The 48,968-nt window shown below is 71.6% G+C and carries 46 protein-coding genes and 1 pseudogene (1 of these 47 only partly in view); 28 read left to right on the top strand and 19 right to left on the bottom strand.

Annotated elements, in window-relative coordinates; translation table 11 throughout:
* The 4 genes from treS to AQJ84_RS09945 form a co-directional block, all read left to right on the top strand.
* A partial coding sequence (treS, locus tag AQJ84_RS09960; protein ID WP_059198812.1) for a maltose alpha-D-glucosyltransferase occupies positions 1-1,412 on the top strand: 1,412 nt, incomplete at its 5' end.
* Between the two features lie 28 nt (positions 1,413-1,440).
* A complete protein-coding gene (locus AQJ84_RS09955; RefSeq protein WP_030045604.1) occupies positions 1,441-2,802 on the top strand; it encodes a maltokinase N-terminal cap-like domain-containing protein in 1,362 nt (453 codons plus the stop codon).
* A 3-nt stretch (positions 2,803-2,805) separates the two neighbouring features.
* The gene (glgB, locus tag AQJ84_RS09950; RefSeq protein ID WP_053191377.1) at positions 2,806-5,016 is read left to right on the top strand and encodes a 1,4-alpha-glucan branching enzyme; all 2,211 of its coding nucleotides are present in this window, start codon (positions 2,806-2,808) and stop codon (positions 5,014-5,016) included.
* A gap of 111 nt (positions 5,017-5,127) precedes the next feature.
* Positions 5,128-6,216 (top strand): glutamate--cysteine ligase 2, encoded by a 1,089-nt coding sequence (locus tag AQJ84_RS09945; RefSeq protein ID WP_053191379.1) that lies wholly within the window; start codon positions 5,128-5,130, stop codon positions 6,214-6,216.
* A 64-nt stretch (positions 6,217-6,280) separates the two neighbouring features.
* Here AQJ84_RS09945 and AQJ84_RS09940 read toward each other — a convergent pair whose 3' ends face one another.
* Positions 6,281-6,505 (bottom strand): DUF6480 family protein, encoded by a 225-nt coding sequence (locus tag AQJ84_RS09940; protein WP_030045601.1) that lies wholly within the window; start codon positions 6,503-6,505, stop codon positions 6,281-6,283.
* A 154-nt stretch (positions 6,506-6,659) separates the two neighbouring features.
* On the opposite strand from AQJ84_RS09940, the gene AQJ84_RS09935 reads away from it, so the two are divergent.
* Positions 6,660-8,567: an AMP-dependent synthetase/ligase gene (locus tag AQJ84_RS09935; protein WP_030045600.1), complete on the top strand. Its 1,908-nt coding sequence runs from the start codon at positions 6,660-6,662 to the stop codon at positions 8,565-8,567.
* Between the two features lie 123 nt (positions 8,568-8,690).
* Here AQJ84_RS09935 and AQJ84_RS09930 read toward each other — a convergent pair whose 3' ends face one another.
* The gene (locus AQJ84_RS09930) at positions 8,691-8,978 is read right to left on the bottom strand and encodes a DUF4190 domain-containing protein (protein WP_030045599.1); all 288 of its coding nucleotides are present in this window, start codon (positions 8,976-8,978) and stop codon (positions 8,691-8,693) included.
* A gap of 246 nt (positions 8,979-9,224) precedes the next feature.
* Between AQJ84_RS09930 and AQJ84_RS09925 the strand changes: the two genes are divergently transcribed.
* Positions 9,225-9,650 carry a hypothetical protein gene (locus tag AQJ84_RS09925; protein WP_053191381.1) on the top strand — a complete coding sequence of 142 codons (426 nt, stop codon included), beginning with the start codon at positions 9,225-9,227 and terminating at the stop codon, positions 9,648-9,650.
* Between the two features lie 13 nt (positions 9,651-9,663).
* On the opposite strand, the gene AQJ84_RS42115 is transcribed toward AQJ84_RS09925, so the two are convergent.
* Complete coding sequence (locus AQJ84_RS42115) at positions 9,664-9,840, bottom strand: hypothetical protein (protein ID WP_107082713.1); 177 nt, start codon at positions 9,838-9,840, stop codon at positions 9,664-9,666.
* 197 nt (positions 9,841-10,037) lie between these two features.
* On the opposite strand from AQJ84_RS42115, the gene AQJ84_RS09920 reads away from it, so the two are divergent.
* Positions 10,038-10,472, top strand: coding sequence for an ATP-binding protein (locus tag AQJ84_RS09920; protein WP_030045597.1), 435 nt, complete (start codon positions 10,038-10,040; stop codon positions 10,470-10,472).
* A 36-nt stretch (positions 10,473-10,508) separates the two neighbouring features.
* On the opposite strand, the gene AQJ84_RS09915 is transcribed toward AQJ84_RS09920, so the two are convergent.
* Positions 10,509-11,009 (bottom strand): ATP-binding protein, encoded by a 501-nt coding sequence (locus AQJ84_RS09915; protein ID WP_310591770.1) that lies wholly within the window; start codon positions 11,007-11,009, stop codon positions 10,509-10,511.
* 148 nt (positions 11,010-11,157) lie between these two features.
* Positions 11,158-11,529, bottom strand: coding sequence for a hypothetical protein (locus AQJ84_RS09910; protein ID WP_053191383.1), 372 nt, complete (start codon positions 11,527-11,529; stop codon positions 11,158-11,160).
* A gap of 453 nt (positions 11,530-11,982) precedes the next feature.
* On the opposite strand from AQJ84_RS09910, the gene AQJ84_RS09905 reads away from it, so the two are divergent.
* From AQJ84_RS09905 to AQJ84_RS09855, 11 genes are all read left to right on the top strand, one after another.
* Positions 11,983-16,269 (top strand): HAMP domain-containing protein, encoded by a 4,287-nt coding sequence (locus AQJ84_RS09905; RefSeq protein ID WP_053191384.1) that lies wholly within the window; start codon positions 11,983-11,985, stop codon positions 16,267-16,269.
* Between the two features lie 91 nt (positions 16,270-16,360).
* Entirely contained in the window at positions 16,361-18,823 is a 2,463-nt protein-coding gene (locus AQJ84_RS09900) for a SpoIIE family protein phosphatase (RefSeq protein ID WP_053191386.1), read from the top strand.
* A gap of 164 nt (positions 18,824-18,987) precedes the next feature.
* A complete protein-coding gene (locus AQJ84_RS09895) occupies positions 18,988-19,389 on the top strand; it encodes an STAS domain-containing protein (RefSeq protein ID WP_030045586.1) in 402 nt (133 codons plus the stop codon).
* Between the two features lie 175 nt (positions 19,390-19,564).
* The gene (locus tag AQJ84_RS09890) at positions 19,565-20,464 is read left to right on the top strand and encodes an STAS domain-containing protein (protein ID WP_053191388.1); all 900 of its coding nucleotides are present in this window, start codon (positions 19,565-19,567) and stop codon (positions 20,462-20,464) included.
* On the top strand, positions 20,461-20,880 hold the full coding sequence (locus AQJ84_RS09885; protein WP_030045583.1) for an STAS domain-containing protein: 420 nt from the start codon (positions 20,461-20,463) through the stop codon (positions 20,878-20,880). Before AQJ84_RS09890 ends, AQJ84_RS09885 begins: the two co-directional genes overlap by 4 nt.
* Positions 20,880-21,320 (top strand): anti-sigma regulatory factor, encoded by a 441-nt coding sequence (locus AQJ84_RS09880; RefSeq protein ID WP_030045582.1) that lies wholly within the window; start codon positions 20,880-20,882, stop codon positions 21,318-21,320. The genes AQJ84_RS09885 and AQJ84_RS09880 overlap by 1 nt, the downstream gene beginning before the upstream one ends.
* A complete protein-coding gene (locus AQJ84_RS09875) occupies positions 21,320-22,369 on the top strand; it encodes an ATP-binding SpoIIE family protein phosphatase (protein ID WP_053191390.1) in 1,050 nt (349 codons plus the stop codon). Before AQJ84_RS09880 ends, AQJ84_RS09875 begins: the two co-directional genes overlap by 1 nt.
* The gene (locus AQJ84_RS09870; protein ID WP_053191392.1) at positions 22,366-24,081 is read left to right on the top strand and encodes a PP2C family protein-serine/threonine phosphatase; all 1,716 of its coding nucleotides are present in this window, start codon (positions 22,366-22,368) and stop codon (positions 24,079-24,081) included. The genes AQJ84_RS09875 and AQJ84_RS09870 overlap by 4 nt, the downstream gene beginning before the upstream one ends.
* 213 nt (positions 24,082-24,294) lie before the next feature.
* Entirely contained in the window at positions 24,295-25,671 is a 1,377-nt protein-coding gene (locus AQJ84_RS09865; protein WP_053191394.1) for an NAD(P)/FAD-dependent oxidoreductase, read from the top strand.
* 105 nt (positions 25,672-25,776) lie between these two features.
* On the top strand, positions 25,777-26,028 hold the full coding sequence (locus AQJ84_RS09860; RefSeq protein ID WP_051870312.1) for a DUF4287 domain-containing protein: 252 nt from the start codon (positions 25,777-25,779) through the stop codon (positions 26,026-26,028).
* 26 nt (positions 26,029-26,054) lie between these two features.
* Positions 26,055-28,301, top strand: coding sequence for an FUSC family protein (locus AQJ84_RS09855; RefSeq protein WP_053191395.1), 2,247 nt, complete (start codon positions 26,055-26,057; stop codon positions 28,299-28,301).
* 108 nt (positions 28,302-28,409) lie between these two features.
* Here AQJ84_RS09855 and AQJ84_RS09850 read toward each other — a convergent pair whose 3' ends face one another.
* The 5 genes from AQJ84_RS09850 to AQJ84_RS09830 all read right to left on the bottom strand — a co-directional run bounded on the left by AQJ84_RS09850 (position 28,410) and on the right by AQJ84_RS09830 (position 32,142).
* Complete coding sequence (locus AQJ84_RS09850; RefSeq protein ID WP_030045572.1) at positions 28,410-28,841, bottom strand: hypothetical protein; 432 nt, start codon at positions 28,839-28,841, stop codon at positions 28,410-28,412.
* Positions 28,842-29,267: 426 nt separating this feature from the next.
* Positions 29,268-30,101, bottom strand: coding sequence for a DUF1206 domain-containing protein (locus AQJ84_RS09845; RefSeq protein ID WP_030045571.1), 834 nt, complete (start codon positions 30,099-30,101; stop codon positions 29,268-29,270).
* A gap of 145 nt (positions 30,102-30,246) precedes the next feature.
* On the bottom strand, positions 30,247-30,639 hold the full coding sequence (locus AQJ84_RS44960; RefSeq protein WP_063753239.1) for a DUF5133 domain-containing protein: 393 nt from the start codon (positions 30,637-30,639) through the stop codon (positions 30,247-30,249).
* Positions 30,640-30,659: 20 nt separating this feature from the next.
* On the bottom strand, positions 30,660-31,517 hold the full coding sequence (locus tag AQJ84_RS09835) for a SigB/SigF/SigG family RNA polymerase sigma factor (protein WP_030045569.1): 858 nt from the start codon (positions 31,515-31,517) through the stop codon (positions 30,660-30,662).
* A gap of 181 nt (positions 31,518-31,698) precedes the next feature.
* Complete coding sequence (locus tag AQJ84_RS09830) at positions 31,699-32,142, bottom strand: ATP-binding protein (protein WP_030045567.1); 444 nt, start codon at positions 32,140-32,142, stop codon at positions 31,699-31,701.
* 182 nt (positions 32,143-32,324) lie between these two features.
* On the opposite strand from AQJ84_RS09830, the gene AQJ84_RS09825 reads away from it, so the two are divergent.
* The 3 genes and pseudogenes from AQJ84_RS09825 (at position 32,325) to AQJ84_RS09820 (ending at position 33,717) form a co-directional block, all read left to right on the top strand.
* Positions 32,325-32,546: a hypothetical protein gene (locus AQJ84_RS09825; protein ID WP_030045566.1), complete on the top strand. Its 222-nt coding sequence runs from the start codon at positions 32,325-32,327 to the stop codon at positions 32,544-32,546.
* Positions 32,547-32,615: 69 nt separating this feature from the next.
* Positions 32,616-32,851, top strand: a pseudogene (locus AQJ84_RS44040) (ornithine decarboxylase); the annotation flags it as partial.
* A 410-nt stretch (positions 32,852-33,261) separates the two neighbouring features.
* Entirely contained in the window at positions 33,262-33,717 is a 456-nt protein-coding gene (locus AQJ84_RS09820; RefSeq protein ID WP_053191396.1) for a cyclic nucleotide-binding domain-containing protein, read from the top strand.
* Positions 33,718-33,727: 10 nt separating this feature from the next.
* Here the strand turns inward: AQJ84_RS09820 and AQJ84_RS09815 are convergent, their stop codons facing one another.
* Both AQJ84_RS09815 and AQJ84_RS09810 read right to left on the bottom strand, forming a co-directional pair.
* Positions 33,728-35,026 carry an MFS transporter gene (locus AQJ84_RS09815; RefSeq protein WP_030045563.1) on the bottom strand — a complete coding sequence of 433 codons (1,299 nt, stop codon included), beginning with the start codon at positions 35,024-35,026 and terminating at the stop codon, positions 33,728-33,730.
* 79 nt (positions 35,027-35,105) lie between these two features.
* Entirely contained in the window at positions 35,106-35,720 is a 615-nt protein-coding gene (locus AQJ84_RS09810; RefSeq protein WP_030045561.1) for a LysE/ArgO family amino acid transporter, read from the bottom strand.
* Positions 35,721-35,789: 69 nt separating this feature from the next.
* Between AQJ84_RS09810 and AQJ84_RS09805 the strand changes: the two genes are divergently transcribed.
* The gene (locus AQJ84_RS09805; protein WP_053191434.1) at positions 35,790-36,689 is read left to right on the top strand and encodes a LysR family transcriptional regulator ArgP; all 900 of its coding nucleotides are present in this window, start codon (positions 35,790-35,792) and stop codon (positions 36,687-36,689) included.
* A 3-nt stretch (positions 36,690-36,692) separates the two neighbouring features.
* Here AQJ84_RS09805 and AQJ84_RS09800 read toward each other — a convergent pair whose 3' ends face one another.
* Complete coding sequence (locus AQJ84_RS09800; protein ID WP_053191398.1) at positions 36,693-37,397, bottom strand: TetR/AcrR family transcriptional regulator; 705 nt, start codon at positions 37,395-37,397, stop codon at positions 36,693-36,695.
* 107 nt (positions 37,398-37,504) lie between these two features.
* On the opposite strand from AQJ84_RS09800, the gene AQJ84_RS09795 reads away from it, so the two are divergent.
* Together AQJ84_RS09795 and AQJ84_RS09790 are read left to right on the top strand one after the other, a co-directional pair.
* A complete protein-coding gene (locus AQJ84_RS09795; RefSeq protein WP_030045558.1) occupies positions 37,505-38,725 on the top strand; it encodes a saccharopine dehydrogenase family protein in 1,221 nt (406 codons plus the stop codon).
* Positions 38,726-38,854: 129 nt separating this feature from the next.
* Positions 38,855-39,106: a WhiB family transcriptional regulator gene (locus AQJ84_RS09790; RefSeq protein ID WP_030045557.1), complete on the top strand. Its 252-nt coding sequence runs from the start codon at positions 38,855-38,857 to the stop codon at positions 39,104-39,106.
* 111 nt (positions 39,107-39,217) lie between these two features.
* On the opposite strand, the gene AQJ84_RS09785 is transcribed toward AQJ84_RS09790, so the two are convergent.
* From AQJ84_RS09785 to AQJ84_RS09770, 4 genes are all read right to left on the bottom strand, one after another.
* Positions 39,218-41,098 carry a sensor histidine kinase gene (locus AQJ84_RS09785; RefSeq protein ID WP_053191400.1) on the bottom strand — a complete coding sequence of 627 codons (1,881 nt, stop codon included), beginning with the start codon at positions 41,096-41,098 and terminating at the stop codon, positions 39,218-39,220.
* Positions 41,095-41,793: a response regulator transcription factor gene (locus AQJ84_RS09780; RefSeq protein WP_051870311.1), complete on the bottom strand. Its 699-nt coding sequence runs from the start codon at positions 41,791-41,793 to the stop codon at positions 41,095-41,097. The genes AQJ84_RS09785 and AQJ84_RS09780 overlap by 4 nt, the downstream gene beginning before the upstream one ends.
* A gap of 63 nt (positions 41,794-41,856) precedes the next feature.
* Positions 41,857-42,612, bottom strand: a complete 756-nt coding sequence (locus tag AQJ84_RS09775) for a L,D-transpeptidase family protein (protein ID WP_030045554.1) — start codon at positions 42,610-42,612, stop codon at positions 41,857-41,859.
* Between the two features lie 76 nt (positions 42,613-42,688).
* The gene (locus tag AQJ84_RS09770) at positions 42,689-44,101 is read right to left on the bottom strand and encodes a M1 family metallopeptidase (protein ID WP_053191402.1); all 1,413 of its coding nucleotides are present in this window, start codon (positions 44,099-44,101) and stop codon (positions 42,689-42,691) included.
* Between the two features lie 206 nt (positions 44,102-44,307).
* On the opposite strand from AQJ84_RS09770, the gene AQJ84_RS09765 reads away from it, so the two are divergent.
* On the top strand, positions 44,308-44,658 hold the full coding sequence (locus AQJ84_RS09765) for a DUF488 domain-containing protein (RefSeq protein ID WP_030045552.1): 351 nt from the start codon (positions 44,308-44,310) through the stop codon (positions 44,656-44,658).
* Between the two features lie 47 nt (positions 44,659-44,705).
* On the opposite strand, the gene AQJ84_RS09760 is transcribed toward AQJ84_RS09765, so the two are convergent.
* A complete protein-coding gene (locus AQJ84_RS09760; protein ID WP_053191405.1) occupies positions 44,706-46,379 on the bottom strand; it encodes an FAD-binding dehydrogenase in 1,674 nt (557 codons plus the stop codon).
* A gap of 28 nt (positions 46,380-46,407) precedes the next feature.
* Positions 46,408-47,043 (bottom strand): TetR/AcrR family transcriptional regulator, encoded by a 636-nt coding sequence (locus AQJ84_RS09755; RefSeq protein ID WP_030045550.1) that lies wholly within the window; start codon positions 47,041-47,043, stop codon positions 46,408-46,410.
* A gap of 125 nt (positions 47,044-47,168) precedes the next feature.
* On the opposite strand from AQJ84_RS09755, the gene AQJ84_RS09750 reads away from it, so the two are divergent.
* From AQJ84_RS09750 to AQJ84_RS09740, 3 genes are all read left to right on the top strand, one after another.
* Positions 47,169-47,798 carry an alpha-ketoglutarate-dependent dioxygenase AlkB gene (locus AQJ84_RS09750; protein ID WP_030045549.1) on the top strand — a complete coding sequence of 210 codons (630 nt, stop codon included), beginning with the start codon at positions 47,169-47,171 and terminating at the stop codon, positions 47,796-47,798.
* Positions 47,799-48,173: 375 nt separating this feature from the next.
* Positions 48,174-48,413, top strand: coding sequence for a hypothetical protein (locus AQJ84_RS44955; RefSeq protein WP_030045548.1), 240 nt, complete (start codon positions 48,174-48,176; stop codon positions 48,411-48,413).
* Between the two features lie 48 nt (positions 48,414-48,461).
* Positions 48,462-48,968: the 5' portion of an MBL fold metallo-hydrolase gene (locus tag AQJ84_RS09740; protein ID WP_030045547.1), read on the top strand. 240 nt of this gene lie beyond the right edge of the window; only the first 507 of its 747 coding nucleotides appear in the window; the start codon lies at positions 48,462-48,464; its stop codon lies off the right edge, out of view.

Below are 48,968 nucleotides of genomic sequence, written 5' to 3'. Positions count from 1 at the left end.
CCGACGCCGCCCACCAGCGGGGCATGCGCGTCATCATCGACTTCGTCATGAACCACACCAGTGACCAGCACCCGTGGTTCCAGGAGTCCAGGAACAACCCCGACGGCCCCTACGGCGACTACTACATGTGGGCCGACGACGACAAGCAGTACCAGGACGCGCGGATCATCTTCGTCGACACCGAGGCCTCCAACTGGACCTTCGACCCGGTCAGGGAGCAGTACTTCTTCCACCGGTTCTTCTCCCACCAGCCGGACCTCAACTACGAGAACCCGGCCGTCCAGGAGGAGATCCTGGCCGCCCTGCGCTTCTGGCTGGACCTGGGCATCGACGGGTTCCGGCTCGACGCCGTGCCCTACCTGTACGCGGAGGAGGGCACCAACTGCGAGAACCTGCCCGCCACGCACGAGTTCCTCAGGCGGGTGCGCCGCGAGATCGACGCGATGTACCCGGACACGGTGCTGCTGGCGGAGGCCAACCAGTGGCCGGAGGACGTCGTCGACTACTTCGGCGACTACCGCAACGGCGGCGACGAATGCCACATGGCATTTCACTTCCCGGTCATGCCGCGGATCTTCATGGCGGTCCGGAGGGAATCGCGCTACCCGGTCTCGGAAATCCTCGCCAAGACCCCGGCCATTCCCTCGAACTGCCAGTGGGGCATCTTCCTGCGCAACCACGACGAGCTCACCCTCGAAATGGTGACCGACGAGGAACGCGACTACATGTGGGCGGAGTACGCCAAGGACCCCCGCATGCGCGCCAACATCGGCATCCGGCGGCGCCTCGCCCCGCTGCTCGACAACGACCGCGACACGATCGAGCTGTTCACCGCCCTGCTGCTGTCCCTGCCCGGCTCGCCGATCCTCTACTACGGCGACGAGATCGGCATGGGCGACAACATCTGGCTCGGCGACCGCGACGCCGTCCGCACGCCGATGCAGTGGACCCCGGACCGCAACGCCGGCTTCTCCACGGCCGACCCCGGCCGCCTCTGCCTGCCGACCATCATGGACCCGGTCTACGGCCACCAGGTCACCAACGTCGAGGCGTCGATGGCGTCGCCCTCCTCGCTGCTGCACTGGACCCGCCGCATGATCGAGATCCGCAAGCAGAACCCCGCCTTCGGCCTCGGCTCCTACACCGAGCTCCAGTCCTCCAACCCGGCGGTGCTGGCCTTCCTGCGGGAGTACGAGGACGACCTGGTCCTGTGTGTGAACAACTTCGCCCGCTTCGCCCAGCCGACCGAGCTCGATCTGCGGGAGTTCGCAGGTCGTCACCCGGTCGAACTGTTCGGCGGGGTCCGTTTCCCGGCCATCGGTGAACTGCCGTACCTGCTGACCCTCGGCGGGCACGGTTTCTACTGGTTCCGGCTCTCCCGAGTGGCATCCCGCATCGGTCGACGACTTTGAGCGTGTGCCGACGAAAGGACGCGTCACCATGCCGAAGACCGCATTCCTCCGACCCAGACGTACGGACGTCGACGACCCGATGGTCTCGCTCGACGGTCTGCTGCGCGACTGGCTGCCCAGGCAGCGCTGGTTCGCGGGCAAGGACCGGCCGGTCACGGACCTGACCCTGCTGTCGATGACCGAGCTGTTCCCGGGCTGTCTGCACCTGCTGGTGCAGGCCGCCCACGCGCCGGTGCCGGCTCCCGGCGGCGGCGCACCGGCCGGTGACTGCTACCAGCTGCTGCTGGGCGTGCGGCAGCACCTGTCGCCGCGCCTGGGCCGGGCGCTCATCGGCCGGCCGGAACAGGGGCCGTTCGCGGGAATGACGGTGTACGACGCGCTGCACGACCCCCGGTCGGCGCAGCTGCTCCTGGAGCGGCTGCGGCATCCGGGCTCGGCCGGTCCGCTGCGCTTCGAGTGCGACCCCTCGGTGTCGGTGCCGGCGGGGCTGCCGCCGCGGCTGCTGGAGGCAGAACAGTCCAACTCCTCGCTGGTGTACGGCGACGAGTTCATCCTGAAGCTGTTCCGGCGCATCCAGCCCGGCGTCAACCCGGACCTGGAGGTGCCGGGTGCGCTGGCCGGACAGGGATGTCGCCGGGTGCCCGCACCGGTGGCCTGGTTCTGTACCGGGCATCCGCAGGAGGCGACGCTGGGCGTGCTCCAGCCGTATCTGCGCGATGCGTCGGACGGCTGGACACTGGCGCTGCGCGCGCTCGCCACCGGTGACGACTTCACCGCGCAGGCGCACGAGCTGGGGCAGGCCACGGCGGAGGTGCACCTCGCGCTGGCGTCGGCGTTCCCCGCCGGTACGCACGGCGAGAGCGGCCGTACGGCGGAGGCGATGACCGAGCGGCTGGACTCCGCGGCGCACTGCGTGCCGGCGCTCAAGCCGTTCGTGCCGGGGCTGCGGGCCGCCTTCGGTGCGCTCGCCACCTGCGATGCCGGGCCGGCCGCCCAGCGCATCCACGGCGACCTGCACCTGGGTCAGGTGCTGCGGGCGGGGCGGGAGTGGTTCGTCATCGACTTCGAGGGCGAACCGTCGAAACCGCTCGCCGAGCGGCGCAGTGCCCACTCCCCGGTGCGGGACATCGCCGGCATGCTCCGCTCCTTCGACTACGCGGCCCGGCAACGCCGCCCCTGGCGCCCGGAGTGGGCGCGCCGCTGCCGGGAGGCGTTCTGCGCGGGGTACGCCTCCCGCGCCGGATGGGATCCACGCAAGAAGCACGGTCTGCTCCGAGCCTACGAGACGGACCGAGCCGTGTACGAAGTGCTGTACGAAGCCAGACACCGCCCGGACTGGCTCCCTGTACCCATGGCGGCGATCGAACGTCTCGCCGTGAGAGGAGACTGACCCGTGGCCCTGCGCGACGACCCTTCACTGCCCGAGCCGTCCGGACCTTCCCGGAGTCGTACGGCCCCTCCGCTCGACCCGGTCGACCGTGAGCGTCTGCTGGCGGGCGCCCATCACGACCCGCACGCCCTGCTGGGCGCCCACCCGGTGACCGGCGGGATCGTGTTCCGGGCGCTGCGCCCCTTCGCCCGCTCCGTGAGCGTCGTGATCGACGGGAAGCGCACAGCGCTGGCCTCGGAGGGCGACGGGCTCTTCTCCGGTGTCCTGCCGCGGAAGAGGATCCCCGCCTACACGCTGGTGGTGGCGTACGCGGAGGGGGAGCAGGAGGTGCACGACCCGTACCGCTTCCTGCCCGCTCTCGGCGAGACCGACCTTCACCTCATCCGTGAGGGCAGGCACGAGCAGTTGTGGAAGGCCCTCGGCGCCGAGCCGATGACCCACCAGGGCGTGGCCGGTACCCGCTTCACGGTGTGGGCGCCGAACGCCCAGGGGGTGCGGGTCGCCGGGGAGTTCACCTTCTGGGACGGGCAGGCCTTCCCGATGCGGTCGCTCGGCTCGTCGGGCGTGTGGGAGCTGTTCCTGCCGGGCATCGGTGAGGGGGCCTGCTACAAGTTCGAGATCACCTCCCGGTACGGCGGACGGTTCCTCAAGGCCGACCCGATGGCGCGTCGCTGCGAGGTGCCGCCGGACACGGCGTCGATCGTCACCTCCTCGCAGTACGAGTGGGGCGACCGGGAGTGGATGGACCACCGCGGTGACGTGCCGGTGCACGTGGCGCCGTTCTCGGTGTACGAGGTCCATCTGCCGTCCTGGCGACCGGGGCTGACGTACCGGCAACTCGCCGAGGAGCTGCCGTCGTATGTCAGGGACCTGGGCTTCACCCACGTCGAGCTGATGCCGGTCGCGCAGCACCCCTTCAGCGGTTCCTGGGGCTACCAGGTCACCGGCTTCTACGCGCCGATGGCACGGCTCGGCACGCCGGACGACTTCAAGTACCTGGTCGACGCCCTGCACCGGGCCGGCATCGGTGTGATCATGGACTGGGTGCCGGCGCACTTCCCGAAGGACGACTGGGCGCTGGCCCGCTTCGACGGGGACCCGCTGTACGAGCCGGGAGACGACCGGCGGGCGGAGCATCCGGACTGGGGGACGTACGAGTTCGACTTCGGCCGGGTCGAGGTGCGCAACTTCCTGGTCGCCAACGCCGTGTACTGGTGCGAGGAGTTCCACATCGACGGGCTGCGGGTGGACGCCGTCGCCTCGATGCTCTACCTCGACTACTCGCGTGACTCGGGCCAGTGGTCGCCGAACGTGTTCGGGGGCCGCGAGGACCTCGACGCGGTGGCGTTCCTGCAGGAGATGAACGCGACCGTGTACCGGCGGGCGCCGGGTGTGGTCACCATCGCCGAGGAGTCGACCGCCTGGGACGGCGTGACCCGGCCCACCGACAGCGGGGGTCTCGGCTTCGGCCTGAAGTGGAACATGGGCTGGATGCACGACTCGCTCGGCTACATCAGTCACGAACCGGTCCACCGCAAGTACCACCACAACGAGTTGACCTTCTCGATGGTGTACGCGTACAGCGAGAACTACGTGCTGCCGATCTCGCACGACGAGGTGGTCCACGGCAAGCAGGCCCTGGTGTCGAAGATGCCGGGCGACTGGTGGCAGCAGCGCGCCAACCACCGCGCCTACCTGGGGTTCATGTGGGCGCATCCCGGCAAGCAACTCCTCTTCATGGGCCAGGAGTTCGCGCAGGGTTCGGAGTGGTCCGAGGCGCACGGGCCCGACTGGTGGGTGCTCGACCCCGCCTACGGGGCGGAGCCCGACCACCGCGGGGTGCGGGACCTGGTCCGCGATCTCAACACGGTCTACCGCCGCACGCCCGCGCTGTGGCAGCGCGACACCGACCCGGCCGGCTTCCGGTGGGTGATCGGTGACGCGGCCGAGGACAACGTCTTCGCGTTCCTCAGATACGACGCCGAGGGCAGCCCGTTGCTCGCGGTCTCCAACCTCTCCCCCGTGGTCCGCGACGACTACCGCCTCGGAGTCCCGGACGACGTCCCGGCCTGGGTGGAGGCCCTCAACACCGACGCGGCGTGCTACGGCGGCAGTGATCTGACGCGGCCCGACCCGGTCAAACCGGAGGACGGGGCGCTGCGGCTGACCCTGCCTCCCCTCGCGACGGTGTGGCTGGTACCGCAACCCGGCTGAGGCCCCGCGGCGACGGCAGGATTCCGAACGGCCCAGGTGGGCAGTCGGTGTCGTACACGAGTGAGCAATCGATCCTCACCGTCGCCAAGGGCCACAGAAAGGCTGCATCACGTGCGCACCGTCGGAGTGGAGGAGGAACTCCTCCTGGTCGACCCGGAGACCGGTGAACCTCAGGCGCTGTCCGCCGCGGTTCTCGCGCGCGTCGCGCAGGACGACGCCGATCAGGACGTCTTCGAGAAGGAACTGCACAACCAGATGCTCGAGTTCGCGACGCATCCGCAGTCGGGCATGGAGGAGCTGCGTTCGGAGATCGTCCGCTGCCGCAAGGAGGCAGCCCGGCACGCCGGGGAGATCGGCTGCACCGTCGCCGCGCTGGCGACGTCCCCGCTGCCCGTCAGCCCCTCCGTGGGGATGGGGCGCCGGTACCGGTGGATGGAGGAGCAGTACGGGATCGCCACCAGGGAACAGCTCGTCATGGGCTGTCATGTGCATGTGTCGGTGGAGTCCGACGAGGAGGGCGTCGCGGTTATCGACCGGATCCAGCCCTGGCTGACGGTCCTGGCCGCGCTGAGCGCCAACTCCCCTTTCTGGCAGGGCAAGGACACCCGCTACAGCAGCTATCGCAGCCGGGTGTGGCAGCGGTGGCCGTCGGCCGGCCCGACCGAGCGGTTCCGCTCGGCCGAGCGTTATCACCGCCGGGTCGCGGACATGGTGGCCACCGGGGTGATCCTCGACGAGGGGATGATCTACTTCGACGCCCGGCTGTCCAGGAACTACCCCACGGTGGAGATCCGTGTCTCGGACGTCTGTCTGCACGCCGGCACGCCGGTGCTGATCGCCGCCCTCGCCCGCGGTCTCGTGGAGACCGCTGCGCGTGAGTGGCGGGCGGGCCGGGAAGCGGAGGGGCACAGCGTGAGCCTGCTCAGGCTGGCCGCCTGGCGTGCCGCCCGGTCCGGGCTGACCGAGGAACTGCTCCACCCCGTCACCATGCATCGCATGCCGGCCGAGACGGTGGTGCGGGCACTGCTCGACCACGTCGGGGACGCCCTCACCGAGACCGGCGACTACGACCGCGCCCACGAGATGTGCGCCGAACTGCTGCGCACCGGCAGCGGCGCCGGAGTGCAGCGCGCGTTGCTGGAACGGACCGGCAGCCTGAGGGACGTGGTCACCGAGTGCGCGCGCATCACCCAGGCGTGAGCCCTCCGGGTGCGGGGGGGGGCTCGCTCGGTCCGTGGTTCCGGACCGCTTCACCGGCCCCTCCTCACACCATCAGGGTGATGGCGTAGGCGAGGAAGAAGGCCGCGATCAGGATGGCGAGGCCGAGGATCAGCACCAGCGGCGCCTTGGCCCAGCCCTTGGTCGTATCTCTCGGGCCCGCCTCGGGCATGCTGCTCTCGGCGGGCGGAGACTCGCCCGGGGGGACACCGCCGCCCGGTTCGAGTCCGGTGGTGTGTTCGGGATCGGGATCTGGGTTCGTGTAACTCATGCCCTCCGAGTCCCCCGAACCCGCCGAGATCATCGGCGGGCGGGCCAGTTCTCCGATCCCGGCACCGGACGCCCTCGCCTGGGCTAGATTCGAGCGGCCGCAGATAACCGTACTCGTCGGCGGAGTCACACCCCGTACACATCAGGAGCAGCGCATGCGCGACTTCGCCCTCGCTCCCCCGGCCACCTCGCACCTGACCGGCGGGCTCGCCGACAGCGTCTTCGACACGGCCGCCCGCAACCCCACCCAGCCCGTGATCGCCCGCCGCTCGGACGTCTCCCCCGCCGACTGGGAGGAGGTGACCGCGGTGGAGCTGCGGGACGAGGTGATGGACGTGGCCAAGGGGCTGGTCGCGTCCGGGATCTCGCCGGGGCACCGCGTGGCGATCATGGCGCGTACCCGGTACGAGTGGACCGTCCTGGGCCTCGCCCTGTGGGCGGTGGGCGCCGAGGTGGTGCCCATTCACCCGACGTCGTCGCGCGACCAGGTGGAGTGGATGCTGCGGGACGCCGGCTGCGTGGCCGTCGTCGTCGAGGACGAACAGGCCGTGATGACGGTGGGCTCCGTCTGCGCGGCCCTGCCGCGGTTGCGCCACGTCTGGCAGCTGGACGCCGGCGCTCTCGCGCAGCTGGTGCAGCGGGGCGAGTTCATCCCGCTCGCCACGGTGGAGTCGCTGCGCCGCATCGTGCTCCCGGACTCCACCGCCGTCGTCGCCTACACCTCCGGCACCACCGGCCGTCCGCTCGGCTGCGCGCTCAGCCACCGCGGCCTGGCGAGCCCCTGCGACACGCTGCTGGAGGGGTGGGGACACACGGCCGCACCGCCCGGGGAGCAGGGGTCGGTCCTCGCCTTCCTGCCGTTCTCCCACGTGTACGGCCTCATGATCCAGGGCATGTGCCTGCGCGGCGGCCTGCTGATGGCCCACGAACCGGACCTGAGCGCGGAGGCGCTGTCCGCTGCGCTGCGCACGTTCCGCCCCACCTACTTCTACGGCGTGCCGTCGGTGTTCGAGAGGATCTACAAGACCTTCCTGCGCACCGCCCAACAGGCGGGGCGGGGCGCCCTGTTCGAGCGGGCGGCGGAGACGGCACGGGACTTCGCCGCCGCGTGCGAGCGGCACCGGCTGGGGGAAGGCCCCGGGCCCGGTTTCGACCTGCGCCTCCAACACGCCCTGTACGAACGCACGGTGTACCGCAAGCTGCGGGGTGCCCTCGGCGGCAGGGCCCGTCGCGCGACCTCGGGCGGATCGTCCCTCAACCGTGAACTCAGCCTGTTCTACGAGGGCATCGGCATCTACGTCCACGACGGGTACGGGCTCACCGAGACCAGCGGCGGCGTCACGATGCAGCCGTTGGGCCGGGAGAAGTCCGGCACCGTCGGACAGGCCCTGCCCGGCACGGACCTCCGGGTCGCCGACGACGGGGAGATCCTGGTACGCGGCCCGTCGGTGTTCCAGGGCTACGTGGGCGACGACGCGGCGACCCGGGCCGCGCTGGCGCACAACGGCTGGCTCGCCACGGGGGACCTCGGGCGGCTGGACTCCGAGGGCTATCTGACGATCACCGGGCGCAAGAAGGACGTCATCATCACCAACAGCGGCAAGAGCGTCGCTCCGGCCGGCCTGGAGCACCGGCTGCGGATGCATCCGCTCATCCACCAGGCGGTCGTGGTGGGCGACAACCGGCCGTGTGTGGGGGCGCTGATCACGCTGGACCCGGAGTTCCTCGCGCACTGGCGGGCGGGCCTGGCGCCGGCCAGTGACGCGCCGAACCGGGAGGCGCGGGAGGAGAACGCGCTGCGGGAGGAGATCACCCGGGCCGTGGCCGCCGCCAACAGCGCGGTCTCACGCGCGGAGTCGATCCGGGTCTTCCGCATCCTGGCGGAACCGTTCGACCTGGCCAGCGGGCTGCTGACACCGTCGATGAAGCTGCGCCGGGACCTGATCGTGCAGACGTACGCGCTGGAGATCGACGCGATGTACCAGGCGCGCTCCCGCGGCCGGTCGCAGGGCGTGGTGGACGAGTCGGCGAGCTGGGACGAGGCGGACAACGTGTTCCGGTGACGGCGGCCCCCTGCGTTTCCGGAGTGTCGGAGTGTCGGGCCTGCCCTGGCCATGCCGAAGGGCGCATGCCGTGATCCGCATGCGCCCTCTCGGTGCCTGTCTGCTGTTCGGGCAGGTGCTCGGTCAGCCGCCGATGTACCAGCTGGAGCCGCCGTTCGACGCGGCCAACGCGAGCAGCACCGCGAAGATGACCAGATCGACAATGCCGAGAATGATTCCGGCCTTGGCCATTCCCGCCCCGCCCTTGGCTGCTGCCTGGCGCATTCCCACGGCGCCCAGGATGATCGCGATCGGACCGAGAATCACGTTGAAGAAGATCAGTCCGAGGATTCCGCAGATGAGGCTCGCGATGGCCAGACCGTTGGTGCGTGACCTGGATGAAGCCGCAGAGGAACCGCCGTAACTCGTCATCACATTCTCCCGGTTTCGGGTGCTTGGATATTCGAGCGAGTTCCCTCCGATACGCCATACATACCGGCCTTTTGATGGAACGTCAGAAGAATTCCGTAATCCCTAATTCCGCTTGTCGCCGGCGCCGTTCGAACCCGGGGCGGGCCCGCGGGTGAGCACAGACACGGGGCAGGGGAGGTTTACATCCCGCGGTTCGTCGTAGACGCAGGTGAGAAGCCCGCGCCGACCCACGGGGAGTTGCCGCCGATGAACCACCGTCGTGTCAGAAACGTGTGCGCCGCCGGGGCCCTCCTCGCCGGCATCGGCGGTGCTCGGTGCGCCGACGGTCCGCACTGGGTGCCGGCGGCGACTCTCCTGCTCACCGCCCTCGGACTCGCGGCCGCCGCGGCGCGGGAGGCGCGGGCCCACAGCCGGGTGGTGGAGGCGCATCGCCTCGCCCGGCAGGCCGCGCTGGGCGTGCGGCCCCGGTGGTCGCCGCCCCGGCCCTGCTGTGACTTCTGGCGCGGCTTCGAGGGCGCCGACCACCACCCCGACTGTGTCCGCGCGGACGGCACGGCCGCCCAAGTGGCGCGAGCCTGGCGAGAACTGCACACCGCGTGCTGTCTGCGGGGCTGGGAGTCCCGCGGAGCGGTGCACGATCCCGAGGCCTGCGCCGTCAGGGCGGCCGCGTAGCCCGGGCGGTGCGTCAGCGTCGACGACCGCGAGTTGCCCAGGAACTGCCCACGCCCGCGAGCTGCAGGGCCAGCACCATCAGGCCGAGGAGCATGACGTTGGTCGACGTGAAGACATCGTTGGTCGAGATCTCGGCCGCGTTGATCAGGAACGCGATGAAGAACAGGACTGCCGCAGCTATGGCGAGCACGGGTCACCCTCCGTTCGTATTCTCCTACGAAGTCCCTCTGCCCCCGATCCGCGGCGGCAGGCACAGGAACGTCACAGAGTCCGCCCCGTCCGATCCCGCGCAGGCGCGTAGGCTCTGTTCGCCTGGGAACTCGCAGACCGTGGGGGGTGTAAGGGAAAGCACTACTGCCCTGCTGATGACGGGGCCGGGAAGGCGAGATGTCAACCGAGCCACAGAGGGACGACACACTGACTTCCAAGGAGATCCCGAGCCGCAGCAGCCGCTTTTCGGGCGAGCTGCGCAACGTGACGGGTGCGCGCCTTGAAGCGGAGAAATTTCTCCTTGCGCTGGCGAGTACCTCGCCACCGGCCGCACCGGAGTACTGGGACGACATACTGCTGGTCGTCACGGAACTCGCCGCCAACGCCGTGCAATACGCTCCGGGACCTTTCGAGCTGTCCATGCGCCGCACCTTCGACGGCGTCCACGTGGTCATGAGGGACACCAACACCACACCGCCGGCGCCCCGCCCGTTCCACCCCAGCCAGGGTGGCGGGGGCATCGGCTGGCACCTGATCCACACGCTGTGCGACCAGGTCAGCGTCCTGACCAACGACAGCGGCAAGGAGATCCACGTCTTCCTCCCCTGGTGAGACCGGTGAGACCGGCAGACCTGGAGGAAGGGGATCTCAGGCGGGCGCCTCGCGCAACGGCACGAACACGCTGACCGTCTTGCCGCCCCCGGGACGCAGTTCGACGGCGATCTCGCGGGCGAGACGAATGATCAGTGGCCAGCCGTAGCCGTTGCCGTGGTGGCCGACCGGCAGGACACCGGGTCCGTAGGCCACGTCGGGCACGACCTCACTGTTGTCGTGCACAGCGAGCCGGACCCCGCCGGGAGCGGGCACTACGTCGAAACCCGCCAGTCCGTCACCGTGCCGGATGGCGTTGGTCACCAGTTCCGAGACGACCAGCAGCAGGTCGATGACGTCTTCCTCCCGCGCGGCGCGGGAGCCCGAGCCCCAGCCGTCGCGCACCACTGACTTCGCGTACGCACGTGCCTCCGCGGCGGTCGTCACCCGGGACTGCGCCCGCATCCCGTCGTGTGCGCGCTCCGGGGCCCTCACGTCGGCGTCACCGCCCGTGGCGCCTTTGTCGCGGTCCCGGAACCGTCGACCAGGACGAGGCATCCCGCCGTTCCTGTCACCTCGATCAGCCTCTCCCGTCTCTGGCGCAATCAGTGCGGCCGCCTGCGGGCGGCCGCCGCCGGTCAGTCCGGCGACGGGTGCCCGGGGCTTCGGCGGCCACTGCCCTCGGCGCGCCGCGCGTACGGTCCCCTCAGGTGGTGGTCGGCTCGCGCGGCGGGAGCCGATGGTAATACTCGCCGACGCTCGCCAGGTACACGCGGTCCATGGTTTCGCTGTCCGTCCGGAACCGGGGCGCGGCCTTCACCTCGCCCCGCGTGCAGGACAGGGCTATCTTCCGCTCCGCGGTGTCGACGGCCGTCATGACGCCGACCGGAACCAGAACGCTCCGGCCGAAGATCCACACGCCGGTGTCGACGACCAGGTGCCGCATCCCGAAGTGGTCGGCCTGCCGGTCCACATGCCCGATCGTGCCGTCGGTCGCCGCCACCGTGTAACCCGTGAGCTCCTGTCCCTCCACATGACCGCTGTCCGGTGCGTACGACCAGATTCCCTCGATGGCCACACCGCTCCTTCCTCCCCGAGCCGACGAACGGTTGACGAGCCGGCGGCCCGGTGGCGCGCCCGCTCGCTCCACAGCAGCGGTTACCCTCCGACCGCGTTCGCACTCTGCGCATCGCGTCACAACGAGCAGCACCGCCTCCGGGCCACCGACCGACCCTCTCGGCCGGAAATCGATCTTCTGGGCCGGAAGAGGGACAGCACTAGGGGAAACTGTTCCCAGTACCCTCGTCGAGCCCACGCATGCACGTCCCGCACCTGCTTTTCACGCGTGGGGCAGAAGTTGCCCCGACGCTTTGTGAGCCGCTCGACACCTGGGTTAGCCTGCGTCGTCTTTCTCATCGCGCAGATCCGTGAACTGCGGAAACGCACGCACGACTTGCGGGGCCGCCGGACGGCCCGACTTGGTTCCGAGTCCTCGCCGCGAGGGCTCCTGGGGAGCGGAACGAGGGTACGCATGACCAGCAACACCACCGAGGGCACCGATGCGGTCCCGGGGGACCACGAGCTGAGACAGCTCCTGGCGGGGCTCACGGCCGTACGGGACGGGGACTTCGGCACCCGTCTGCCGGACGACGGTGAGGGCCTTCTGGGCGACATCGCCACCGTGTTCAACGGCATGGTCGACCAGCTGTCCGTGTTCACCTCCGAGGTCACCCGCGTCGCCCGCGAGGTCGGCACCGAGGGGACGCTCGGCGGGCAGGCTGAGGTACCGGGCGTCTCGGGGACCTGGGCCGACCTCACGGACTCCGTCAACGCCATGGCGGGCAACCTGACCACCCAGGTGCGTGACATCGCGCAGGTGGCCACGGCGGTGGCCAAGGGCGACCTCTCGCAGAAGATCGACGTTCCCGCGCGCGGCGAGATCCTTCAGCTGAAGGAGACCGTCAACACGATGGTCGACCAGCTCTCCGCCTTCGCCGACGAGGTCACCCGCGTCGCCCGCGAGGTCGGCAGCGAGGGCCGGCTCGGCGGTCAGGCGCAGGTGCCGGGGGTCGCCGGCGTCTGGCGGGACCTCACCGACTCGGTGAACCTGATGGCGGGCAACCTCACCGCGCAGGTCCGCAACGTCGCCCAGGTGACGACGGCGGTCGCGCAGGGCGACCTCTCCCAGAAGATCACCGTCGACGCCCGCGGCGAGATCCTCGAGCTGAAGAACACCATCAACATCATGGTCGACCAGCTCTCCGCCTTCGCCGACGAGGTCACCCGCGTCGCCCGCGAGGTCGGTACCGAGGGGCGGCTCGGCGGTCAGGCGGACGTCAAGGGGGTGAAGGGCACCTGGCGGGACCTCACCGACTCGGTCAACTTCATGGCGGGCAACCTCACCGCGCAGGTCCGCAACGTCGCCCAGGTGGCCACGGCGGTCGCGCAGGGCGACCTCTCCCAGAAGATCACCGTCGACGCCCGCGGCGAGATCCTCGAACTGAAGAACACCATCAACACCATGGTCGACCAGCTCTCCGCCTTCGCCGACGAGGTCACCCGCGTCGCCCGCGAGGTCGGCACGGCCGGAAACCTCGGCGGACAGGCCCAGGTCCGGGGCGTCTCCGGGACCTGGAAGGACCTCACGGACAACGTCAACGTGATGGCGTCGAACCTGACCGGCCAGGTCCGCTCGATCGCACAGGTCGCGACCGCCGTGGCCCGGGGCGACCTGTCGCAGAAGATCACTGTAGAGGCCAAGGGCGAGGTCGCGGCCCTGGCGGACGTGATCAACACCATGGTCGACACGCTGTCCGCGTTCGCCGACGAGGTCACCCGCGTCGCCCGCGAGGTCGGCACCGAGGGACGGCTCGGCGGACAGGCACACGTGCCGAACGTGGCCGGCACGTGGAAGGACCTCACCGACAACGTCAACTCGATGGCCAACAACCTCACCGGTCAGGTGCGCAACATCGCGCTGGTGACGACCGCGGTGGCCAAGGGTGACCTGTCGAAGAAGATCGACGTCGACGCCCGCGGCGAGATCCTCGAACTGAAGACGACGATCAACACGATGGTCGACCAGCTCTCCGCGTTCGCCGACGAGGTGACCCGCGTGGCCCGCGAGGTGGGCACCGAGGGGCGCCTGGGCGGACAGGCCGAGGTGGAGGGTGTCTCCGGCACCTGGAAGCGCCTCACCGAGAACGTCAACGAGCTCGCGGGCAACCTGACCCGGCAGGTGCGCGCGATCGCCGAGGTGGCGAGCGCCGTCGCCGAGGGAGACCTGACGCGTTCGATCACGGTGGAGGCGTCCGGCGAGGTCGCCGAGCTCAAGGACAACATCAACTCCATGGTCGGCTCCCTGCGGGAGACCACCCGGGCCAACCAGGAGCAGGACTGGCTCAAGACGAACCTCGCCCGGATCTCCGGCCTCATGCAGGGACACCGCGACCTGCCGGTCGTGGCCGAGCTGATCATGGACGAGCTCGTGCCGCTGGTGTCGGCCCAGTACGGCGCCTTCTATCTCGCCGAGGACGGCGACGACGGCCCCGAACTGCGGCTGGTCGGCTCCTACGGCTACCCCGACGACGACTCCCGGCCCACCCGGATCGCCTTCGGACGCACCCTGGTCGGACAGGCCGCGCGCAGCCGGCGCACCATCACGGTGGACGAGCTGCCCCCGGACTACGTGACCATCTCCTCGGGGCTCGGCCAGGTGGTGCCGACCGCGCTGGTGCTGCTGCCCATCGTGGTGGAGGGCCAGGTCCTCGGTGTGATCGAGCTGGCCGCGGTTCGGCCCTTCACGGAGATCCACCAGGACTTCCTGGAACAGCTGATGGAGACCATCGGCGTCAACGTGAACACCATCGTGGCCAACGCCCGCACCGACGAGCTGCTCGGCGAGTCGCAGCGTCTGACGGGTGAACTCCAGGCCAGGTCCGCGGAGCTGCAGGCACAGCAGGAGGAACTGCAGCACTCCAACGCCGAACTGGAGGAGAAGGCCTCACTGCTGGTGGCGCAGAACCGGGACATCGAGGCGAAGAACCTGCAGATCGAGCAGGCCCGGCAGGAACTGGAGGCCCGCGCCCAGCAGTTGTCGCTGGCCTCGAAGTACAAGTCCGAGTTCCTGGCGAACATGAGCCACGAGCTGCGCACCCCGCTCAACAGTCTCCTCATCCTCGCCCAGCTGCTCGCGCAGAACCCCTCGCGCAACCTCACCCCCAAGCAGGTCGAGTACGCGGGGATCATCCACTCCGCGGGGTCGGATCTGCTCCAGCTGATCAACGACATCCTGGACCTGTCGAAGGTCGAGGCCGGAAAGATGGACGTCGCGCCGGAACTGGTCCCCCTGCGGCAGCTCATCGAGTACGTGGAGGCCACCTTCCGGCCCATGACGACGCAGAAGAGCCTGGACTTCACGGTGACCACGGCCCCCGGCGCGCCCGCGGACCTGTTGACCGACGACTCCCGGCTGCGCCAGGTGCTCCGCAACCTGCTGTCCAACGCGGTCAAGTTCACCGAACAGGGCAGCGTGGAACTGCGCGTCGAACCCGCGGTCGACGACGAGGTGCCCAGGGGCGTGCTGCGCGGCGGCACCATCGTGGCGTTCCGCGTGAAGGACACCGGTATCGGCATCCAGGAACAGCAGCTGGAGACCATCTTCGGCGCGTTCCAGCAGGCGGACGGCACGACGAGCCGTAAGTACGGGGGCACGGGTCTCGGCCTGTCCATCACCCGGGAGATCGCCCATCTGCTGGGCGGCGCGGTGACCGTGGACAGCACGCCCGGCCAGGGCAGCACGTTCACGCTCTTCCTGCCGGTGACCCGGCCCGACTTCGAGGAGTTGCTGGACCGCGGCCGGTCCCTCGACCAGGCGCCGGGCGCAGGGCTCGCGCCCGACGCCGTGCACAGCCGGCCGCTGGTCGGCGGCCTGCCGCCCGCCGGCGGCACCGGGGGGCGTCCACGCCGGCTGCTGGTGGTGGAGGAGCGCTCTCGCGGTCTGCTCACGCTCGTCGCCGAGAGCGTGGTCGCGGACATGTCCCACGGCCGGGGCGGAAGCGGCCCCGGGGTGACCGTCGACGTCATCACCGCCGTCGGGGGCCAGGAGGCCGCGGGGGCCCTGGCCGACGAGCCGTGCCACTGCGTCGTACTGGAACTGGGCATGCCGGACGGGGAGGCCTCCCGCTTCCTCGAGGCCCTGCGCGGCGACTCCGCGCTGGCCGGCGTGCCGGTCCTCGTGCACAGCGGCCACCGCGCCGACCTCGCCACGGAGAAGGCGCTGCGGGCCCGCTCGGAGGCCGGAGCGCTGGAGTTCCTGTCCAGTCTGGACGAACTGCGCGAGCGCATCGCGCTGCACCTCTCGGCCGAGGAACCCGGCGACGTGCTGTCGCTGGTCCGCTCGGAGGGGCCGCAGGAGTCCACGCCGCAGGCGGTCGACGACCCGCTCGTCGGCCGGACCGTGCTGGTCGTCGACGACGACGCCCGCAACCTCTTCGCGCTCAGCGGCATCCTCGAGCTGCACGGCTTCCGGGTGCTGCACGCGGACAACGGCCGCAAGGGCATCGAGGCCCTGGTCGACAACCCGGACGTCGCCATCGTGCTGATGGACGTCATGATGCCGGAGATGGACGGCTACACGGCCACGGCCGAGATCCGCAGGATGCCGCAGTACGCCGAGCTGCCCATCATCGCCGTCACCGCGAAGGCGATGCCGGGCGACCGGGAGAAGTCCCTCGCCTCGGGCGCCAGCGACTACGTCACCAAGCCCGTCGACACCCAGGACCTGATCGCCTGCGTCCGACGCTGGTTGCCCGCATGAGACCGCCGACGCCCGCCCGGCGCTCCCGCCGGCCGGGCCCGCGTCCCCTCTTCCGCGCCCCAGCGCCCGACGGCCTAGGAGCCTTCGCACCGTGAGCATCTCCGAGCAACCGCACGATTCCGGCGAAGGAGAGGCACCGCCCGCGCCCGCCTCTCCCCCGGTTCGTTCCGAATCCCCCGCGGACCCGACCGACGACGGGCCCGCCCCCGACCGGTCCGCCCCGTCCGCGTCTCCCGTCGGCCGGCTGGCCGCCACCGTCGAGCGGTTGCGCCGCGAGGTGCGGGCGGCGCAGGCGGAGGCCGAGGGACGCGCCCTGGTCGAACTCGCCAAGGGCGTCCTCGTGGAACGTCTGCAGTGCGGCCCCGCACAGGCCGCCCGCCAGCTCATGGAGCTGGCCGAGCAGGCCAAGGTGACACCCCTGGAGCTGGCCGTCGAGGTCATCAACCAGGCCGCCCGGGACCGGATGTCGGAGGTCACCGACGCCTTCCTCGCCGCCACGTCGGAGACCGCGGAACCGGTGGTCGACTCGGCGGCCGTACGGCTGCGGGCCGCCGAGAGCGGTGCGCTGGCCGCGGACGACACCCAGGCCGTGGCGGACTCCCTGTTGCAGCAGGCCCTGCTGCCCCTGGGGGCGGTGGCCGTCGCCATCTGGGCGGCGGGCCCGGACGGCTCCCTCACCCTGGCGGGCAGCGCCGGGTTCTCCCCGGTCGAGGCGGCGCGCTGGCGCTACGTGCCGCCGGACGTGGTCACGGTGGCGCGGCGCGGGCTCACCGAGCGCGACGGTCAGTGGATCACGTCCCTCGCCGCGACCGGTCTGCCCAGCATCGGCCGGCACCAGCATCCGGACGGCGGCCGGGCCGCGCTGCCCGCCGGTACCGGTGGGCGCGTGCACGGTGTGCTGGAGATCGTGTGGCCCACTCCCACGGATCCCCAGCCGGCGCGGATCGCCCGCCAGCTGGAGGCCCTGGCCGAGCTGTGCGCCCACACGCTGGAGACGTACACACTGCGCCAGGGCTCGGTGTCGGACCCCCGTGTCATGCCGGACGCGGCGGAGTTGATGGACCTGGCCGACGGGCTGCACGACCCCGCCCTGGTCCTGGTGCCGCACCTCGACGACTCCGGCCATCTGGTGGACTTCCGCATCCAGCATGTGAACGGCCGGTTCCTCGATCCCGCGGGCCGGCCCCGTGCCGTCATCAACGGCGCCCTGCTGCTGGAGGCCTACCCGATGGCCGCCGGGGACAGCGAGCTGTTCCAGCGCGTCGAGCGGGTCCACGCGACCGGCGAGCCCTTCCGCGCGCAGCGGATGAACCTCACCGCCCTGGTCGACCAGGTCCCGCTCTCGGCGGTCGCCGACATCAGCATCAGCCGGCACGGAAGCGGCGTCCTGCTGCTGTGGCGGATCGAGGACGAGACCGCGCGGCTGGCGAGCCTGTTGCAGAACGCCCAGCGGCTCGGACGGATCGGCGGCTTCGAGGAGAACCTGCTGACCGCCGAGATCACCTGGAACGGCCAGCTCTTCGACCTGTACGGCCGCTCCCCGTCGAGCACCCCGGTGCCGCTGGAGGAGCTGCCGGCCCACGCCCATCCCGACGACACCGTGGCCATCCGCCGGTTCCTGCGGACGGTGCTGCACCAACGGCGTTCCGCGTCGACGGCGTTCAGGTTGCAGCGGCCCGACGGGGTGACCCGCCACATCCGGGTGGTCGCCGAGCCGGTGCTCGACACGGACGGCCGGCTGTTCGCCGTCCGGGGGGCCTACCAGGACATCTCCGCCCAGCACTGGACCGAGGTCGCGCTGGCGGCCACGCGCGACCAGCTCGCGCACACCGAGCAGCAGGCAACCGAGCGCAACCGGCTGACCCTGCAGCTGCAGCACGCCATCATGCCGCCCGCACAGGCCCCGCTCCAGGTCCCCGACCTCCAGGTGGCCGTGCGTTACCGGCCCGCCGAGACCGAACAGCTGGTGGGCGGCGACTGGTACGACGCCGTGGTGCTGCCGTCCGGGATGGTGCTGGTGTGCGTCGGTGACGTGGCGGGGCACGGGATAGAGGCCGCCACCAGCATGGTCGTGCTGCGCAACGCGCTGCGTGGGCTGGCCGTCACCGGCGCCGGGCCGGGCCAGCTGCTGTCGTGGCTCAACATCGTGGCGCACCACCTCACCGGTGCCGTCACCGCCACGGCGGTCTGCGGCCTGTACGACCCCGCCCGGCACACCCTGCGCTGGGCCCGCGGTGGCCATCTGCCGCCGGTACTCGTGCGGGACGCGGAGGCCGCGCCGCTGCCCTTGGTGAAGGGCATACTGCTCGGCGCCGTTCCCGAGGCGTCGTACGAGGAGGCCGAACTCCAACTGGAGCCCGGCGACACCCTGTTGATGTACACCGACGGTCTGATCGAACGCCGGGACCGGTCCGTGGAGGAGTCGCTGCGGCACCTTCTGACCACCGCTCGGGCGGCGCCCCGGACACTCGACCAGCAGCTGGACCGTCTGCTGACGTACAGCAGGTCGGACACGGACGACGACACGTGCATCGTGGGCATCCGGGTGGGCTGACTGCATACCGAGTGGATTCGGGGGTAAGCGCGGGGGCGCGACGACAGACGACCGGAGGGCACGCGCGATGAGAGCTTGATCACGGAGTGCCGCCGGAATCGGTGTGCATCGAAGTCGCTCACAGGGGTAACCAGCCCTGGCCGTAAGACTTGTGGAGGTAACTCGTGTCCATTGCCCAGAACCCTTTGTCCGTCGAGGTCACTCTCCCCCGGGAGGACGTCGCCCTGATCGCGGTCGAGGGTTATTTGGACGTAGACACCGCAACGGAGTTCCAGCACCACCTGGCCAACCAGCTCCACCACGGCCGTCGGCACTTCCTGCTCGACCTGTCCTCCGTGCCGTTCATGGACTCGTCCGGCATGAACATCATCTTGCGGGTCTACCAGCAGGCCCGTGACATACCGGGCAGCGTGCACATCATTTCCCCCGCTCCGGCGGTCCTGCGGATCCTGGAACTGACGGGCGTGAGCATCACCGTTCCGGTGTCCGGGAGTGTCGAGGAGGCGCTGGCCCGCGTCGACGCGTTCGAGGGCGAACAGGGCGGGCAGGACAGCCCGCAGGCCTGAGCCGGTGGGCGGTCGCAGGGACCGTCGACGGGCTTTGCGGCCAGGGGGGCCGGCTGTCAGGACGAGGTGTCGTACGAGGTGGGGCCATGGTTACAGTGGTCGGCCGGCAGGGTCATGCCGCCGTCTCGTTGCCTCCAGCGAGGTCGGTCCGAGGGAAGTGAATGAGGAGTTGTAGGTGCCGGAGCACGAATCGGTAGAGAAGCACGGATCGCCGGCACAGGAGGTCGGAGACTTCCTTCGCCGGCGCGGTGAGCAGGTGGCCCAGCGGTGGGCCGACGAACCCCTCTTCCGCACGGTGTTCACCGTCTCGCGGGACGAGGCGGTGGAAGCGGGCAAGATCGTCGTCGAGGCGCTGGCCCAGGTCGCGGACACCAACCAGGTGCACGACCCCGACGCCGCCGGCTTCACCGTGGTGCGCGAGCAGCTGTCCCGGATGGGTGCCGCCCGCTCCCGGGCCGGCTTCACCACCGCACAGGTCTCGAACGACGTGAACGCGCTGCGGCCTCCGGTCGAGAACCTCCTGCTCGCCGACCTTCCCGATGCCTCCGCCGACCGGGTCCGGGAGTGCACCACCGCGCTCACCGTGCTGATGGGCACCCTGCGCCTGGTCGTGCTGGAGACGGCGCTCAGCGAGGGGCAGGCACTGATCGAGCGGCAGCGGCTGCAGCTGCTGGAAGTGGCGACCCCGGTCATCAAGCTCTGGGACGGCATCGTGGCCGTCCCGCTGATCGGCACCCTCGACAGTGCGCGCAGCCAGGTGGTGATGGAGTCGCTGCTGGAGGCCGTCGTCGAACAGCGGGCCCGGTTCGCGATCCTCGACATCACCGGCGTTCCGACGGTCGACTCGCTGGTGGCCCAGCACCTGATGAAGACGGTGGCCGCGACCCGGTTGATGGGCGCGGAGTGCGTGGTCTCCGGCATCCGCCCCGCGATCGCCCAGACCATCGTCCACCTCGGACTGGACCTGGGCACGGTGCTCACCCGGGCCAGCCTGGCCGACGCCCTGGCCTACGCACTGCACGAGTTGGGGGCCGACATCATCAACGCGACGCCTGGCGGTGCGGGTTCACGGTGAGCCACGACTTCTCCCGCCCCGTCACGGGGCACGTGCCGGTCCTGCGGCTGGGTGACATCCTCCTGGTCACGCTCCAGGGGGACCTGTACGACAGCACGGCGCAGCAGTTGCAGCAGGACATCGGAGACACGATCGTCAGCACCGGGGTGACCGGTGTGGTCATCGACATCTCCGGCGTGGAGATCGTCGACTCCTTCCTGGGGCGCGTACTGGCGGAGATCGCGGCGCAGGCCCGGCTGCTGGCGGCGCGGACCGTGGTGGCCGGCATGCGGCCGGCGGTCGCGATCACGATGGTCGAACTGGGGCTGACACTTCCCGGCCTGCGCACCGCGCTGAACGCCGAGGCGGCCATGAACCTCCTCTCCGGACCGGATCAGGACACCCGCTTCGGCGGCCCGCGCCAGGAGAATCGGTGATGCAGACAGCAGCGGGCGTCGAAGCCTGCCTGCCGATCCGTTCGGACATGGACCTGGTGTGGGTGCGCCAACACGTGCGGCAGGCGGCCGCGTTGCTCGGCTTCAGCCTGGTGGAGCAGACCAAGCTGGTCACCGCGGCCAGTGAGCTGGCCCGTAACACCCTGGTGCACGGCGGGGGCGGACAGATGGAGACGGAGGCCGTGACGGGCGGGCCGGCGAACGGACTGCGGCTGACCTTCTCCGACGAGGGTCCGGGCATCCCGGACCTGGAGCGGGCTCTGAGCGACGGTTACACCTCCGGCGACGGGCTGGGCATGGGCCTCGGCGGTGCGCGGCGTCTGGTGCACGAGTTCGCCGTCGACAGCACTCCGGGCGTCGGTACCAAGGTCACGGTGGTCTCCTGGGCGGCGCGGTCGCCGCGGCCGCGTGGGGAGTTGTGATGCCCCGCGTGTGGGACATCCCGGTGCACGACTCGACCCGGGTGCGTGACGCCAGGGTGGCCGCGGAGAGCGCGGCCGCCCTGGCGGGCCTGGACGAGCCGCGGACGGCGGCGGCCGCACTGGTGGCGACCGAGCTGGCGACCAACCTGCTCAAGCACGCCCAGGGCGGTCAGCTCCTCATCGACCTCGTGGGCCCGGCCGTGCCCGCGGACAACGCCTCCGGCCTCCTGGTGCAGATCGCCGCGATCGACCACGGACCGGGGATGGCCGACGTGGACGCCGCACTGCGCGACGGCTACACCACCACGCGTTCCCTGGGCGCCGGGCTCGGCACGTGCCGCCGGATAGCCGACGACTTCGGGCTGCACAGCGCGCCGGGCAGGGGCACGGTGGCGGTGGCCCGCGTCGGCGCCCTCCCCGGGAACACGGCACCTGCCGCCGCGGCGCGGGCCGGGGGTGTGAACGCCCCGTTCGCCGGGGCCGACTACTCGGGCGACGCCTGGGCGTGGGCCCGCTCGGGAGACCGGCTGACCCTGATGCTGGCCGACGGGCTCGGACACGGCCCGGAGGCCGCCCGTGCGTCCTCGGCGGCGGTGCAGGCCCTGCACCGTGCCGCCCACCTCCCGCCCGCCGAGGCGCTCGTCCACCTCGACTCGGCGTTGCGCGGCACGCGCGGCGCGGCCGTCGCCGTCGCCCAGATCGATACCCGGGCCGGCCTGCTGCGGTTCGCCGGCGTCGGCAACATCGGCGCCCGGCTGTATGAGGGCGACCGCTGGCGTTCGCTGCTGTCCAGGCCCGGGATCGTGGGCGTCCACCGGCACGCGACGCTGCGGGAGGACCGTATGCCCTGGGCTGCCGACCGGCTGCTGGTCCTGCACAGCGACGGCCTGCCCAGCCGCTGGACGCCACCGGCCGACCCGGGCCTGCTGTCGGCCGACCCGGCCGTCGTGGCCGCCGTTACGGTGCGCGACGCGAGCAGTTCCGCGCGGCCGGTGCGGGACGACACGGCAGTGGTGGTGCTGGCCCCGACCCCGCCGGAGGGCCCATGACGCGCAGTTGGCAGATCACCACCGTCGTCGACGCGGCCCGGGCCCGGATCGCGACCGCCCGGCTGGCGGCCTCGTACGGTGTGCCCGCCCTCGACCGCACCCGGCTGACCGCGGCGCTCAGCTCCCATCTGCTCCAGTGCCTCACCAAGGGCGGCACCTGGCGGCTCGAGCTGGACGTCACGGCCGAGCCGGCCGAGGAAGGGCTCCTGCACGTACGGGTGACGCCCTCGCCCGACACGGGCGCCGCCGCCGCGCAGTCGCCGTGGCGGATGACGGTCCGCTGCCCCGAGGCGGCGGACCCGGCCGGTGCCGCCGTGGCCGACGACCCCACTGTGCTGGCCGAGGCCCTGCTGGGCGCCGACGAGGACACCGCTCTGGTGCTGGAGAGACTCACCGAGCAGGAGGAGCTGGTCACCTTCCACCGGGAGGAGCTGCACCAGACCAACCAGGGCGTGCTGGCCCTGCACGCCGAGCTGGACGCCGCCGGGCGGGCCCAGCGCGACGCGTTCGCCGCCGAGCGCAAGGCGCGCACCGAGGCGGAGAGCGCCCGCCGCAGGCTGATGTTCCTGGCCGACGCCAGTGCCGTGCTGACGGCGTCGCTCAACCACGAGGAGATCGTGCGCCGGCTGCCTGAGCTGCTGGTGCCCGAGTACGCCAGCAGCGTCGACGTCTGGCTGTTCGAGGGCGACGAGGACCGCGACCGGCGCGCACCGCACCCGGCCGCCGCCGTGCTGGCCGCACGTACCGGGAGACCGCAGTACGCCGCCGACCATCCCGGCGGCCTGCCCGGGGTCCTGGACCAGCCGCCCTCGGCCCTGGACCCCGGCCGCCCGCTGCTGTGCGTCCCGCTGCCGACGCGACGCGCCCCACTGGGTGTGCTGACGCTGTCGCCGCCCGGCGCACGCTGGGACCCGGACGACGCGGTGATGCTGATCGAGCTCACCCGGCGGGCCAGCATCGCCATCGACAACGCCCGGCGCTTCGAGCACAACCGGGACATCGCCGAGACGCTCCAGCGGGCCCTGCTCACGGACCTGCCGGCCACCCCGGGGCTCACTCTGGCCGCCCGCTATCTGCCGGCCACGCACGGACTGAACATCGGCGGCGACTGGTACGACGCGTTCCGCCAGCCCGACGGCAGCCTGATCACCGTGATCGGCGACGTCACCGGGCACGGGCTGCACGCCGCCGTGATGATGAGCCAGCTGCGGACCGCGCTGCGCGCCTACGCCGTCGACGGCGGCAGCCCCGGTCAGCTGCTGACCCGGCTGCACACCTTCCTGCACCATCTCCAGCCGGATCTGTACGCCACCGCGGTCATCGCGCGCTTCCGCCCCGGCGATCCCAACCTGACCTGGGCGGCCGCCGGACATCCACCGCCGGTGCTGCGCACCCCGGACGGGCAGGTCCGGACACTGGACGCCAAACCGGGCGCCATGCTGGGCATCCCGCTGCAACAGGAGATCCACGACCACACCGCGCCGCTGGCTCCCGGCTCGACGTTGGCGCTGTACACGGACGGGCTGGTGGAGCGGCGCGCGCAGGGCATAGACCCGGGCATCGAGCGGCTGGCCCTGGCGCTCGGCTCGTTCCGCTCAGCGGACCTGGACGCGGACCTGGAGGATTCCGCGGACCGGATCCTCACCCCCCTGCTGAGCGACTCCGAACGCGACGACGACGTGTGTCTGCTGCTCTGCCACCTGGCCGCCTGAGGACCCCTTCGCGGCCTCCGCCCCACGATCTTCACGATCGACCCGGTGCGCTTCGGCGGCCGGAGGGGCATGGTGGTCCTCGACGCCGTCGTCTGCCTGCCGCGCCCGGCTGGCGGAACGGCCGGTACCGCTGTGGGATCGATGTGTGCGAAGCAGCGATCCACGGGCAGGCGAAAGGCGTTCGAGGCAGACCGCCTGGAGCCGCAGAAAGGGATGAACACCGTGACACGACCCAGGATCCTGGTGGTTGGCGCAGGCTTCGCCGGAGTGGAGTGCGTCCGCCGTCTGGAACGCAAACTCTCCCCGGACGAAGCCGACGTCACACTGGTGACGCCCTTCGCCTACCAGCTCTACCTGCCGCTGCTGCCCCAGGTCGCCTCCGGCGTGCTGACACCGCAGTCGATCGCCGTCTCGCTGCGCCGCAGCAAGAAGTACCGCACCCGGATCATCCCGGGCGGTGCGATCGGCGTGGACCTCAAGGCGAAGGTCTGCGTCATCCGCACCATCACCGACGAGATCGTCGACGAGCCGTACGACTACATCGTGCTGGCCCCCGGCAGCATCACCCGCACCTTCGACATCCCCGGCCTGACCGACCACGCCTTCGGCATGAAGACGCTGGCCGAGGCCGCCTACGTGCGTGACCACGTCATCTCCCAGCTGGACCTCGCCGACGCGAGCGAGGACCCGCAGGAGCGCGCCTCACGGCTGCAGTTCGTGGTGGTGGGCGGCGGCTACGCCGGCACGGAGACCGCCGCCTGTCTGCAGCGCCTCACCCACGCCGCCGTCAAGCGCTACCCGCGTCTCGACCCGGGTCTGATCAAGTGGCACCTGATCGACATCGCGCCGAAGCTGATGCCCGAGCTCGGCGACAAGCTGGGCAGCAGCGCCCAGGAGATCCTGCGCCGGCGGGGGATCGACATCTCGCTCGGCGTCTCCATCGCCAAGGCGGGCCCCGAGGAGGTCACCTTCACCGACGGGCGCGTGGTCCCCACCCGCACGCTGATCTGGACCGCCGGTGTGGTCGCCAGCCCGCTCATGGCCACCCTCGGCGCCGAGACGGTCCGGGGGCGGCTGGCCGTCACCGCCGACATGAAACTGCCGGGCCACGACGGGGTGTTCGCGCTCGGCGACGCCGCCGCGGTGCCGGACGAGGCCAAGAACGAGGAGGGCGCGGTCTGCCCGCCCACGGCCCAGCACGCCATGCGGCAGGGCAGGCACGTCGCCGACAACGTCATCTCCACCCTGCGCGGGCAGGCGGCGACCCCGTACGTCCACAAGGATCTCGGTCTGGTCGTCGACCTCGGCGGCAAGGACGCCGTGTCCAAGCCGCTCGGCATCGAACTGCGGGGTGTGCCCGCCCAGGCGGTCGCCCGCGGTTACCACTGGTCGGCGCTGCGCACCAACGTCGCCAAGACCCGGGTGATGACGAACTGGGTGTTGAACGCGATCGCCGGCGACGATTTCGTCCGCACCGGGTTCCAGGCCCGCAAGGCCGCCAAGCTGAAGGACTTCGAGTACACGGACGCGTATCTGACACCGGAACAGGTGCGGGCACACGTCGAGGGTTCCGAGCGGCAGGACCAGTGACGCCGACGCCGGTGTGACGTGCTTCACTCCTGACCGCCGATCACTTTCCGTCCGGTCGGCGGTCAGAGGTGGGACAGCACGACGTCACGTCGAAAGGACACCGTCATGGCCGAGACCGTGAAGGGCCCCGCGAGCTACTTCCCCTCGATCGAGAAGAAGTACGGCCGGCCGATCGCCGAGTGGCAGCAGCTCGTCCGTTCCTCGCCGCTGACCAAGCACATGGAGCTGGTCGCCTGGCTGAAGACCGAGCACGGGCTGGGGCACGGCCACGCCAACGCCCTGGTGGCGCACACGCTCGCCGAGACCCGGGGCCGTAGACCGCACCACGCCGTGCCATGCTGGTGGTGGAGATCATGACGTGACACGGGAGTGAGTACGACGGCGTGAAGGCAGCGGGAGGTTCGGTCCGGGTGCGGCTGCGGGACGGGATCGCCGCGTCCGATCCGGGCCTGCTGCGGCTGACGGCCGGCCTGCGGACCGTGGGCGCGATCGCCCTCGCCCTCGCTGTTCTCAGCCTTCTCGACGCCGATGTCACGCACCTGGTGGCCGGGGCCATGGCGGCGATGGTCGCCACCTTCTCCATCCGGGAGAAGCAGCGCGGGCAGCAGGCCGTCACGCTCGCTCTCGGGCTCCCGGTGGCGCTGGCCTCGGTGTCACTGGGCGCGCTCCTCAGCGACCGGGTGGTGGCCGGTGACTTCTTCTTCGTCGCCCTCATCTTCTGCGCCGTCTACGGCCGGCGGTTCGGCGACCGTGGCACCGCGCTAGGGCTGATCGGCTTCCAGGTCTACTTCCTGTCCCTGTTCGTCGGCGCCGCCGTCTCCGGGCTGCCCGAGCTGTACGGCGCGATCGTCGTCGCCTTCCTCAGCAGTGGCCTGGTGCGGTTCGTGATCGTGCCCGAGACGCCGGCGCAGATCCTGGAGCGGCTGCGTGAGGCCTTCCGGGCCCGGCTCGCCCAACTGGTGTCCGCGCAGCTCGAACTCCTCGACGCCGGGCCGGACGAGGTGGAGAAGGCGCTGGAGGGCGTGCGCAGCGGCACCGCCCGCCTGCACGAGACGGCGATGATGATCCAGGGCCGGCTGGAGGAAGGCACCTCCGACGAGGCCACGGCGCGACTCGTGCAGCGGCGCATCGCGGACGCCGAGATCGCCGCCGAGCGGCTGGCCCTGCTGCTGCTGACCGCACGCAGCGCCGAGCGGGCGGACACCCTCACGCTGCACCTGCCGGGCGCACCGGTCCCGGCGGGCGAACGGCTGCCCGTACGGGACGAGGCGACCGCCACGCTGCGCCGGGATCTCGAGGCGCTGCGGATGCTCGTGCTGCGGCCCGTCAACGGGGAGTCCGGCACGGCCCTGTCACATGTGCGCAACCGGCTCCTCGGCTACCGCGACGAGGAGAACCTGCCGCCCGCCGCGACCGCCGTGCAGGACGTCTTCCGGGGCATCGGCGAGGCCGCCCGGGCCGTCCTGGGTCTGCGGATCGCCCTGGACGGGCCTCAGGACGAGTCGGACGACAGCCCGGCCACGGCCCGTTCGCGCGAGGAACTGGACGCCGAGGACGCCGCCATCGACGCCGGCGAGGACGACGACCGGGACGAGGAGCTCACCGGGCTGCGGCGGCCGACCACACGGGCCGCCGTGCAGGTCGCCGTGGGCTCGTCGCTGGCCATCGTCGGCGGGGAACTGCTCTCCAGCCACCGCTGGTACTGGGCCGTACTGACCTGCTGGATCGTGTTCATCAACACCTCGTCCACGGGCGAGATCCTGGTCAAGGGCTACCGGCGGCTGCTGGGCACCGTGTTCGGGGTCGTGGCGGGCATCGTGCTGGCGGGGCTGGTCGGGCAGCACACCTGGACGGCGTTCGCCGTGGTGCTGCTGTGCCTGTTCGCGATGTTCTACACCGCGCCGCTGTCGTACACGTTGATGTCCTTCTTCGTGACGGCCGCGCTGGGCGTGCTCTACACCCTCCTGCACACCTACAGCTTCTCGGTGCTGGTGCTGCGGGTGGAGGAGACGGCGCTCGGCGCGGTCTGCGGAATCGTCGCGGCGGCCTTCGTGCTGCCGGTGCGCACGGACCGCCGTACGAACGAACTGCTGGCCACGGTCCTGGAGCGGCTCGCCGAGGTCACCGAGGCGGCCGTGGACCAGCTCAGCGGCGGCCCGCCGGTCGATCTGCTGGACAAGGCGCGCGATCTGGACCAGGCACTGGCCGACCTGCGCGCCGCCGTCCAGCCGCTCACCCATCCGGTGACACCGCTGCGGGCCCGCCGGGACACCGCCCAGTATGTCGTCGCGCTGCTGGAGACCTGCGCGTACCACGCGCGTTCGCTGGCCGCGACGGCCGAACTGCTGCCCACGCATCCCTCGATCGCGGCGGACCCGAGGCTGCGCCGGGCCGGACGGCGTATCGCGCACAACATCGAGGCGATAGCCGCGCACATCACCGACGGCCAGACCGCCGTGGAGATCGAGACCGGTCCCAGCATCGCCTCGCTCCTCGAGCCGGACATCCCGGGGACGCCGCGGTACGGCCGGGTCACCGACCGCGTGCTGCGGCATCTGCAACGCCTGGACGAGTCGGTGGCCGGGCTTGCGCGGCCCCTTGACGTGCCGGTGACGGCGCCGAAGCGGTAGCCGGAGAACCGCTGGGGGTGGGCCGGGGGGCCGCGACGGCCTTGAGCGGTACCGGTCCCACGGACAGCGGGGCCACGCCATCCGGAGGCGGGCCCGTGAGCGCGCGGGTCAGATGTCCGTCGGCAGGCCGCTCACCTCGGCGATGCCGCGCAGCTCGTCGTTCGTGCGTTGTCGCTCGCGGATGTAGTCGGCAATCTCGCCCAGGCGCACCGGGTCGGAGGCGGTGGCCGCGTCGGTGACCACGCGGACCGGGCCGGTCTCGTCGATGTTCAGCTCGACCACCTCGTTGTCCAGGCGGCCCGTGACAGCGGTGGCTATGACCAGCGCGGCCTCGTCGCGGACCTCCTGGGGCAACGCCTCGTCGCGCGTGTCGTCGAGAGCGAAGTCCAGCGCGGGCAGAGTCTGCTCCTCGATCGCCCGCAGGACTGGTTCGACCACGCTGAGCAGGAGGCGGTAGTCCTCCGTGTCCATGCGGATGCGCAGGAGGTCGAGGTAGACGTCCACGGGCCGGCCCTCGGGCGGAAGCTCGGGTTCGTTCATCAGGTCCGGGTTCCCCGTCCACGCGATCTCAGACCCCGCACGGGATCACGGTTCGGCGGCCGGAGCGCGGAAAGGGGGCGGGGCGGGCCGGGGTGAGGTCAGCAGATTGGTCAAATCCCTGACGAGGGCTGGCCCCAGGCGGGTCAATTCTGATCCCGGCCTCGGACCAGTACCGGCCCCGAGCCGGTCCCGGACCACTCCCTCCGGGCCGGACCGGGATCCGCGTCCGGCTCAGTCCAAGCCTGAGCCGGACGCGGATCCCGGCCGAAATCGTCAGGGCAAGGGCCCACGCCCTCCACGCCAGTCACGGACCGAGGCCCGGGCCGGGGCGGTCCTGGGTCGACCCGGACCAGGCGGACTCCAGCCGAGCGTCGTTCGGAATCTCCTCCCCCGGGCCTCGCGCCGCAGTCCAACCCCGCCGGCGGCTCAAACCCTGCGCCAGCGAGCCATCGCGAACGAGAACAGTCCGAAGAGGACGAGCCCGGCCGCGACGCAGACCAGCAGCCAGGGCCCGAGCGGGGTGTCGGCGAAGGAGCGCAGGGTGTCGTCCAGGCCCTTCGCCTTGTCGGGCTGGTAGTCGACGGCCGCCCGCACGGCGAAGGCACCGGCCGCGGCGAACACCGCGCCGCGCGCCGCGCCTCCGCCCACGCCCGTGATGTCGACCAGCCGTCGCGTTCGCGGGGACATCTCACCGAGCTTGAGCTTGTCGTGGTACTTGCGGAGCACCGCGCGCGCCCCGATCCACACGCCCGCGACGGCGACTCCCACGCCGGCCGCGCCGACCAGCCACTGCCCCGCCGGAAGTTCCATGGCCCGGGCGGTGACGTCCTTGGACTGCTTGTCGCTGGATCCGCCACCGCCCGAGCCCGCGGCGAAGGACAGCACGGAGTAGGCGACGAAGGCGTAGAAGACGAACCTGGCGGCCGACGTCAGGCGCTTCTTCGCCTTGCGGCCGTCCGGCCCGACCGCGCCGAAGAGGGCCTCGGACAGCCGCCACAGCGCCATGCCCACAAGGCCGATGCCCAGCGCCCACAGCAGTACGGCGCCGAACGGCTTCTCGGCGAGCTCGGCCAGCGCACCACCGCGGTCCGCCTGCTGGTTGTTCTCGCCGAAGGCGATCTGCAACGCCAGAACGCCGACGAGCAGATAGATGACTCCCCTTGCGGTCAACCCCGCCCGCGCGGCCCCGTCCCGCGCCGAGCCCTTGGCGAACCGCCGGGCGTCCATCCCGGCGGTTCGCGCCGTGGCACTCGTGTTCATCTCGACCTCCTGGAATCCGAATGCCCTGGTCGCGGGCGGGCACACCCGACATGCGAGCTGGTGTTCGAGTGGCGGGTGGGATCCCTGGGCTCACGCCCGCCGAAACCCCGGCCGCCTGCCGCGGCCGGGGTGGTGCGGATCTACGTCATTCCGCCAGCGGGGCGGTCCGGGACTCCGGTGTCATCGGCACGACACGGGCGCCACCACGTGAGGCCGGCGCGACACGGCCCTTCGTCGCAGCCCTCCCCGGGCCGGCCCCCGATGCGCCCGCCACCGTACGGGTCTCGGTCGCCGCCGCTGCCGGGCGGACCCTCCGTACGGCCGACCCGCCCCTGGAATCCGGCGCGTCCGACAGCAGACGGCCAGCGGCCTCCAGCGCCAGTCCCACGTCGCGCGTGCCGGTCGACACGCAGAGCGTGTAGGCGAGGTCGAGAGCCCGTGAGCTCGGTGCGTCCTGGCCGCGCGCTGTCTCCTGCGCCCTCAGTGACTCGTACTCGTCGACGAGTCGGCGCAGGAACGCCGGATGGGGTGTCAGCATCCCTCTCGCTCCTTCTTCGTTCACTTCGCCCGGCCGCCGGGGCCGCGCCGGGTTCCCCGCTGCTCCATCACCTCGTCGCGCACCTTGGCGCAGCTGCGGCTGATCAGCCGGGAGACGTGCATCTGGGAAATGCCGAGCTGGTCGGCGATACGGCTTTGCGTCATGTCCTCGAAGAAGCGCATGTAGAGGATGGCCCGCTCGCGCTCGGGCAGGCGGCGCAGCCCCTCCTTGGCGGACTCGCGGTCGACGACGACGTCGAAGGACGCGTCGGACGAGCCGAGGGTGTCGGCGAGGCTGTAGCCGTCGTCGCCGGCGGAGAGCTCGGCGTCCAGCGACAGGGTGCTGAAGCTTTCCAGCGCCTCCATCCCCGCGGCGACCTCATCCTCGGTCAGCCCGGTGTGGGCGGCGATGTCGGCGGACGACGGCTCGGGGGCACCCGGGTTCTGGGTCAGCTCGCGCCGGGCCACCCGCACCTTGTTGCGCAGTTCCTGCACCCGACGGGGCACCCTCAGTGCCCACATCCGGTCCCTGAAGTGACGCTTGACCTCACCGGTGATGGTCGGCACGGCGTAGCTCTCGAAGGCACCCCGCTCCGGCTCGAACCGGTCGATCGCCTTCACGAGGCCGAGGGCCGCCACCTGTCGCAGGTCCTCGATGGATTCCCCGCGGTCGCGGAACCGACCGGCGATCCGGTGGGCCATGGGCAGCCAGGCGGTGACGAGTTCGTCGCGCAGCGCCTCGCGTTCGGGGCCGTCCTCCAGGGCGGCCAGTCGCGTGAACAGGGCGTTCGTGTCGGGGGCGTCGTCGTGCCGACGACGGGTGGTGGCGGTCTGCCGAGCGGGCGTGCCGGGACGGTTGGTCGACATGTCGATGAGCATGCGGAATCGCTCCTGAACGGTCGTTTCAGGTCATTACCGCGGGAGGGGGAAGGCACAGCCCGGACGACCTGGAAGGGCCCCGGAGCAGCCATACCGCTCCCGCTGGCGCGCCTCCGGTCCGAAGCACGAAACTGCGTCTGCCCTGCCCCCCTGGGTGCAAACTCCGGTTCCGAAAAAGTCTTCAGGACAGGGGCACCAGGGCGGTGATGCACTTGCCACCCATGGGCAGGTCGGTCACCTGGACGTCGCGGGACAGCCGGCACACGATCGGCCAGCCGTGGCCGCCGACGCGGCGGCGTCCCTGTTGGTCAACCGGCGGGTGGACGACGGGCAGTTCGTCGCTGCCGTCGCTCACCGAGACGCGTATGCCGGGCCCGACGACGTCGACGTCGAAGTCCGTGATGCCGCCGCCGTGCAGGATCGCGTTGGTGGCGAGTTCCGAGGCGACGAGCAGAGCGTCGGACAGGGCCGCCTGGTCGCACCGGGTGCGGGTGGCTCGGCAGCGTTCCGCCACGGCTCGCTCGACCGCCCTGCGTGCCTCGGCCGGCTTGCGTGGTCGTGGCCCGCGCCGCTCCACGACGGACGACGTTCCGAGGGCGAATTCGGTCCTGTGCTGCTCGCACATCCCTGTAGCTCCCTGAATCGCTGTGGAAAAGAACCCGATCGGGCCGCAGCGGCTTCTGTGTCACGCTGTGCGGGCTTCCGCAGGTCTCTCTACTTCGGCTGACCCTTCCCCGGCGGGCCAAACCTCTGCATCCGGGTGGGAACTCGGGCCATCCCGGCGCTCTGAGCGGGTACGCGGACCCCATGACCGATGTGGTGGACTCAGACGAACTGCTGCGACGCATCCAGCGCGCCCGGGCCTGCGCGGCCGAGGAGGAGGGGGCCTGGCGGACCCGACGCGACGACCTGAGCGGGGTGGACCCGGACGGGGCGCATGAGGCGGGCGTACGGAGCCTGGCGTTCGAGACGGTGGTGCGGGTGCTGGACGAGATCTTGACGCCGGGGAAGCGGGCGGCCCAGGAGTGACGGCACGATCCCGACCGCGTCGGGGTGGGCCGGCTGGTTGACGGGTGCCGAGCCCGGGACCCGGCGGCCATGACTGCCGACCCCACCCGCGCACCGGTCCTGGCGCCCTGTCCGATCTGCCACCGCAAGGGGCGGCTGTCGTTCGCGCCGCCGGGTCACAAGCAGGCGCGGGGGGCCGACCCCCGCGGTGCCGATCCCGCGGTGCGGGAGGTGCTCGGCGAACCGGTGCTCCTCGGCGACGTACCGGCGTCGCGAGGTCTGGACGACCGGCTCACCCGGGCCGGGTACTGGAGCGGGCCGAGGAGTCGACGGACGGCCGACGCCGTCGACGCCGACCCCATGGGATCGAGCCGGTCTGGGTGGAGCCCCGGTGGGGACGGTGAGGGTCGCGGCCCACCCCTCGGAGTGAGGGCGAGTGAAACAGGTCACGTGACCCGGATTCCGTTGCACACATCCGCCAGGGATGGTTTACCGTTCATACAGACGTGGTCACGGAGTCGACCGTTTCCGTCCTCCCTGTCCACCGCTGAACGGCCCTGGCTGGCCTCCCCCGTCCAGCCAGGGCTTTTTTCATGCCTCCGGCGCCCCGCCCCGCGTGCCCGGCCGGAAACCCGCGTTCGATTTCGCGGTCCGCCGAGGTGCCCGGGGCGGCGGCAGCCGCTGAAATGGGCGTAGGGAAAAACCGGAATCCATCGCCGGCGAGGAGCCCCGCGTCATGACCAAAGCGATCAAACTGCTCACCGCCCTTCCGTCGCCCCAGCGCCAGCGCCTGATGTCGCTCGCCCGGGAGGTCTCGTTCCCGGAGGACGCCCGGATCTTCGAGGCGGGCGGTACGGCCGACCGTTTCTGGGTCATCCGCTCGGGCGCGGTCTCCCTCACCCAGCAGGTGACCGCCCACCGGCTCGTGACCGTCGCCGGGCTCGGCGCGGGCGACCTGCTCGGCTGGTCCTGGCTGTTCCCGCCGTACCAGTGGGACTTCGGCGCGGAGGCCTTCAGCCCGGTCCGCGCCTACGAGTACGACGCGGCGGCCGTGCTCCGGCTGTGCGAGGAGGACCAGCAGCTGGGGCTGATTCTGGTGCGGTCCGTCGCCGAGATCCTGGCGCACCGGCTGGAGACGACCCGCAGCAAGCTCATGGAGCAGTACTCGACGCACCGGCGCGGCGTCCTGTAGGGGCGTCGCGTCAGACGCGGTACCGGCGCAGCGCCGGTACCGCGAGGGCCAGGCCCAGCATCACTGCCATGACCAGGATCCCGCCGCCCGCCACCGCCGCGGGGGCACCGAAGGCCGAGCCCGCCGAGCCGTGCAGGACGTCGGCGAGACGGGGCCCGCCCGCGACCACGACGGTGAACACGCCCTGCATCCGGCCGCGCATGTCGTCGGTCGCGGCGGACAGCAGGATCGCCCCGCGGAAGACCATGGAGACCATGTCGGCGACCCCGGCCAGGGCGAGGAACGCCACGGCGAGCCACAGGCTGTCGCTGAGGCCGAACCCGGTGATGGCCACACCCCATACGACGACAGCGCCGATGACCATCCAGCCGTGCCGGCGGGCGCGGGAGAACGTGCCGGAGAACAGACCGCCGATCACCGCCCCGATGGGGATCGCCGCGAAGAGGAGACCGAGGGCGAGTCCTTCGCCGTAAGGCGCGTACGTCTCGGAGGCGAGCTGGGGGAACAGCGCCCGGGGCATGCCGAAGACCATCGCGATGATGTCGGCGAGGAAGGACAGCAGCAGCACCTTGTGCGCGACGATGTACCGGAAGCCGGCCGCGATCTCCCGTACACCGGCCCGACGTGACCCCGTCCCGGCGAGGGGCGGCAACGCGGGCAGTCGGTGGACGGCCCAGACGGTGACGCACAGGGCCAGCGCGTCGATGAGGTACAGCTCGGGAAGGCCGATGACGGGGATCAGGACGCCCGCGAGCAGCGGGCCGACCACCTGGCCGGTCTGCATGACGGTCGAGCCGAGCGCGTTCGCCGCGGCCAGCTCCCCCGCGGGGACCAGACGGGCGATGGAGGCGTTGCGGGCCGGGGCGTTCAGGCCCCAGAAGGCCTGCTGCACGGCGAGCAGGACCATCAGGACGGCCACCGAGTCGAGCCCGGTGAGGGCCTGGAGCCAGAACAGGACCGAGGTCACGGCGATGCCGGTGTTGGTGATCAGCAGCAGCTTGCGGCGGTCCATGGTGTCGGCGATCGCCCCGCCCCACAGCGCGAACACGATCAGCGGCAGCAGGCCTGCCATGCTCGCGGCGCCGACCCAGGCCGAGGAGCCGGTGATGTCGTAGATCTGCTTGGGGACGGCGACGGCGGTGAGCTGGCTGCCGACGGCCGTGACGATCGTGGAGGACCACAGGCGGCGGTACGCGGGCCGGCGCAGCGGACTGGTGTCCATGGCCCAGCGCCGCCATCCGCGCCGGGCCGGCCGCGCCCCGGCCGCTTCCGGTATCTGTGATCCGGCGCTGCTCTCACTGGTGTCCACGGTTTCCCTGGTTGTTCGTTACATCTTTCTGCCGGGGTTCACTATCGCAGCACCGGTCGAGGGGTCGGGAGCCGCACCCTCAGGTCCCGGCGACGAGGGTGATCCCGAGGACGATCATCATCGCGGCGACCAGGCCGTCCAGTACCCGCCAGGCCGCCGGCCGGGCCAGGAAGCGGCCGAGCAGGCGGGCGCCGAAGCCGAGCGCGGTGAACCAGCACAGGCTGGCGAGCACCGCGCCGAGCCCGAACGTCCAGCGCATCGCCCCGCGGTCGGCGGCGACGGAGCCGAGCAGGAACACCGTGTCGAGATACACGTGCGGGTTGAGCCAGGTCATCGCCAGACAGGTGAGGACCGCCCGCCGCCGCGAGCCCTCCGCCTCGCCGTCGCCGCGCAGCGCCTCCCCCGGCCGGAACACCCGCCGGGCGGCGAGGGCGCCGTAGCAGAGCAGGAACGCGCCGCCGATCCAGCCGACCGCCGTCAGCGCACCCGGCCACGCCACCACCACCGCGCCCACGCCGCCGACGCCCAGGGCGATGAGTACGGCGTCGGACAGGGCGCAGATGCCGACCACCGGGAGGACCGCGTGGCGGCGGATCCCCTGGCGCAGGACGAAGGCGTTCTGGGCGCCGATGGCGACGATGAGCGAGAGGCCGGTGCCGAATCCGGCGGCCGCGGCGGTCAGGGAGGCGGTCATGGCGTCGACGCTAGAGAAGCGATCACCTGGTGTACAGCTAAAGATTCTTACCTATCATTAGCTGTCGTGATGATGACCGAACTTCCGCTGGATCAGGTCCGGACGCTGCTCGCGGTGGTCGACGAGGGCACCTTCGACGCGGCGGCCGCCGCCCTCCACCTGACGCCGTCGGCGGTCAGTCAGCGGGTGAAGGCACTGGAGCAGCGCACCGGCCGGGTGCTGCTGGTGCGTACGAAGCCGGTGCGGCCGACGGAGTCCGGCGAGGTCGTCGTGCGGTTCGCCCGGCAGCTGGCCCGGCTGGAGCGGGACGCCCGGGCGGAGCTCGGCCTGCGCGGTGACGGCGAGCCGACCCGGGTGTCCGTCGCGGTGAACGCGGACTCCCTGTCGACGTGGTTCCTGGGGGCGCTCACGCGGGTGCCGCAGGAGCCGCAGCTCTGCTTCGAACTGCGCCGCGAGGACGAGACCCGTACGGCGGAGCTGCTGCGGGAGGGTCTGGTGATGGCCGCGGTGACCTCGTCGCCGGACGCCGTGGCGGGCTGTTCGGTGCGGCCGCTGGGACGGATGCGGTACGTCGCGGCGGCGAGCCCCGGGTTCGCGGAGAGGCATCTCGGCGGGGCACTGCGCGACGCTCTCACCCGCGCGCCGGTACTGACCTTCGACCGCAGCGACGAACTCCAGGACGCGTTCGTCCGGCGGCTGCGGGGCGGCACCGGCGCGGCGAGTTCGGTACGGCACTCCCTGCCCACCTCGGAAGGATTCGTCGAGGCCGTCGCGGCCGGTCTCGGGTGGGGCCTGGTGCCGGAGGTGCAGGCGGTCCCACTGCTGCGCGCGGGCCACCTGGTCCCGCTGGCCCCGGAGCACACCGTCGACGTACCGCTGTACTGGCAGCAGTGGAAGCTGGACTCCCCTGCGCTGGCCTCCGTGGCCACCGCGGTGGTGGCGGCCGCCGCGGAGGCGCTGCGCGACTAGCGGCTAGCGGATCGCCGCGAGCTGCGCCTCGGCGCTGTCCAGAAGCATCTCCAGGGCCGTCGGGTAGGCGCTGGTGACCATGCGGGCGGCGAGTAGGGGTGCCGCCTCGGCGATGCGGGGGTGGGTGGCGCGTGGCAGGCGGGCGTACGTCGAGCGCCACATGTGCTCGTCGGCGTGCAGCGAGTCGCTCGGCAGGGCGAGCGAGGCGGCGTCGAGGGCGGCGAAGGCCAGGGTCTGGTCGATGAAGGCGTGGTAGACGCGCACGGTGTCCGGCAGGGGGAACCCGGCCGTGCGCAGGATGTCCAGGACGGCCTCGTCGGCGGCGAGTTCGTTCGCCCGGCCGGTGACCCGGCTGGTGGTCAGCAGGGCGGCCTGCGGATGGGCGACGTACTCGGCGTGGACGCGCAGTCCGACGGTGCGCAGGTCCGCCCGCCACTCCCCCGTCGGCCGCCAGCCCCGCAGCGCCTGGCCGATCAGGGCGTCACCGATGGCGAGCGTCAGCTCGTCCATGCCGCGGAAGTACCGGTAGAGCGTGGACGGGTCGGCGTCCAGGGCGAGGCCGAGACGGCGGGCCGTCAGCCCCGCGCTGCCGTGCTCGCGCAGCATGCGCAGCGCGGTCTCCACGATGAGCCGCTCGGACAGCACGGTGCCGCTCCTGGTGGGCCTGCGCCGGCGCCGCTTCTCCTCGGGGACCACTGGTTTGGGCACGCCGCCTCCTTATGCCAACGCCATTGACCTTACGTGACGGCGGGGCGTTGTATCGGCCGCAGGGGCCCCGAACAGCTGCGACCTTCGAACGTCAGGGAGTGCTTGTCATGCGTGTACTGCTCGTGGGAGCCGGCGGTGTGGGCACCGCCGTCACCCGGATCGCGGCCAGACGGCCGTTCTTCGACGCGATGGTGGTCGCCGACTACGACCCGGCCCGGGCCGAGGCGGCCGTCGCGGCCCTCGGCGACGGCGGCGGCCGGTTCCGGGCCGAGCGGGTCGACGCCGGGGACGAGGCGGCGGTCGCGGCGCTGCTGGAGCGCCACGGCTGTGACGTCCTCCTCAACGCCACCGACCCGCGCTTCGTGATGCCGCTCTTCCGTGCGGCACGCACCGCCGGCGCCACCTACCTGGACATGGCGATGTCACTGTCCCGGCCGCATCCCGAACGGCCGTACGAGGAGTGCGGGGTGAAGCTCGGCGACGAGCAGTTCGCGCAGGCAGAGGAGTGGGAGAAGGCGGGTGTGCTGGCGCTCGTCGGCATGGGGGTGGAGCCGGGTCTGTCGGACGTCTTCGCCCGGTACGCGGCCGACGAACTCTTCGACGAGATCGAGGAGATCGGCGTTCGCGACGGCGCGAACCTGACGGTCGACGGTTACGACTTCGCGCCGTCCTTCAGCATCTGGACCACCATCGAGGAGTGCCTCAACCCGCCGGTCGTCTACGAGGCCGACAAGGGGTGGTTCACCACCGAGCCGTTCAGCGAGCCCGAGGTGTTCGACTTTCCCGAGGGCATCGGGCCGGTCGAGTGCGTGAACGTGGAGCACGAGGAGGTGCTGCTCGTACCGCGTTGGGTCGGAGCACGCCGCGTGACCTTCAAGTACGGCCTGGGCCGGGAGTTCGTCGAGACCCTCAGGACGCTGCACCTGCTGGGACTGGACCGCACGGAGCCGGTGACCGTACCGGGCGTCGACGGTCCGGTCGCCGTCTCGCCACGGGACGTCGTCGCCGCGTGTCTTCCGGATCCGGCGACGCTGGGCGAGCGGATGCACGGCAAGACCTGTGCGGGCACCTGGGTGCGGGGCGTCAAGGACGGGGCGCCGCGGGAGGTGTACCTGTACCACGTGGTCGACAACCAGTGGTCGATGACCGAGTACGGCTGTCAGGCCGTGGTGTGGCAGACCGCCGTGAACCCGGTGGTCGCCCTCGAACTCCTCGCCGGCGGCGTCTGGTCCGGCGTTGGCGTCCTGGGCCCGGAGGCCTTCCCGGCCGGCCCCTTCCTCGACCTGCTCACCGCGTACGGCTCCCCGTGGGGTCTGCGGGAGCAGTGAACGAGCCGCGCCGGCCGTCCGATCGGGGTCCCACAGGACTCGGTTGTTTCATCCATGCGTGGACAGGTGACCCGGAAGCGAGTAAGGAATTCCCGAGGGCACACGACTTTCGATCGCAGGTGACTTTTCATGGACAGCTGGCGAGACCACGCCGCGTGCCGCCAAGAGGACCCCGACCTCTTCTTCCCGATCGGCAGCACCGGACCGGCGCTGGTGCAGCAGGAGCAGGCGAAGGCCGTCTGCCGGCGCTGCCCGGTGCAGGAGCCGTGCCTGCAGTGGGCGTTGGACACCGGGCAGACTCTGGGCGTCTGGGGCGGCACGAGCGAGAACGAACGCCGTTCGCTGAGGCGGCGCGCGGGCTCCCGGAGGAAGTCCGGGTGACCCCGGGCCGCGCCGGCGGCGGGCGCGGCGCGCTGGACCCCAGGAAATCCCCTGCCTGTTCACCGCGTGCCGCGCCTCCCCGACAGCGCCCCGAGGTCCGTCCCTCGGACGTCAGGCCGTCCCCTGTCCGGCTTCGGCGCCCTGGGCGCTTGCCCGGCCGGGCGGGTCGTCCTGCCGCGTCGGCTGGGGCAGTCGCAGGGTGAAGACGCTGCCGGCGCCGGGTTCGCTCGTGGCGTCCGCCGTTCCGCCGTGCGCCACGACCAGGTGACGGACGATCGGCAGGCCGAGACCGCTGCCACCGGTGCGGCGGCTGCGGGACTTCTCCGCGCGCCAGAAACGGTCGAAGACGTGCGGCAGGTCGTCCGGCGCGATACCGGCGCCGGTGTCGGTGACCTCCAGCAACACGTCGTCGCCGTCGCGGCGCGCCGCCAGCGTGACGGTGCCGTCCGCGGGTGTGTGGCGCAGGGCGTTGGAGACCAGGTTGCCCAGCGCCTGCCGCATCCGCACCGGGTCGGCGTCCAGCCACGGCGTGCCCTCGAGGGCGGTGCGCAGGGTGACCCCGGCGGCGTCGGCCGCGACGCGGTGGGCCGCGGCTACCTGGTCGAGGAGTTCGTCGCAGCGCACCGGCTCCGGGTGCAGGCGCAGGGTGCCGGCGTCGGCGTCGGCGAGGTCGCGCAGGTCGTCGATGACACGCTGCAGCACGAGGGCCTCGTCGTGCAGTGAGGCGAGCAGCGCCGGGTCGGGCTCCACGACTCCGTCGCGGGTGACCTCCAGCCAGCCGCGGATGTTGGTGAGCGGGCTGCGCAGTTCGTGCGCGATGTCGCTGACCATCGCCTTGCGCTGGGCCTCCAGGCGTTCACGGCGCTCGGTCAGCTCGTTGAAGGCCGCGGCGAGGATACCGGTCTCGTCCCGGGTGGTGACGGGGACCCGGACATGCCGGTCGGGCGGCTGCTGGGCCGCCGCGGTCAGCGCGCGCAGCGGCCGCACGAGCCGGGTGGCGACCACGGCGGTCACGGCGACGGTGACGGCGAGGACGAGCCCGGCGGCGCCGACGACCTTGGCCTTGTTGGCCGGTGACATGTCGAAGCGCACGGCGGGGGTGTCGCCACCGTCCCCCAGGAACAGCTCGGCGGCGGGCGCGACGTACGGGTCGAGCTGGGCGCGGCGGGCGTCCTCCAGGCACTCCCGGGCCGCCCGCCAGGCCTTGCCGTCCCCCGACTTGGCGAACCCGGGCCCGAGGGCCGGGGCCCGCGAGGACACACCGGTGAGGTCGACGCCCAGGGCCAGCGGTATGTCCTCCGGCAGGCCGACCCGGGTCAGACAGCCACCGGCCTGCTCCTGGAGTGCTTCGAGCGCCTTGTCCTCCGTGGGCGTCGGCGTGCCTAGCCGGCCGTCGGCGCATCCTTCGGGCACGTAGGTTGGGTCGGCGGCGCCGTCCGCCGGGGTGAGGACCGGGCGGCCGCTCGGCATGCGGGTGAGGCTCGTGTCGATGCCGTAGCGGGCGAAGCAGTTCTTTCGTGTCCGGGCCAGCGTGTCGAGCTTCGCGCGTTCCGCGGCCGTGAGCCGGTAGGGGCCCACGACCCGCGGGTCCGTGCCGCCGAGCTGGGCGCCGCGCTCGCTGTAGGTGTCGGTGCGCAGGGGGTCGACGGTGGCGGCGGCGCTGAGCGGCAGGGAGGTTCCGCGTGGCGCCGAGTCGGCGATGGTCGTGCGGTCGGGGGTGGTGAGCGCGACGCGCCGCCCGGTCCTCGCGGACAGTTCCCGTACGGTCCGCTCCACTCCCTTCCAGTCGGAATGGGTCGCCGCGTAGCCGCTGAGCCGCGCGAGGACGTCCATGTCGTCGGCGAGGACCTGTCCCTGTTCCTCCCGCAGGGCGCGGGTGGTGGTCTCGACGGCCAGCCAGGCGGTCGCCGCCACCGAGCACACGGCGATGAGGCCGGCGGCGATCAGCAGCCGGACCAGCAGGCGCTTGCGCAGCGGTATCCGGCCGCTCATCCACGTCCCCCGCTGAGCTTGTAGCCGACCCCGAAGACGGTGAGCAGCCGCGTCGGCCGGCGCGGGTCGGTCTCCGTCTTGCGGCGCAGGTTCATGATGTGGACGTCGACGGCCCGCTCGGTGGAGGCACGGTCGGTGCCCCGGGTGACTTCCAGCAACTGCCACCGCGAGAAGACCCGTTCGGGCTCGGCGGCCATGGCGAGGAGGATCTCGAACTCGGCCGGTGTGCACTCGACGAGCGCTCCCTCGCAGCGCACTTCGTGCCGTTCGGGATCGATCGTGATCCCCCCGGCGCGTACGACGGGATCGTCTCGCCGTTCGCCCGGGGTGCGTGCGCTGCGCCGCAGGACGGTGCGGATGCGGGCCATCAGCTCGCGGGGGCTGTACGGCTTGGTCATGTAGTCGTCCGCGCCCAGCTCCAGGCCCAGCAGCAGGTCGTCCTCGGTGGCGCGGGCGGTGAGCATGAGGACGGGGACGTCGTCGTCGTGGCGCAGGGCCCGGCACACGCCGAAGCCGTCGATCACGGGCAGCATGAGGTCCAGCACGACGAGGTCCGGCCGCAGTCGGCGGGCCGCGTCGAGGGCGGCCCGCCCGTCGTGGACCACCGTGGCGGTGTGACCCTCCGCCAGCAGGGACCGGCGTATGAGTTCGGCCTGCATCTCGTCGTCCTCGGCGACCAGCACATGTGCGCACACGCGGCGGATCCTAAGCGGTTCGGGGTTCGGAGGGCTTCGGCGGGCTCAACGGGCTCAGCGGGCTCAGCGGGCCAGTGACTCGGCGTCGCCCATGACGACCACGGGGCGCTGTTTCGGGTCGAGCCTCTGCAGCAGTTCCCTCATGTGCTCGCGGGCGATGCTGACACAGCCCTGCGTGGGCCCGGCGTGGTCGACGTGCAGCCAGATGCCGCCGCCGCGTTTCGCGCCCAGCGGGCGGGTCCAGTCGAGGGGGGACGTGCCCGGCTGCCGGTTGTAGTTGACGGCGATCACGTAGTCGAAGGCCCCGGCCAGTTCCTCGCCCTCGAACCCGGTTCCGGTGGCGGTGAACCCGTCGCCGTGGTCGTACGGCAGGCGGGTGCCCGGGTCCGGGAGCAGGCCGCCGGCGTCGGTCAGGTCGTAGACACCCACCGGTGAGCGCAGGTCCCCGGCCCGGTGGTGGTGGGTCCAGCCCTTGTACGCGTTGTGCGCGGGCCACTCCTCCCCGGCCAGCCACCCTCCCGCGGCGCGCTCGTACAGGACGACCGTGGAGCGCGACGAGTTCTTGCCCCGGCCGGTGGCCATGACGACCTGGCCGGTGGCGGACGGCACCTGTGCCAGGGTCTCCGGCCCCAGTCCGGGCAGCTGCCGCGGGGCCGCCTGGACGGAGACCGCCGGGGAGGGTGGGGGTGAGGGCGCGGGCGTGCTGGTGGTCGGGGCGGCCTCGGGGCGTGGGTCCGAGATCGCCGCCGCGCCGCTGCCGCATCCGGTGAGCAGCAGGGACGCGGCGAGCAGCGCGATTGAAGTCCTGGGTGCGATCACGGATCGACCTTGACCGATACTTGTGAGGAACTCGTCAGGTAACGGCCCCTGTTCGGTCCACTTGACCCGTTCGGACCTACGGTTTGCCCGGCTTGCCCGCCTTGTACAGCCAGGTGTGGAACAGTCCGCCGAGGTCCTTCCCCGACTGCCGCTCCGCGAGGCGCACGAACTGCGGGGTCGTGCCGTGGCCGTCGCGGTGCTGTGCCGCCCAGGCCCGCAGGACGCGGAAGAAGGCCCGGTCCCCCACGGCCTTGCGCAGGACGTGCAGGGTCATGGCGCCGCGGGCGTAGACGGGGGTGCCGAAGATGTTCGCGCCGCTGCCGGGGTCGCCGGGCGGGAACTCCCACAGGCCGTCGCTCGCCGGGCGGGCGTAGAGCCCGTCGAAGATCTGCTGGGCGCTGGTGCCGCCGTGCTGCTCGCTGTACAGCCATTCGGCGTAGGTCGCGAACCCCTCGTTGAGCCAGATCTCCTTCCAGGAGGTGAGGGTGACCGAGTCGCCGAACCACTGGTGGGCGCTCTCGTGGACGAGGGTGCTCAGGTCGGGTGCCGCGTCGTAGACGGGACGCGTCTGGGTCTCCAGGGCGTAGCCGACGTCCGGGGCGTGGTCGACGATCGAGCCGGCGGCACGGAAGGGGTAGGGCCCGAAGAGGTCGCTCGCCCACTCCAGTACGGAGGGCAGCTTCTTCAGGACGGGTGCCGCGGCCTCGGCCTCGCGCGGGTCGACGGCGTCGTAGACCTTGATGCCGTCGCGGGTGGTGTACTGCCTGACCTCGAACTTCCCGATCGTGGCGGTGGCGAGGTAGGCCGCCATCGGCTCCTGCTGGCGCCAGCGGAAGGTGGTCTGTCCGTGCGCGGTCCGCTTGCCGAGGAGGACGCCGTTGGCGACGGCGGTGCGCCCCTTGGGGACGGTGATCTCGAAGTCGTAGGACGCCTTGTCCGTGGGGTGGTTGTCGGCCGGGAACCAGGTCATGGCGCCCTGCGGCTCGCCGGCCACGAAGGCGCCGTCGTCGGTGGGGATCCAGCCGTCGAGCGAGCCGTCCGGGTCGGTGACCGGGCCGGGTCTGCCCTCGTAGCCGACGGTGACGCGGAACTCCTGGCCCTTGCGCAGGGCGTGGCGCGGGGTGACGACGAGTTCCTGGCCGTCGCGGGTGTGGTGCGCCTTGACGTGGTCGACCGTGAGGCCGGTGACCTTCAGTCCGTTGAGGTCGAGGTCGAAGCGGGTGAGTGACTGGGTGGCGCGGGCGGTGAGGAACGCCTTGCCCTTGAGGCGGCCGTTGCCGGGGTCGTAACGGAAGGTCAGGTCGTAGTGGCGGACGTCGTAGCCGCCGTTCCCGGCGAGCGGGAAGTACGGGTCACCGACGCCGGCCGCGCCGGCGGTGGCCGCGGACGCGGGTCCGGCGGCCACGAACAGGGCCGCCAGGGCGACGGGGACGGTGGCGGTCACGGCTTCGCGGCGGAGAACGGCGGTACGTCCGGCGGGCTGCGTCACGTGCGCTCCTGACGAGTGGGGGGCCGACCGCCCACCCTATGAGCCGCCCCTTGCGTGTCGCGCCCTTGATCAGGTCAAGTCGCGTCGCGTCGACCGGCGCACGCGGGGACCCGGCGATACGCTCCCGACAGGCCCCGCGTCGGCGGGCACCGCCGGCCCGTGCGGCGTCGGCGACCTCCTCGGCCCCTCTTTCGAAAGGCCCGCCCATGAGCGTGCGCGTCCGCCGCGTGTACGAAGCGCCCAGGTCCGACGACGGTGTGCGTGTCCTGGTGGACCGGCTGTGGCCGCGCGGTCTTTCGAAGGACGCGGCGCGTGTCGACGAGTGGCCCAAGGCCCTCACCCCGTCGACCGAACTGCGCCGCTGGTATCACGCGGGCGAGGCGTCGTACGAGGAGTTCGGCCGGCGTTACGAGGCGGAGCTGGCCGCTCCCGAGGCGGCCGAACGCCTCGACCATGTGCGGGAGTTGGCCGCAAAGGGCGCCGTCACGCTGCTGACCGCCGCCAAGGCCCCCGAGGAGAGCCACGCGTCCGTGCTGGTCCGTCTCCTGGAGGGCTGACCCGAGAGCCGGCTCGAGGGCCGAGGAGACGGACCGGCGCGGACGGGTCAGGCGGTCTGCCGGGCCGCGGCCCGGCCCGCGGCCCGCCCCGAGAAGAGGCAGCCGCCGAGGAAGGTGCCTTCCAGCGCGTTGTAGCCGTGGACGCCGCCGCCGCCGAACCCGGCGACCTCGCCCGCCGCGTACAACCCGTCGAGGGGCTTGCCGTCGGTGCCGAGGGCGCGGGAGTCGAGGTCGGTCTGGATGCCGCCGAGCGTCTTGCGGGTGAGGGTGTGCAGCTTGACGCCGATGAGGGGCCCGGCGGCCGGGTCCAGGATGCGGTGCGGGGTGGCGACGCGGCCGAGGCGGTCGCCGATGTAGCGGCGCGCGTTGCGGATGCCCTGCACCTGGGCGTCCTTGCTGAAGGCGTTGGCGATCTGGAGGTCACGGGCCTCGATCTGACGCCGGATGACGGCGGCGTCGAGCAGCGCCTTGTCCGTCAGCGCGTTCATCTTCTCGACCAGTTGCTCCAGGTTGGAGGCGGTCACGAAGTCCGCGCCCTTGCGCACGAAGGCGTCGACCGGGCCGGGTGCCCCCTTGCCCAGGACCCGGGTCTTCAGAAAGCCGGCCCGGTCCTTGGCGGTGATGTCGGGGTTCTGCTCGGAGCCCGACAGGGCGAACTCCTTCTCGATGATCTTCTGGGTGAGGATGAACCACGAGTGGTCGTGGTCCGCGATGTCCTCGGTGGTGCGCAGGTACTTGAGCGTGCTGAGCGTGTCGTAGCCGGGCAGACACGGCTCGGGCAGCCGGCGGCCGAGGGCGTCGAACCACATCGAGGACGGGCCGGGCAGGATGCGGATGCCGTGGCCGGGCCAGATCGGGTCCCAGTTCTGCAGGCCCTCGGTGTAGTGCCACATACGGTCGCGGTTGACCAGGCGGACACCGGCCGCGGCGCTGATGTCGAGCATCCGGCCGTCGACATAGGCGGGGACGCCGGTGACCATCTCGGCGGGCGGGGTCCCCAGGCGCTCGGGCCAGTAGCGACGGACGATGTCGTGGTTGGCGCCGATGCCACCGCTGGTGACGACGACGGCCCGGGCGGTGAGCTCGAAGTCGCCCACGCGGTCGCGGTTGGAGGAGACGCCCCGCGGGGAGTCGTCCTCGGCCAGCAGGGTGCCGCGGACCCCGCGGGCCGCGCCTTCCTCGACGACCAGTTCGTCGACCTGGTGGCGGTGGTAGAAGGTGAGCAGCCCGTCACGCGCCGCCTGCTTGGCGTACGCGACGAACGGCTCGACGACTCCGGTGCCGGTGCCCCAGGCGATGTGGAAGCGGGGGACGGAGTTGCCGTGGCCCTGGGCCGTCAGGTCGCCGCGCTCGGCCCAGCCGACGGTGGGCAGGAACTTGATGCCGTGCCCCTCCAGCCAGGACCGCTTCTCCCCCGCCGCGAACTCGACGTAGGCGCGCGCCCAGCGCACCGCCCAGGAGTCCTCGTCGTCGGTCCGGTCGAAACGGGCGCTGCCCTGCCAGTCGCTCCAGGCCAGGTCGAAGGAGTCCTTGATGCCCAGGCGGCGCTGCTCCGGGGTGTCGACGATGAACAGCCCGCCGAAGGACCAGAAGGCCTGGCCGCCGAGGTTGGCGGCGTTCTCCTGGTCGACCAGCGCGACCCGGCGGCCCTTGCTGGTGAGTTCGTGTGCCGCGACCAGGCCCGCGAGTCCGGCTCCGACGACGATGACGTCCGCATCCATGGCGACCGTTGCCTTTCTCATGGGGGTCTCAGAGGTCTTGTTCGGGTCTTCCGCTGCCGTCGGTCAGCAGCGCGGTCAGCAACTGGCCCAGCCAGACGCGGGCGCGCTCGATGTCCTTGTCCAGCAGCAGTTGGGTGGTGACTCCGTCGTACGCGGCGACGACCGCGCGGGCGGCGCCGTCGACGCCGCCGAGCACGGCGGGCAGGGCGGTGTGTCCCGTGGCGCGGGCGAGCCGTTCCTCGATCGCCCGCCGCAGCCGCTCCCGGTGCTCCAGCAGGGTCTGTGCGACGGCCCGGTCACGCGCTGCGTGGACCAGGAAGTCCGTCTTGACCAGCAGCCAGTCCACGTCGAGCAGAAGCACCTCGGTGACGCGGTCCACGGACGCCGGTACGTCGAGTCCGGGTCCGTCCAGGGCCAGGGCCTCGGTCACCTGCTCGGCGATCAGGTCGGCCCGCTGCCGGTAGAGGGCGAAGAACAGCTCGTCGAGACTGTCGAAGTTGGAGTAGAAGGCACCCCGGCTGTAACCGGCCGCCTCACAGACCTCCTCGATCGAGACCCGCCCGAAGCCCTTGGCGGCGAAGACCGCGAAGGCCGCGTCCAGCAGGTTGGCGCGCGTACGGACACGACGCCTGGTCACGCGCCTGGTCGTCTGCTCCACCGCCATGTTCGGCCCTCCGTTCGATACAGGAATGTATCCGATACATCGATGCATCGAAAGCCTCGGTCCGAAAGCGACGGGCGGCCGGATTCATTGGGAACATATATTCGAATGAGGAGTACGCTGGCAGCATGACCGCGCACCACCTCCAGGGCTCGCTCTTCGACCAGGCCGACCGGCTGTGGCTCGGGCCCCTCGACGGGATCCGCCGGACCGTGCTCGGTCTCGGCGCCTGGATCGACGTGCTGCCCGGCTGGCTGAGCGGATCGGACGGATTGTTCGAACAGCTGGCCGCCGAGGTGCCGTGGCGTGCGGAGCGCCGGAAGATGTACGACCAGGTGGTCGACGTACCCCGGCTGCTGTCGTTCTACGGACCCGGCGACCCCCTCCCGCACCCCGTGCTGCCCCAGGCCCGCGAGGCGCTGTCCGCGCACTACGCCGAGGAACTGGGCGAGCCGTTCACCACGGCCGGGTTGTGCTACTACCGCGACGGCAGGGACAGCGTGGCCTGGCACGGGGACCGCATCGGGCGCGGAGCCCGCGAGGACACCATGGTCGCGATCCTGTCCGTGGGCGCTCCCCGGGATCTGCTGCTGCGTCCGGTGCGCGGCGGGGAGACGGTCCGTCGGCCGCTGGGGCACGGCGACCTGATCGTGATGGGCGGCTCCTGCCAGCGCACCTGGGAGCACGCCGTACCGAAGACCAAGCGCGCGGCGGGACCGCGCATCAGCATCCAGTTCCGGCCGCACGGCGTGCGCTGAGGCGGAGAGGCGGCCGCCTCGGCCGCACGCGGGGGCTGCCTCCGGCGGACGGTGCCGGAGGCAGCCCCGTTCCGGCGGAACCCGGTCGTCCCGCGTCCCCGCTCCCCCACACTGACGCTCATCGGAGGGGGCCACCCCTGGGGGCCGCTGCCCGGCGCACGGGAGAGGCGGTGGAACGACGGCCGGCACTCCTCCTGGTGCCCGCGCTGCCGCTCGCCCTCATCGACGCGCTGCTCGGTATGGAGGAGAGCTTCGCGGGCTGGAACCGCTGGGCCTGACGGCGATCCTAGGGCTGCTGGACCGGCCCGGCGAGAGGTCCGCAGAGGGTGCGTCCGGCGAGGGTGCTCGGGCCAGGGCGGCCGCCGCACGGCGCGCGTGACGCCGTATCTCACCGTCGCCGCCCTGCCGTTGTACGTCCTGCACCAGCCGGTCGTGGTCGCCTTCGCGTACGGCGTGGTGGGCCTGCCCGCGTCGATCCTGGTCAAGTACGCGGCGATCGTGGCGGCTTCCCTGGCGGTGGCTCTCGGCCCGTACGAGTACCTCGTACGCCGGACGCGGATCACCCGTTCCCTGTTCGGCATGCGACCGGACCCGCCGACTCCGCCTCCCTCCTGATCTGCTTTGCTGTGTCCGTCGGGCAGTTCCTCAACACTCGGGACGATCATGCGGGCAGACGTGCAGCAGGTAGCCGCCGGTACCTATCTGGTGCACGGCAGCAACACGAACTGGGTGATCCTCAAAGAGGGGGACGCCGTCACGCTCGTCGACACCGGATACCCGGGCGACCGGGAGCTGCTGCTGTCCTCCCTTGCGGAGGTGGGCAGTTCACCGGAGGCGGTCGCGGCCGTGCTGATCACGCACGCCCACAACGACCACCTCGGCTCCACCGAGTACCTGCGCACCGCCTACGGCATGCCCGTGTACCTGCACGAGGCCGAAGTACCCCACGCGCGGCGGGAGTTCCTGCACCAGGTCAGCGTCGGGACGGTGCTGAGGAACGGCTGGCGGCCCGGAGTCCTGCCCTGGGCGGTGCACGCGATCCGCTCGGGCGGCACCGCGCACGTCCCCGTCGCCTCCCCCCAGCCCTTCCCCGTGACCGGCCCGCTCGACCTGCCCGGCCGGCCCGTCCCCGTGCACACGCCCGGCCACACCGACGGACACACCGCCTAC

Source organism: Streptomyces resistomycificus, from assembly GCF_001514265.1.
GTDB lineage: Bacteria > Actinomycetota > Actinomycetes > Streptomycetales > Streptomycetaceae > Streptomyces > Streptomyces resistomycificus.
The sequence above is the reverse complement of the archived record's forward strand: the minus strand, read 5'-3'. Positions and strand labels throughout refer to the sequence as shown.

Excerpts from the sequence above, each read along its gene's own strand:
- AQJ84_RS09955 (WP_030045604.1), top strand. The coding sequence starts at position 1,441 with ATGCCGAAGACCGCATTCCTCCGACCCAGACGTACGGACGTCGACGAC.
- AQJ84_RS09940 (WP_030045601.1), bottom strand. The coding sequence starts at position 6,505 with ATGAGTTACACGAACCCAGATCCCGATCCCGAACACACCACCGGACTC.
- AQJ84_RS09935 (WP_030045600.1), top strand. The coding sequence starts at position 6,660 with ATGCGCGACTTCGCCCTCGCTCCCCCGGCCACCTCGCACCTGACCGGC.
- AQJ84_RS09930 (WP_030045599.1), bottom strand. The coding sequence starts at position 8,978 with ATGACGAGTTACGGCGGTTCCTCTGCGGCTTCATCCAGGTCACGCACC.
- AQJ84_RS09925 (WP_053191381.1), top strand. The coding sequence starts at position 9,225 with ATGAACCACCGTCGTGTCAGAAACGTGTGCGCCGCCGGGGCCCTCCTC.
- AQJ84_RS09920 (WP_030045597.1), top strand. The coding sequence starts at position 10,038 with ATGTCAACCGAGCCACAGAGGGACGACACACTGACTTCCAAGGAGATC.
- AQJ84_RS09915 (WP_310591770.1), bottom strand. The coding sequence starts at position 11,009 with ATGCCTCGTCCTGGTCGACGGTTCCGGGACCGCGACAAAGGCGCCACG.
- AQJ84_RS09905 (WP_053191384.1), top strand. The coding sequence starts at position 11,983 with ATGACCAGCAACACCACCGAGGGCACCGATGCGGTCCCGGGGGACCAC.
- AQJ84_RS09880 (WP_030045582.1), top strand. The coding sequence starts at position 20,880 with ATGCAGACAGCAGCGGGCGTCGAAGCCTGCCTGCCGATCCGTTCGGAC.
- AQJ84_RS09875 (WP_053191390.1), top strand. The coding sequence starts at position 21,320 with ATGCCCCGCGTGTGGGACATCCCGGTGCACGACTCGACCCGGGTGCGT.
- AQJ84_RS09870 (WP_053191392.1), top strand. The coding sequence starts at position 22,366 with ATGACGCGCAGTTGGCAGATCACCACCGTCGTCGACGCGGCCCGGGCC.
- AQJ84_RS09865 (WP_053191394.1), top strand. The coding sequence starts at position 24,295 with ATGAACACCGTGACACGACCCAGGATCCTGGTGGTTGGCGCAGGCTTC.
- AQJ84_RS09860 (WP_051870312.1), top strand. The coding sequence starts at position 25,777 with ATGGCCGAGACCGTGAAGGGCCCCGCGAGCTACTTCCCCTCGATCGAG.
- AQJ84_RS09850 (WP_030045572.1), bottom strand. The coding sequence starts at position 28,841 with ATGAACGAACCCGAGCTTCCGCCCGAGGGCCGGCCCGTGGACGTCTAC.
- AQJ84_RS09845 (WP_030045571.1), bottom strand. The coding sequence starts at position 30,101 with ATGAACACGAGTGCCACGGCGCGAACCGCCGGGATGGACGCCCGGCGG.
- AQJ84_RS44960 (WP_063753239.1), bottom strand. The coding sequence starts at position 30,639 with ATGCTGACACCCCATCCGGCGTTCCTGCGCCGACTCGTCGACGAGTAC.
- AQJ84_RS09835 (WP_030045569.1), bottom strand. The coding sequence starts at position 31,517 with ATGCTCATCGACATGTCGACCAACCGTCCCGGCACGCCCGCTCGGCAG.
- AQJ84_RS09830 (WP_030045567.1), bottom strand. The coding sequence starts at position 32,142 with ATGTGCGAGCAGCACAGGACCGAATTCGCCCTCGGAACGTCGTCCGTC.
- AQJ84_RS09825 (WP_030045566.1), top strand. The coding sequence starts at position 32,325 with ATGACCGATGTGGTGGACTCAGACGAACTGCTGCGACGCATCCAGCGC.
- AQJ84_RS09820 (WP_053191396.1), top strand. The coding sequence starts at position 33,262 with ATGACCAAAGCGATCAAACTGCTCACCGCCCTTCCGTCGCCCCAGCGC.
- AQJ84_RS09810 (WP_030045561.1), bottom strand. The coding sequence starts at position 35,720 with ATGACCGCCTCCCTGACCGCCGCGGCCGCCGGATTCGGCACCGGCCTC.
- AQJ84_RS09805 (WP_053191434.1), top strand. The coding sequence starts at position 35,790 with ATGATGACCGAACTTCCGCTGGATCAGGTCCGGACGCTGCTCGCGGTG.
- AQJ84_RS09795 (WP_030045558.1), top strand. The coding sequence starts at position 37,505 with ATGCGTGTACTGCTCGTGGGAGCCGGCGGTGTGGGCACCGCCGTCACC.
- AQJ84_RS09790 (WP_030045557.1), top strand. The coding sequence starts at position 38,855 with ATGGACAGCTGGCGAGACCACGCCGCGTGCCGCCAAGAGGACCCCGAC.
- AQJ84_RS09785 (WP_053191400.1), bottom strand. The coding sequence starts at position 41,098 with ATGAGCGGCCGGATACCGCTGCGCAAGCGCCTGCTGGTCCGGCTGCTG.
- AQJ84_RS09765 (WP_030045552.1), top strand. The coding sequence starts at position 44,308 with ATGAGCGTGCGCGTCCGCCGCGTGTACGAAGCGCCCAGGTCCGACGAC.
- AQJ84_RS09760 (WP_053191405.1), bottom strand. The coding sequence starts at position 46,379 with ATGGATGCGGACGTCATCGTCGTCGGAGCCGGACTCGCGGGCCTGGTC.
- AQJ84_RS09755 (WP_030045550.1), bottom strand. The coding sequence starts at position 47,043 with ATGGCGGTGGAGCAGACGACCAGGCGCGTGACCAGGCGTCGTGTCCGT.
- AQJ84_RS09750 (WP_030045549.1), top strand. The coding sequence starts at position 47,169 with ATGACCGCGCACCACCTCCAGGGCTCGCTCTTCGACCAGGCCGACCGG.